The sequence below is a fragment of the Mesorhizobium sp. WSM4823 genome (assembly GCF_055811195.1).
In genome coordinates, this window is record NZ_JBVVQL010000003.1 from 1 (window position 1) to 56,643 (window position 56,643).

The 56,643-nt window shown below is 62.8% G+C and carries 54 protein-coding genes and 1 tRNA gene; 29 read left to right on the forward strand and 26 right to left on the reverse strand.

Going from position 1 to position 56,643, the window contains the following annotated elements; genetic code table 11:
* Positions 1–362 precede the first annotated feature (362 nt).
* Positions 363–3,089, forward strand: a complete 2,727-nt coding sequence (gene secA, locus AC0L26_RS08620; RefSeq protein WP_473632160.1) for a preprotein translocase subunit SecA — start codon at positions 363–365, stop codon at positions 3,087–3,089.
* A 101-nt stretch (positions 3,090–3,190) separates the two neighbouring features.
* Here secA and AC0L26_RS08625 read toward each other — a convergent pair whose 3' ends face one another.
* Entirely contained in the window at positions 3,191–5,785 is a 2,595-nt protein-coding gene (locus tag AC0L26_RS08625; RefSeq protein WP_473632161.1) for a helix-turn-helix transcriptional regulator, read from the reverse strand.
* A gap of 224 nt (positions 5,786–6,009) precedes the next feature.
* Here AC0L26_RS08625 and AC0L26_RS08630 point away from each other — a divergent pair, with 224 nt between their 5' ends.
* From AC0L26_RS08630 to AC0L26_RS08640, 3 genes are all read left to right on the forward strand, one after another.
* Entirely contained in the window at positions 6,010–6,282 is a 273-nt protein-coding gene (locus AC0L26_RS08630) for a DUF4242 domain-containing protein (RefSeq protein ID WP_473632162.1), read from the forward strand.
* Positions 6,283–6,508: 226 nt separating this feature from the next.
* On the forward strand, positions 6,509–7,909 hold the full coding sequence (locus AC0L26_RS08635; protein WP_473632163.1) for a lipopolysaccharide biosynthesis protein: 1,401 nt from the start codon (positions 6,509–6,511) through the stop codon (positions 7,907–7,909).
* The gene (locus AC0L26_RS08640; RefSeq protein ID WP_473632164.1) at positions 7,909–9,189 is read left to right on the forward strand and encodes a GNAT family N-acetyltransferase; all 1,281 of its coding nucleotides are present in this window, start codon (positions 7,909–7,911) and stop codon (positions 9,187–9,189) included. Before AC0L26_RS08635 ends, AC0L26_RS08640 begins: the two co-directional genes overlap by 1 nt.
* Positions 9,190–9,282: 93 nt before the next feature.
* Here AC0L26_RS08640 and AC0L26_RS08645 read toward each other — a convergent pair whose 3' ends face one another.
* The 4 genes from AC0L26_RS08645 to ehuR all read right to left on the reverse strand — a co-directional run bounded on the left by AC0L26_RS08645 (position 9,283) and on the right by ehuR (position 13,505).
* The gene (locus AC0L26_RS08645) at positions 9,283–10,410 is read right to left on the reverse strand and encodes an alcohol dehydrogenase family protein (protein WP_473632165.1); all 1,128 of its coding nucleotides are present in this window, start codon (positions 10,408–10,410) and stop codon (positions 9,283–9,285) included.
* A 225-nt stretch (positions 10,411–10,635) separates the two neighbouring features.
* The gene (ehuD, locus tag AC0L26_RS08650) at positions 10,636–11,292 is read right to left on the reverse strand and encodes an ectoine/hydroxyectoine ABC transporter permease subunit EhuD (protein ID WP_354494216.1); all 657 of its coding nucleotides are present in this window, start codon (positions 11,290–11,292) and stop codon (positions 10,636–10,638) included.
* A 1-nt stretch (position 11,293) separates the two neighbouring features.
* Positions 11,294–11,956 (reverse strand): ectoine/hydroxyectoine ABC transporter permease subunit EhuC, encoded by a 663-nt coding sequence (ehuC, locus tag AC0L26_RS08655; protein WP_473632166.1) that lies wholly within the window; start codon positions 11,954–11,956, stop codon positions 11,294–11,296.
* Between the two features lie 163 nt (positions 11,957–12,119).
* The gene (ehuR, locus tag AC0L26_RS08660; RefSeq protein ID WP_473632167.1) at positions 12,120–13,505 is read right to left on the reverse strand and encodes a MocR-like ectoine utilization transcription factor EhuR; all 1,386 of its coding nucleotides are present in this window, start codon (positions 13,503–13,505) and stop codon (positions 12,120–12,122) included.
* A gap of 309 nt (positions 13,506–13,814) precedes the next feature.
* Between ehuR and ehuB the strand changes: the two genes are divergently transcribed.
* The 4 genes from ehuB (at position 13,815) to AC0L26_RS08680 (ending at position 17,098) form a co-directional block, all read left to right on the forward strand.
* On the forward strand, positions 13,815–14,690 hold the full coding sequence (gene ehuB / locus AC0L26_RS08665; protein ID WP_473632168.1) for an ectoine/hydroxyectoine ABC transporter substrate-binding protein EhuB: 876 nt from the start codon (positions 13,815–13,817) through the stop codon (positions 14,688–14,690).
* A 77-nt stretch (positions 14,691–14,767) separates the two neighbouring features.
* The gene (locus tag AC0L26_RS08670) at positions 14,768–15,496 is read left to right on the forward strand and encodes a maleate cis-trans isomerase family protein (RefSeq protein WP_473632169.1); all 729 of its coding nucleotides are present in this window, start codon (positions 14,768–14,770) and stop codon (positions 15,494–15,496) included.
* 43 nt (positions 15,497–15,539) lie between these two features.
* A complete protein-coding gene (locus AC0L26_RS08675) occupies positions 15,540–16,259 on the forward strand; it encodes a maleate cis-trans isomerase family protein (protein WP_473632170.1) in 720 nt (239 codons plus the stop codon).
* Between the two features lie 230 nt (positions 16,260–16,489).
* Complete coding sequence (locus AC0L26_RS08680) at positions 16,490–17,098, forward strand: hypothetical protein (RefSeq protein ID WP_473632171.1); 609 nt, start codon at positions 16,490–16,492, stop codon at positions 17,096–17,098.
* Between the two features lie 339 nt (positions 17,099–17,437).
* Here AC0L26_RS08680 and AC0L26_RS08685 read toward each other — a convergent pair whose 3' ends face one another.
* The 3 genes from AC0L26_RS08685 to AC0L26_RS08695 form a co-directional block, all read right to left on the reverse strand.
* Positions 17,438–18,595 (reverse strand): mandelate racemase/muconate lactonizing enzyme family protein, encoded by a 1,158-nt coding sequence (locus tag AC0L26_RS08685; RefSeq protein ID WP_473632172.1) that lies wholly within the window; start codon positions 18,593–18,595, stop codon positions 17,438–17,440.
* Between the two features lie 129 nt (positions 18,596–18,724).
* Positions 18,725–19,618 (reverse strand): LysR family transcriptional regulator, encoded by an 894-nt coding sequence (locus tag AC0L26_RS08690; protein WP_473632173.1) that lies wholly within the window; start codon positions 19,616–19,618, stop codon positions 18,725–18,727.
* Positions 19,619–19,656: 38 nt separating this feature from the next.
* The gene (locus AC0L26_RS08695) at positions 19,657–20,568 is read right to left on the reverse strand and encodes a LysR family transcriptional regulator (RefSeq protein ID WP_352937407.1); all 912 of its coding nucleotides are present in this window, start codon (positions 20,566–20,568) and stop codon (positions 19,657–19,659) included.
* A 91-nt stretch (positions 20,569–20,659) separates the two neighbouring features.
* Between AC0L26_RS08695 and AC0L26_RS08700 the strand changes: the two genes are divergently transcribed.
* The 3 genes from AC0L26_RS08700 to AC0L26_RS08710 are packed head-to-tail and all read left to right on the forward strand — an operon-like array spanning position 20,660 to position 23,083.
* Positions 20,660–21,445 (forward strand): SDR family oxidoreductase, encoded by a 786-nt coding sequence (locus AC0L26_RS08700; protein ID WP_473632174.1) that lies wholly within the window; start codon positions 20,660–20,662, stop codon positions 21,443–21,445.
* 10 nt (positions 21,446–21,455) lie between these two features.
* Entirely contained in the window at positions 21,456–22,160 is a 705-nt protein-coding gene (locus AC0L26_RS08705) for a ribonuclease activity regulator RraA (protein WP_473632175.1), read from the forward strand.
* Entirely contained in the window at positions 22,157–23,083 is a 927-nt protein-coding gene (locus tag AC0L26_RS08710; RefSeq protein ID WP_473632176.1) for a dihydrodipicolinate synthase family protein, read from the forward strand. The genes AC0L26_RS08705 and AC0L26_RS08710 overlap by 4 nt, the downstream gene beginning before the upstream one ends.
* 62 nt (positions 23,084–23,145) lie before the next feature.
* On the opposite strand, the gene lhgO is transcribed toward AC0L26_RS08710, so the two are convergent.
* From lhgO to AC0L26_RS08745, 7 genes are all read right to left on the reverse strand, one after another.
* The gene (gene lhgO / locus AC0L26_RS08715) at positions 23,146–24,345 is read right to left on the reverse strand and encodes an L-2-hydroxyglutarate oxidase (RefSeq protein ID WP_473632177.1); all 1,200 of its coding nucleotides are present in this window, start codon (positions 24,343–24,345) and stop codon (positions 23,146–23,148) included.
* Between the two features lie 14 nt (positions 24,346–24,359).
* Positions 24,360–25,868, reverse strand: a complete 1,509-nt coding sequence (locus AC0L26_RS08720; protein WP_473632178.1) for a tripartite tricarboxylate transporter permease — start codon at positions 25,866–25,868, stop codon at positions 24,360–24,362.
* A gap of 24 nt (positions 25,869–25,892) precedes the next feature.
* On the reverse strand, positions 25,893–26,360 hold the full coding sequence (locus AC0L26_RS08725; RefSeq protein ID WP_473632179.1) for a tripartite tricarboxylate transporter TctB family protein: 468 nt from the start codon (positions 26,358–26,360) through the stop codon (positions 25,893–25,895).
* Between the two features lie 57 nt (positions 26,361–26,417).
* Positions 26,418–27,395: a tripartite tricarboxylate transporter substrate binding protein gene (locus tag AC0L26_RS08730; RefSeq protein WP_473632180.1), complete on the reverse strand. Its 978-nt coding sequence runs from the start codon at positions 27,393–27,395 to the stop codon at positions 26,418–26,420.
* 78 nt (positions 27,396–27,473) lie between these two features.
* Positions 27,474–28,646 (reverse strand): mandelate racemase/muconate lactonizing enzyme family protein, encoded by a 1,173-nt coding sequence (locus AC0L26_RS08735; RefSeq protein ID WP_473632181.1) that lies wholly within the window; start codon positions 28,644–28,646, stop codon positions 27,474–27,476.
* 25 nt (positions 28,647–28,671) lie between these two features.
* Complete coding sequence (locus AC0L26_RS08740) at positions 28,672–29,349, reverse strand: GntR family transcriptional regulator (protein WP_473632182.1); 678 nt, start codon at positions 29,347–29,349, stop codon at positions 28,672–28,674.
* Complete coding sequence (locus AC0L26_RS08745; protein WP_473632183.1) at positions 29,346–30,464, reverse strand: Ldh family oxidoreductase; 1,119 nt, start codon at positions 30,462–30,464, stop codon at positions 29,346–29,348. The genes AC0L26_RS08740 and AC0L26_RS08745 overlap by 4 nt, the downstream gene beginning before the upstream one ends.
* Positions 30,465–30,489: 25 nt before the next feature.
* Here AC0L26_RS08745 and AC0L26_RS08750 point away from each other — a divergent pair, with 25 nt between their 5' ends.
* Positions 30,490–30,867: a hypothetical protein gene (locus AC0L26_RS08750; RefSeq protein WP_473632184.1), complete on the forward strand. Its 378-nt coding sequence runs from the start codon at positions 30,490–30,492 to the stop codon at positions 30,865–30,867.
* 211 nt (positions 30,868–31,078) lie between these two features.
* Here the strand turns inward: AC0L26_RS08750 and AC0L26_RS08755 are convergent.
* Positions 31,079–31,163 (reverse strand) — tRNA-Leu (locus tag AC0L26_RS08755).
* Between the two features lie 273 nt (positions 31,164–31,436).
* Here AC0L26_RS08755 and AC0L26_RS08760 point away from each other — a divergent pair.
* Both AC0L26_RS08760 and AC0L26_RS08765 read left to right on the forward strand, forming a co-directional pair.
* Positions 31,437–32,024, forward strand: a complete 588-nt coding sequence (locus tag AC0L26_RS08760) for a YqaA family protein (protein WP_352937423.1) — start codon at positions 31,437–31,439, stop codon at positions 32,022–32,024.
* A 21-nt stretch (positions 32,025–32,045) separates the two neighbouring features.
* Entirely contained in the window at positions 32,046–32,564 is a 519-nt protein-coding gene (locus tag AC0L26_RS08765; RefSeq protein ID WP_473632185.1) for a disulfide bond formation protein B, read from the forward strand.
* A gap of 156 nt (positions 32,565–32,720) precedes the next feature.
* Here AC0L26_RS08765 and AC0L26_RS08770 read toward each other — a convergent pair whose 3' ends face one another.
* Complete coding sequence (locus AC0L26_RS08770; protein WP_095485996.1) at positions 32,721–33,278, reverse strand: HNH endonuclease; 558 nt, start codon at positions 33,276–33,278, stop codon at positions 32,721–32,723.
* Positions 33,279–33,407: 129 nt separating this feature from the next.
* Positions 33,408–34,049 carry a DNA-3-methyladenine glycosylase family protein gene (locus AC0L26_RS08775; RefSeq protein WP_473632186.1) on the reverse strand — a complete coding sequence of 214 codons (642 nt, stop codon included), beginning with the start codon at positions 34,047–34,049 and terminating at the stop codon, positions 33,408–33,410.
* A 92-nt stretch (positions 34,050–34,141) separates the two neighbouring features.
* Here AC0L26_RS08775 and gluQRS point away from each other — a divergent pair, with 92 nt between their 5' ends.
* Both gluQRS and AC0L26_RS08785 read left to right on the forward strand, forming a co-directional pair.
* A complete protein-coding gene (gene gluQRS / locus AC0L26_RS08780) occupies positions 34,142–35,017 on the forward strand; it encodes a tRNA glutamyl-Q(34) synthetase GluQRS (protein ID WP_473632187.1) in 876 nt (291 codons plus the stop codon).
* 143 nt (positions 35,018–35,160) lie between these two features.
* A complete protein-coding gene (locus AC0L26_RS08785; RefSeq protein WP_473632188.1) occupies positions 35,161–36,036 on the forward strand; it encodes a DMT family transporter in 876 nt (291 codons plus the stop codon).
* Positions 36,037–36,105: 69 nt separating this feature from the next.
* Here the strand turns inward: AC0L26_RS08785 and AC0L26_RS08790 are convergent, their stop codons facing one another.
* Positions 36,106–36,957, reverse strand: a complete 852-nt coding sequence (locus tag AC0L26_RS08790) for a YihY/virulence factor BrkB family protein (RefSeq protein WP_352937430.1) — start codon at positions 36,955–36,957, stop codon at positions 36,106–36,108.
* Positions 36,958–37,014: 57 nt separating this feature from the next.
* Here AC0L26_RS08790 and AC0L26_RS08795 point away from each other — a divergent pair, with 57 nt between their 5' ends.
* The 7 genes from AC0L26_RS08795 to AC0L26_RS08825 all read left to right on the forward strand — a co-directional run bounded on the left by AC0L26_RS08795 (position 37,015) and on the right by AC0L26_RS08825 (position 42,579).
* On the forward strand, positions 37,015–37,881 hold the full coding sequence (locus AC0L26_RS08795) for an SDR family oxidoreductase (protein ID WP_473632189.1): 867 nt from the start codon (positions 37,015–37,017) through the stop codon (positions 37,879–37,881).
* A 23-nt stretch (positions 37,882–37,904) separates the two neighbouring features.
* Complete coding sequence (locus tag AC0L26_RS08800; protein ID WP_352937433.1) at positions 37,905–38,096, forward strand: twin transmembrane helix small protein; 192 nt, start codon at positions 37,905–37,907, stop codon at positions 38,094–38,096.
* Positions 38,097–38,125: 29 nt separating this feature from the next.
* Positions 38,126–38,707: a cob(I)yrinic acid a,c-diamide adenosyltransferase gene (locus AC0L26_RS08805; protein WP_354494243.1), complete on the forward strand. Its 582-nt coding sequence runs from the start codon at positions 38,126–38,128 to the stop codon at positions 38,705–38,707.
* Positions 38,708–38,731: 24 nt separating this feature from the next.
* Positions 38,732–39,535, forward strand: a complete 804-nt coding sequence (locus AC0L26_RS08810) for a rhomboid family intramembrane serine protease (protein ID WP_473632190.1) — start codon at positions 38,732–38,734, stop codon at positions 39,533–39,535.
* Between the two features lie 213 nt (positions 39,536–39,748).
* Positions 39,749–40,498 (forward strand): electron transfer flavoprotein subunit beta/FixA family protein, encoded by a 750-nt coding sequence (locus AC0L26_RS08815; protein WP_126104763.1) that lies wholly within the window; start codon positions 39,749–39,751, stop codon positions 40,496–40,498.
* Between the two features lie 156 nt (positions 40,499–40,654).
* Complete coding sequence (locus AC0L26_RS08820) at positions 40,655–41,584, forward strand: electron transfer flavoprotein subunit alpha/FixB family protein (RefSeq protein ID WP_473632191.1); 930 nt, start codon at positions 40,655–40,657, stop codon at positions 41,582–41,584.
* Positions 41,585–41,700: 116 nt separating this feature from the next.
* Complete coding sequence (locus AC0L26_RS08825; RefSeq protein WP_095485986.1) at positions 41,701–42,579, forward strand: 3-hydroxybutyryl-CoA dehydrogenase; 879 nt, start codon at positions 41,701–41,703, stop codon at positions 42,577–42,579.
* Between the two features lie 157 nt (positions 42,580–42,736).
* Here AC0L26_RS08825 and AC0L26_RS08830 read toward each other — a convergent pair whose 3' ends face one another.
* The gene (locus AC0L26_RS08830; protein ID WP_473632192.1) at positions 42,737–43,375 is read right to left on the reverse strand and encodes an NrsF family protein; all 639 of its coding nucleotides are present in this window, start codon (positions 43,373–43,375) and stop codon (positions 42,737–42,739) included.
* 1 nt (position 43,376) lies between these two features.
* Positions 43,377–43,946, reverse strand: coding sequence for a sigma-70 family RNA polymerase sigma factor (locus AC0L26_RS08835; protein WP_473632193.1), 570 nt, complete (start codon positions 43,944–43,946; stop codon positions 43,377–43,379).
* A 208-nt stretch (positions 43,947–44,154) separates the two neighbouring features.
* Between AC0L26_RS08835 and AC0L26_RS08840 the strand changes: the two genes are divergently transcribed.
* The 3 genes from AC0L26_RS08840 to AC0L26_RS08850 all read left to right on the forward strand — a co-directional run bounded on the left by AC0L26_RS08840 (position 44,155) and on the right by AC0L26_RS08850 (position 48,005).
* A complete protein-coding gene (locus tag AC0L26_RS08840; protein ID WP_473632194.1) occupies positions 44,155–45,162 on the forward strand; it encodes an iron ABC transporter substrate-binding protein in 1,008 nt (335 codons plus the stop codon).
* 177 nt (positions 45,163–45,339) lie between these two features.
* Positions 45,340–46,926 (forward strand): ABC transporter permease, encoded by a 1,587-nt coding sequence (locus AC0L26_RS08845; protein WP_473632695.1) that lies wholly within the window; start codon positions 45,340–45,342, stop codon positions 46,924–46,926.
* Positions 46,923–48,005: an ABC transporter ATP-binding protein gene (locus AC0L26_RS08850; RefSeq protein ID WP_473632195.1), complete on the forward strand. Its 1,083-nt coding sequence runs from the start codon at positions 46,923–46,925 to the stop codon at positions 48,003–48,005. Before AC0L26_RS08845 ends, AC0L26_RS08850 begins: the two co-directional genes overlap by 4 nt.
* Before the next feature lie 124 nt (positions 48,006–48,129).
* On the opposite strand, the gene ugpC is transcribed toward AC0L26_RS08850, so the two are convergent.
* The 5 genes from ugpC to tlpA form a co-directional block, all read right to left on the reverse strand.
* Complete coding sequence (gene ugpC / locus AC0L26_RS08855) at positions 48,130–49,230, reverse strand: sn-glycerol-3-phosphate ABC transporter ATP-binding protein UgpC (protein ID WP_473632196.1); 1,101 nt, start codon at positions 49,228–49,230, stop codon at positions 48,130–48,132.
* A 19-nt stretch (positions 49,231–49,249) separates the two neighbouring features.
* Entirely contained in the window at positions 49,250–50,164 is a 915-nt protein-coding gene (locus tag AC0L26_RS08860) for an ABC transporter permease subunit (RefSeq protein ID WP_473632197.1), read from the reverse strand.
* Positions 50,165–50,171: 7 nt separating this feature from the next.
* On the reverse strand, positions 50,172–51,056 hold the full coding sequence (locus tag AC0L26_RS08865) for a carbohydrate ABC transporter permease (RefSeq protein ID WP_473632198.1): 885 nt from the start codon (positions 51,054–51,056) through the stop codon (positions 50,172–50,174).
* 89 nt (positions 51,057–51,145) lie between these two features.
* Positions 51,146–52,498, reverse strand: coding sequence for an extracellular solute-binding protein (locus tag AC0L26_RS08870; protein WP_473632199.1), 1,353 nt, complete (start codon positions 52,496–52,498; stop codon positions 51,146–51,148).
* A 224-nt stretch (positions 52,499–52,722) separates the two neighbouring features.
* The gene (gene tlpA / locus AC0L26_RS08875) at positions 52,723–53,409 is read right to left on the reverse strand and encodes a thiol:disulfide interchange protein TlpA (RefSeq protein ID WP_473632200.1); all 687 of its coding nucleotides are present in this window, start codon (positions 53,407–53,409) and stop codon (positions 52,723–52,725) included.
* A 34-nt stretch (positions 53,410–53,443) separates the two neighbouring features.
* On the opposite strand from tlpA, the gene argH reads away from it, so the two are divergent.
* The 3 genes from argH (at position 53,444) to lysA (ending at position 56,519) form a co-directional block, all read left to right on the forward strand.
* Positions 53,444–54,844, forward strand: a complete 1,401-nt coding sequence (gene argH / locus AC0L26_RS08880; RefSeq protein ID WP_473632201.1) for an argininosuccinate lyase — start codon at positions 53,444–53,446, stop codon at positions 54,842–54,844.
* A gap of 69 nt (positions 54,845–54,913) precedes the next feature.
* Positions 54,914–55,120, forward strand: coding sequence for a lipoprotein (locus tag AC0L26_RS08885; RefSeq protein ID WP_352937452.1), 207 nt, complete (start codon positions 54,914–54,916; stop codon positions 55,118–55,120).
* 130 nt (positions 55,121–55,250) lie between these two features.
* Complete coding sequence (lysA, locus tag AC0L26_RS08890; RefSeq protein ID WP_473632202.1) at positions 55,251–56,519, forward strand: diaminopimelate decarboxylase; 1,269 nt, start codon at positions 55,251–55,253, stop codon at positions 56,517–56,519.
* The last annotated feature ends 124 nt before the right edge of the window (positions 56,520–56,643 follow it).

A 56,643-nucleotide genomic window follows, 5' to 3' on the forward strand; every position in this document is an offset into this window, starting at 1 on the left:
GTTGGGCGGGGGCGGTGGTGTCCTGCGCCATCAGCGGCGACAGCGCCAGGGCTGACAGCCCGAATGCCAGGCCGAGGCTGGCGAGCGACGCGCGGCGGAACAATAGGGACATACGATTAACTCCAATGGGGATAGCTAGAGCGGGATGGCTTCAAGACCAGCCGGATTGTGGCGGAATTTGGCACGGTCGACAGGGCGAGCGCGCCGTTGACATCGATTGAGCCCCCTCTTATCTGTCCAACGACTTTGCGTCCAGAACCGTTTTCCGGGCGCTTTTTGCGTTTGTCCGCGTTTCACGTGGATTTGATGGGGCCGCCCGGCACCCATCGCAACGACTGGAATACTATCGAAAGGACCATTGAATGGTCAGTTTTGGCGGTCTCGCCCGTAAGGTTTTCGGCTCCTCCAACGATCGTCGGGTCAAGTCGACGCGGCCGCGCGTCGAAGCGATCAACGCCATGGAAAACGAGATGCGGGTGCTCTCCGACGCCGAGCTGGCGGCTCGCACGGAGAAATTCCGCCAGGATGTCGCCAACGGCGCCAGTCTCGACGACCTACTGGTGCCGGCCTTCGCCACCGTGCGCGAGGCGGCGCGCCGCGTGCTCGGCATGCGGCCGTTCGATGTTCAGCTGATCGGCGGTATGGTGCTGCACAATGGCGGCATCGCCGAGATGCGTACCGGCGAAGGCAAGACGCTGGTCGCCACGCTGCCCGTCTATCTCAACGCGCTCGCCGGCAAAGGCGTCCATGTCGTCACCGTCAACGACTATCTGGCCACGCGCGACTCCGAATGGATGGGCCGCGTCTACAAATTCCTCGGCCTTAGCGTCGGCGTCATCGTCCATGGCTTGTCCGACGAGGAACGCAGCGCCGCCTACGCCGCCGACGTCACCTACGCCACCAACAACGAGCTCGGCTTCGACTATCTGCGCGACAACATGAAGTTCGAGCGCGCCCAGATGGTGCAGCGCGGCCACAGCTACGCGATCGTCGACGAGGTCGATTCCATCCTGGTCGACGAGGCGCGCACGCCGCTGATCATTTCCGGCCCGCTCGAAGACCGCTCGGAAATGTACAACACCATCGACGCCTTCATGCTGAAGCTCGACCCGGCCGATTACGAGATCGATGAGAAGCAGAAGACCTCGATCTTCACCGAGGAGGGCACCGAGAAGCTGGAAAACCTTCTGCGCGACGCCGGCCTGCTCAAGGGCGAGTCGCTTTACGACGTCGAGAACGTCGCCATCGTCCACCACGTCAACAATGCGCTGAAGGCGCACCAGCTGTTCCAGAGGGACAAGGATTACATCGTGCGCAACGGCGAAATCGTCATCATCGACGAATTCACCGGCCGCATGATGCCGGGCCGCCGCTATTCGGAAGGCCTGCACCAGGCGCTCGAAGCCAAGGAGCATGTGGCGATCCAGCCGGAGAACCAGACGCTCGCCTCCGTCACCTTCCAGAACTATTTCCGCCTCTACAAGAAGCTCGCCGGCATGACCGGCACGGCACTGACCGAGGCCGAGGAATTCGGCAACATCTACGGCCTCGAAGTCACCGAGATCCCGACCAACCTGCCGGTCGTCCGCATTGACGAGGACGACGAGGTCTACCGGACGGTCGAGGAGAAGTACAAGGCGATCATCAAGGAGATCAAGGAAGCCCGCGAAAAAGGCCAGCCGACGCTCGTCGGCACCACCTCCATCGAAAAATCCGAGCAGCTCGCCGAGCGCCTGCGCAAGGAGGGCTTCAAAGATTTCGAGGTGCTGAACGCCCGCCACCACGAACGCGAAGCCGCGATCGTCGCCCAGGCCGGCAAACCCGGCGTCATCACCATCGCCACCAACATGGCCGGCCGCGGCACCGACATCCAGCTCGGCGGCAATGCCGACATGCGCATCGCCGAGGAGCTTGGCGACATGCCTGAGGGTCCCGAGCGCGAAGCCAAGGAAAAGGAAATCCGCGAGGACGTGCAGCGGCTGAAGGAAAAGGCGCTCGCCGCCGGCGGCCTCTACGTGCTCGCCACCGAACGCCACGAATCGCGCCGCATCGACAACCAGCTCAGAGGCCGCTCGGGCCGCCAGGGCGATCCCGGGCGCTCGAAATTCTTCCTGTCGCTGCAGGACGATTTGATGCGCATCTTCGGCTCCGAGCGCATGGACGGCATGCTGCAGAAGCTCGGCCTTAAGGAAGACGAGGCGATCATCCACCCCTGGATCAACAAGGCGCTGGAAAAGGCGCAGAAGAAGGTCGAGGCGCGCAACTTCGACATCCGCAAGAACCTGCTGAAATATGACGACGTGGCCAACGACCAGCGCAAGGTGGTGTTCGAGCAGCGCCTCGAACTGATGGACGGCGAAGGCCTGTCCGAAACCATTGCCGAGATGCGCGAGGGCGTCATCGACGAGATCGTCGCCAAGGCTATTCCCGAAAACGCCTATGCCGAGCAGTGGAACGTCGCTGGCCTCAAGGCAGAGGTCGCCGAATTCCTCAACCTCGACCTGCCGGTCGATGACTGGGTCAAGGAAGAGGGCATTGCCGAGGACGACATCCGCGAACGCATTGCCCAGGCCGCCGAAACGGCGGCCAAGGAGCGCGCCGAGCGCTTCGGCCCCGACGTGATGACCTATGTCGAGCGTTCAGTGGTGCTGCAGACGCTCGACCATCTGTGGCGCGAGCACATCGTCAACCTCGATCATCTGCGCTCGGTCGTCGGCTTCCGCGGCTATGCCCAGCGCGACCCGTTGCAGGAATACAAGGGCGAGGCGTTCGAGCTGTTCCAGGCGATGCTGGGCAATCTGCGCCAGGCCGTCACCGCGCAATTGATGCGCGTCGAGCTGGTCCGCCAGGCCGCCGAAGCGCCGCCGCCCGAAGCGCCCGACATGTTCGGCAGCCATATCGACGGCACCACCGGCGAGGACGATTTTGGCGAGACCGGGCTTCTGATCCGCCAGGAGACCAACACCATCGTCGCCCCCGAAAACCGCGACCCCAACAACCCCGCCACCTGGGGCAAAGTAGGCCGCAACGAGGCCTGCCCGTGCGGTTCGGGGAAGAAGTACAAGCACTGCCACGGAGCGTTTGCGTAAATCTCGACGATCGACCTGAATTCTCGACTATTGATTAGTCGGCGGTACAGCGCGCGCCCTTCTGCCCTGCCGGATATCTCCCCACGTGGGAGATTGGGGTTTCAAAGCAATCCTGAATCGCGCGCCGCGGCGGTCGCTTCGCCGCGTGAAACCGCGTCGAGCTTGCCCAGCACCGCCGAAACATGGTGGTCGACCGTCTTCGGCGAAATGGTGAGATGCTCGGCGATCCGCTTGTTGGAAAAGCCGCGCTCGATCAATTGCAGCACCTCCATCTGGCGGAGCGTTAGACCAGCTTGATTGGCACGCGTAGTCTGGCGCGGCCCCCTGGCAATGTGGCCGACGCCGCTCTGCCGCATGATCTCACGCACCTTGAGCGCAACAGGCCTTGCTTCAAGCCGCTCGAAAATCCCGAGTGCTGAGCGCAACGCCGCCTCGTCACCCCAAACCAGCGCCAGCCCCTGCTCGAAGGGTGCATTCATCTCGGCCCAAATTTCCGCCGCCGCGCGCCAGTCGCCGTCAAGCAGCAAGCGGTGCGGAGCGGCCATGCCGACCGTGTCGCTCCGCCCCCTATCCGCAGCCAGCAATTGCCGCCAGCAGGCCAGCTCGCCGAACACGGCCCGTGTCGGCGAGAGGCTTTCAGCCAGATCGATCAAGGCGAGCGCCTCATCCTTGTCACCCTGTCCCAGCCAGGCACGTTCGGCCATCAGCGCCGCATAAGGCGCCAGCCGCTGCAATTCCTTTCCCTTTTCTAGGAAACGTGCCATTTCCACAAACAGCGGCTCGGCCGCTGGATCACCGCGCCGCATCCGCAACGTCGCCAGCGCCACCAACGCCGGATAGCGGACCAGCATCGTCGCGTGGTCGTCGGCGATCACATCCAGTGCCGCGCCGGCCGCCTGTTCCCAATCGCCCTGGCGCAACAGCAACTGAGCCAGCACCCCGCGCATATAGTCGCGCCAAGTGACGAGATCGTTCTCGATGCAGTAGTTGATGCCACGCTCCAGGAACGATCGCGCCCGGGCAAAGTCGAGCTGATTCATCTCGACGCAAGCTGAGTTGGTGAAGGCGCGCGCCGCATGCTCCTGGAAATTCTGCTCGAGCGCGACCTCCAGGCTGCGGGCAAGATGCTGCCGTCCGATCGCCAGATCGAGCCACTGCTCCGCGCTGCCGACATTGTTGAGCGCGTGGCAGACGATGTCGGGCCGGTCCAGCCGCTCGGCGAGCGCGACAGCCTTGTCACCGAGCAGAAGCGTTTCGTCGAGACGCTCGGCCAGCATCGCTAGTTGTGCCAGGTTGGAATAGGCCATGGCGAGTTCGGGGCCGGGCGGCACGCTTTCCAGCAAGGCCACGGCCTGCTCACCGAACATATCGGCGGCCTCACGGTCGCCCAGAAGATAGGCAAAGCGCGACAACCATCTGAGGCAGTCCCCTTCGCTGGCTTTGTTGCCCTCGGCCTGATGCAGGCGGCGCGCATGGCCCTGGGCCTCGATGGCGGCGTCGATGCGGCCGATGAGATGGCACTCGAAGGCGTATCTCTCGTAGAGCGCGGCGCGTTCTTCTTCCGGCAGGCTTTCGACCTGCCGCAACGCGGCCTCGTAATAGCCGGCGGCATCGCTATGCGCACCGACCCTTGAAGCCTCCCCGGCGGCGACCGGCGCCAACTCGCGCACCACTTGCAGATTGTGCGCCTCGACGGCGTGGTGGACGAGACGGCCGGTGGAAACGTGGCCATTCTCGAGCAGGGCGGTCAGCGCGCGCTGGTTGAATTGCCGTCTCTGGCTGGTGGTCAGCGCCATTTCGATGGCGCTGCGCGCGATCTCATGGCGGAAGGCGTAGCCGTCGCCGAGGTCGTCGAGCAGACCGTTGGACACGCATTCGGCCAGTTGGCCGGCGCTGGCGACACCGCACAGGCCCTGCAAGGCCCAGGCATCAGCCCTGCGCGGAAACACCGACACCGCATCGAGCATCGAGCGGGCGCCGGCCGAGAGCCGCTCGGCCCGCGACAGCACCGCGTCGCGCACGCTTGCCGGCAGCAAAGTCTCGTTTTCGGCGGACAACAACTCGGTGACAAAAAAGGCGTTGCCCGCCGTGGCGCGGTAGATGGCATCGCCATCACGGCCTGCCGTTTCGGCGAGCGAAAGCACCGCCGCTTCGCTGAGCAGCGGCACCTCGATGCGCACGATGCTGCTGGCCGGGATTTCGCCAAGCGCCCGGCGCACCCGCATCTGCCCCTCGCTGCGGTCGGTGCGCGCCGTCAAAAGCAACAGGATGTGGGTATTGACGATGCGCCGGCCGAGGAAGCGGACGAAGTCGAGCGTCGCATCGTCGGCCCAGTGTAGGTCCTCGATCACCAACAGGCTCGGCCCCGCCTTGGCCTCGAAGATTTCGAGCGCGTCGGAAAACAGTCGCAGCCTTTGCCCCTGCCGCTCATGGATCGCCTGCGGCAACGCCCATTGTGCATCGCGGGCAAGATCGTAGAGCGGCCCCAGCGGATCGGGGACTGACAGGTCCTCGCAGGCGCTGCGCAGGATGCGCGGGCCTTGCCCCACACGACCGACAAAGCCCTCGATCAGCGCGGTCTTGCCGGCGCCTGCCTCTCCCGCCAATGCCACGACGCGGCCGCAGCCACGTGCCGCCTCCGCGAGGAGGCCGTCCAGTTGCTCCAGCTGTGTCTGCCGTTCCAGAAGCGCTTTCATGTGCTCACGGAGATAGAGTTCGCCCCCAAAAGCAGTTTCGCAACGCGCCCGCCAGGTAGGCCGAGGTCAGGCCTCAGCAATGTGATCCCGGTCACAAACGCAGTCAACATGGGGAATCAGCCCGTCAAATATGGGGAAAGGCTCCGATGCGCGTCTCCCGCCGACGGGTCAGTATCCATCCACGCCCATTTCGGGTGTGGCGAAATTGAAAAAGGATGGTCTCAATGCCGCGTTATCTGATCGAACGGACATTTCCCGACGGGCTCCACGTGCCCATGAACGACGCTGGCGCCGACGCACTCGCCGGCGTCATCATGCGCAATGCCGAAAAGGGTGTGACCTGGGTCCAGTCCTTCGTCTCACCGGACAAGAAGCGCAGCTTCTGCATCTATGACGCACCTTCCCCGGAAGCGATCCGCAGCACGGCTCAGAAGAACTCGTTACCGGTCGACAAGATCACGGAGGTGCGTATTCTTGACCCCTACTTTTATCGTTGATCCCCCGGAGCGATGCGTCTCGCCATGCCCTTCGCGACAATGGCGGCAGACCGGGTGACTCCTGTTCGATCGTGAAGCGACACCCATATGGCAGCCGCCGCAAGGAAGCACCACCTTTCCGTCTCCCGTCGCTATACGGTGAGACGGAAAGCCCACCCAACCGTTTCTTAATCTGTCTTGGCTACACCAAACCCAGAAAAGAGGCGGAAAACGGAGTGTAATCAGGGTGCGCTTTTCCGCGGCGACGACAGCCGGGCGGTTCCTGCCGCAGCGCCTTGCGCTGCGCGTAAAGCCGCTGCTTGGCCGCATCGACGCCGTTCTGTTCACCGCCGACGAGCGCGGCGAAGCCGGCCGCATGTCGCTTATCGCCTTCTCCATCCGCATCGTCAGTGCCGTTATCGCCTTCGCTAGCCAGGTGCTGATGGCGCGCTGGATGGGTTCGTTCGAATACGGCATCTTCGTCCTCGTCTGGGTGACGATGGTCATCCTCGGCAATCTCGCATGCCTCGGCTTCCACACTTCGGTCATCCGCTTCATTCCCGAATATCGCGAGCGCAACATGCTGGCCGAACTGCGCGGCATCGTGCTGGCCAGCCGCCTGTTCGTGCTTATTGCCTCGACGGCAATTGCCGGAGTGGGCGCGCTCGGCGTCTGGCTGCTCTCGCCCTTTATCGAAAATTACTATGTCGTGCCGTTCATTCTTGGCCTCATCTGCATGCCGATGATCGCCATGTCCGACCTGCTGCAGGGGCTGGCGCGGGCCAACTCATGGGCGCTGTTTGCGCTGGCGCCGACCTATCTGGTGCGGCCGGTGCTGATCCTGGCGCTGATGGCGCTGATGCTTCTGCTGGGCTTTGCGCCCGACGCCAGGACAGCAATCTTCGCCTCGATCGCCGCCGCCTATGCCACCACGCTCGGTCAACTCATCGGCGTCACGGCACGCATGGACAGGAATATGCCGGCCGGGCCGAGGAAGGTGCATTTCGCGCAGTGGTTCCTGGTGTCGCTGCCGATCTTCCTGGTCGAAGGCTTTTTCTTCCTGCTCACCAATGCCGACGTGCTGATGGTCGGGGCCTATATGGACCCCAACGACGTTGCCGTCTATTTCGCCACGGTCAAGACGCTGGCGCTGGTGCATTTCGTCTATTTCGCGGTCAAGGCCGGCGTCGCCCAGCGCTACGCGCAATTCACCCATGGCGAGCCGGAAAAGCTCGCCGCCTTTGCCCGCGAAACGGTGTCGTGGACCTTCTGGCCGTCGCTGTTCATGGCGCTGATGGTGCTGGCGTTGGGACAGCCGATGCTGGCCTTGTTCGGGCCTGAATTCAGCGCCGGCTATCCGCTGTTGTTCCTGCTGGTGTTCGGCGTCGTCGCCCGCGCCGCCGTCGGCCCCTGCGAAAGCCTGCTCACCATGAGCGGTCACCAAAACGTCTGCGCCGCCGTCTACGCCATGACGCTGGCCTTCAACATCGGCCTCAATCTGGTGCTGATCCCGCTTTTCGGCCTGTGGGGCGCGGCGATGGCCACTGCCTTCGCCATGGTCTTCGAGGCCGTCGCCCTGTCCTTTACGGTCTGGCGCAAGCTCGGCATCGTCATGGCCATTTTCGTAGCCGCCGAAGGAGCCGCATGATGGCTGCCATCCCATTGCTCGAGGAAACCAGCGGCGGCCCGGCCGGCGCCATGGTGTCCGGCCTCACAGGGCTCGCCCGCGAAGCCGACCCCGCCCATCTCGAGCTCCTGGCCAACGACCGGCCCGAGCGCAAACTGGCCGTCTACCCGGCCTCCGCCGGCTTCGATCTGGTCGAGGAACTCGACTTTCTCTGCACCCGCACGATCGAGCCCAACGTCTTCTTCAACCCGCGTTTCCTGGCGCCCGCCATGCCGCGGCTGGAAGACCGCGAGGTGCGGCTGGCAGTCATCCGCGACGGCAACGAATACCGCAACCGGCTACGCTTGCTGGTGCCGTTCTCGGTGGAGCGGCCGGCGGTGCCGCTCGGTGTTCGCGTCATGCGCACATGGTCGAGCCCGTTCGGCCCGATCGGCACGCCGCTGGTCGACCGTGACGATCCCGTCGGCGTCATCGAGGATTTCTTCTCGATGCTGTCGCGGCCGCACCTCAAGCTGCCGAAAGTCTTTGTCCTGCCCGACATCCAGCTCGACGGCCCGGTGGCCAGCCTGCTGGCCACCGTCGCCGAGACGCGTGGCCTGACGCTGGTCACCACTGGGAAGGCCGAACGCCCGATGCTCGAAAGCGAGCTCGACGGCGACGAATATCTAAAAACCTCGCTGCGCTCCCACCACTATCGCGAGTTCCGCCGCCTGAAGCGCCGCCTCGCCGACCTGGGCAGGCTGGAGCATCTGGTGGCGCGCGGACCGGAAAATATCCGCCATGCCATCGAACGGTTCCTGACGCTCGAGGCTGCCGGCTGGAAGGGGCGCGAGCGCACCGCCATGGCCATCGACCGCTACCGCGCCGCCTTCGCCCGCGAAGCCGTGCACCGGCTGGCTGAACAGGATCTGTGCCGCATCCATTCGCTGACGCTCGACGACCGCACCATCGCCAGCCTGATCGTCTTCGTCGAGGCCGGCGTCGCCTATACCTGGAAGACGGCCTATGACGAGACGCTTGCCGCCTATTCGCCGGGCACGCTCTTGATGATCGAGGTGACCAGGCAGCATCTCGACGACCCAAACATCATGATGAGCGATTCCTGCGCCGTGCCCGACCACCCGGTCATGAGCCGGCTCTGGATGGAACGCAGGCCGATCGGCACGCTGGTCATCGGCCTGACGCCGGACGCCGACCGCCTCGTCCGCCAGGCGGCATCACAGCTTCACCTCTATCGCGAAACCCGCAACATGGCGCGCCTCCTGCGCAGCCGGATGAAGAGCTTGTTGGGACGGCGGTAGCCTGACGTTCGCGAAACCGGCAGACTGCGCAACGGATGACGCCGGGGCGGCGTCGGCGAACGGCTCGCGATTCGCGACCTGCCGTTGCTGCATTCAGGCGCGGCAGCAACCGAGGACGGACCGATCCAGGCTCATCCCACGCACCGGCTCGACGAAATGCCGGTCCGGAATGACGACGATATTCCCGACGAAGCCCTTGGCCATGAACTGCTTCTGCGCGTGGTGGAATTGCGAAAGCGGGAACGTCGCCGCCAGCACCGGCTTGATGGTGCCGCTGCGGATGTAGTCGAGAACGCGTGCAAAGGCTGCACGCGTGCCCTGCGACGATCCATGCAGTTGCAGTTGCTTCAGATACATCGTGCGCAGGTCGAGTTGCACGACAGGGCCGCCGATGGCGCCGGCGGTCGTGTACCTGCCTTCAGGCCGGAGCGCGTTGAGGAGCTTGGGAAACATTGCGCCGCCGACAAGGTCCGCGACCACGTCGAGCGGCCTGCCTTGCAAGATGCCGCGCAGGTCCGCCGCAAAGTCCTCCGTCTCACGCAGAATCACGCCTTCCGCACCCAGATTCAGCACCGCCTGCTCCTTGCCCCGGCTGACCACCGCGAAAGGGATAGCGCCGCGCGCACGGGTAAGCTGGATGAGCCCGGATCCGACCCCTCCTGAAGCGCCGGTTATCAGCACGGTTTCGCCAGGGCGGACGTCCGCCCGCTCCAGCATCTGCTCTCCGGTGTGGTAGGCGCACCAGAATGTCGCAAGCTCGGCATCCGAATAGGGTGAATCAACGACATGCGCGTTCGCTGACGGCACGGCGACGTATTCGGCAAAGCCGCCGTCACGCCCGTGCCCGATGTAGTCGATATCGGCGAGGCTGTCGTCGTCACGGTTGTAGATCGAGGCATCGACGATTACGCGCGCTCCAACCCGGTCGGCCGGAACATCGTTTCCCGCAGCCACGATCCTGCCGACGATGTCGGCTCCTTGAACGCGAGGAAAAGACAGCGTCGAGCGGCCGCGCCGCCAGGTGGACACGGCTTCTGGATCGTCGTCCGTTCCATAAGCTCCCTCGCGAACCCAGACATCGGTGTTGTTCAGGCCGCACGCGGTGACTTCGATAAGAACCTCATCCGGGCCGACTGAAGGGACAGGAACATCTCCGTAGACAAGCTTGTCGCTGCCACCATGGCCGATCAGTGCTACGGCCTTCATTGTCTTCGGTATCATGGTCTTCTCCCCGTCTGGGTTTTCCTTCGCGCAGCGATGTCGAGGCGGCTTTGGCAGATCGTGCATACCAAATGTTCCATACAAATCATCATGTCAATACCGATATTGTATCATAGCAAGTATGAGATTTGAGGCAGCGCAAAATAGGATATCGAGCGCGCCCGTCAAATGTGGCGGCTACGGCAGCGATTAGCGCCGTGTTGCCCCTCTGATAAAGCGGATCCGTCAGGAAGCTATGCGCATTCGCCGTTCGAGCAGGCGCGCCAGGTAAGCGCATACAAGACTGATAACGAGAAAGAATATGCCGACCAGGGTGATCGGCTCGATGTACCGGTAGGTGGTGGTGGCGATCGCCCGGGCCTCACCCATCACTTCATAGACCGTGATCGCCGAGAGAAGCGGCGTCTCTTTGAACATGGCGATCAAGTAGTTCGACAGGGCCGGGATCATAGGCGGGAGCGCTTGGGGTAGGACGACATGGCGCCATGTCTGGACCAGGCTAAGATTGCAGGCACGCGCCGCTTCCCACTGGCCTCGCGAGACGCTCTCGATGCCGGCGCGATAGACTTCCGCGATGTAGGTCGAATTGTGCAGCCCAAGTCCGATGACGCCGGCAAGCAGAGGCGACAAAATTATGCCTACACCCGGCAGCGCGAAGAACAATATGTAGAGCTGGACCAGCAGAGGCGTCCCACGGATGAAATCGGCAGCAATGCCCACGGGGAGCGCCAACCATCTCGAGCGCGAGCGTCGTGCGAGGGCGATGACCAAGCCAAGCACGGCGGCCAACGCAAAACCCAGAAACGTCGCCAGGATCGTGATTCGAATGCCGTCGAGCAGGCGCGGAAGAATCTCCCAGACGAACTCCCAGTCCCATTCCATGTCAGGCTCCCGGCGTCTCGATTCGGTCCGCGCCGACGGCCAGCCGTCGCTCGAATGGCTTCACGATGGAAAACTTGATCAGCGACGACAGTGCAAAATAGATGACGAGCACGATCGCGAACGGCAGGAAAGTCTGCCCCGTCTGGTTACGCACGAGCTGCGCCTGATAAGTCAGGTCGGGCAGCGAGATGAGTGACGCGATCGCCGTCATCTTGAGCATGGTGATGGCAAGATTGCCGAATGGCGGCAGCATCAGCGCCAGCGCCTGCGGAAGGATCACATGCCGCATGCGTTGGTATCGCGTCATGTTGAGTGCAATGCATGCTTCGGTCTGCTCCACCGCGATGGCGAGGACACTGCCGCGCACCACCTCTGCGCCGTAGGCGCCGAGATTCAGCCCCAAGGCAAGCACGGCGGCTTCCATTGGGCCGAGCGCGATGCCGAAGAGCGGCAGAACGTAAAAGGCCCAGAACAATTGAACGAAGAGCGATGTCCCGCGGAAAAACTCGATATAGGCGGACGCCACCATCCGGATCGTCGTCGATGGGGAAAGCCGTCCGAGGCCGGCAAGAAACGCAGCCACCAGAGCCAGCACGGAGCTGAGGACCGACAGGACAACGGTGACCTGGAGCCCCTTCAGGATGAGTAGAAGGCTATCGGTCACGCTTGGGGCGCTCCGCCGGAGGGGAATGATAAATTACGGGCATAATTGATATGCATCAATGAACGACATGTACTGAAGCATATGCGCCGCAATCGAAGTGTCAAGACGAGAGGCGGACGGACAACGTCCCGATGAGCTGAGATTTTACGGCTGTCGGCTACGGTCAGGCTGGAAGGGGCGCCTCCGGCGGCGCCTGCAGGACGCTTGCAATCGTGTCCAATCCCAAGCCGAGCGCCTCTTCAGACACCGAACCGAGGGAGACGCGGATCGCCGGATAAGGCAGCCGATCGTTCGCCAGGAAAGAGCTCGCAGTGGCCACGGCGACGCCGAGGGAACGCGCATGGGCAGCAAAACCCGCGTCCGTGAAGCCCTCGGGGGTCGGAATCCAGGCATGCAAACTCTGCGGATGAGTCGAATGCGGAACCTTGCCCAGTTTGCTCTGGAAGATGCGATGCCTCGACCGAAGCGCTTGACGCTGCCAGTCAACGAGGCTGAGCGCCGTCCCGTCCTCGATCCATCCCGTCGCCAGTTCTTCTAGCAGCGGCGTCGCCATCCAGTTCGTCACCAGATGCCGGTTCGTTGCAGTGGCGACGAAACGCTGCGGGGCGACCAGATATCCGATCCGCAGCCCTGGCATGACGATTTTCGTGAGGCTGGTCACGTAGAAAGTCCGGGTCGGTGCGTACGCGAAAAACGGCGGCGGGCGGTCCGAAATCAGGGGCCCGAGCGGGTCGTTCTCAATGACCAGGAGGTCGTGTTTCTCGACGATTGCCGCGATACGGCGCCGTCTGTCTTCGGACAACATCGTCGATACGGGATTGATCACGGTCGGCTGCATGAACAGCGCTCGCAGCTTGCCGTCGACGCAGGCGCGTTCGAGGCCGTCGGGCACCAGGCCTTCGTCATCGACATCGAGTCCGACGATGCCGATGCCCATGTAGGAAGCCAACGGCTTGAGCGAATGATGGCCGAATACCTCGGTCGCCACCAGGGAGCCGGGAGGAGCCACCGTCAGCAGGGCGACCGCCAATGCCGGCGTAGCGCCGTTGGTCAGGCACACATTGTAGGGCGACGTTTCCACGCCGCATGTCTTCAGCCAGGTCAGCGCCGCAGCGCGGTAGCGCGAGGTTGCGCTCTCCGGCCGGAAAGCATGCACGACCCTGAGCGGCACGCCCGCCGCCAAGCGGGAAAGGGCTGCGCCCATCCGCTCCATGTGAAGCTCTTCGCAAACCGGCTTCAGAATTGAGAGGTCGATGAGGTCGGGAACGCGCTCCAAGGTGAACGGGGGACCGCGATCGGCCTGCGGACGCTTGACGAACGTGCCTCGGCCAGCCTCTCCGGAGAGGAGATTGCGACGCGACAGCTCCTCATAGGCGCGGCTGACGGTCTGCACCGAGATCTTGAGCTCCTCTGCGAGCTGGCGTTGCGGCGTCATCCTTGTGCGATCGGCAACGCGACCGTCGAGTATGGCATCGGCAATTTGGTCGGCGAGGGATTTGTATATCGGGACGCTCAGCAGGGTCCGATCAGGTTTCCAATTTTCCGTCATCTCGTTCCCGTCTTATTCAATGCTGCGTCATGCCAGGAGAGTGTGCTGATCGCTGTGCCGACGCAAGCTGCGGTCGCAAGCACGGTCGAGATGGTGACTAGCGCAACGGACCCGCAAGCAGCAAGCCTGGGCGGCCTGTCTGCCGTCATCGTGGGCTTCACCGACAACCGCGCGCTCCGTAATTTGATATGATGCAATTTAGTATCTTGATCAGACGTTTTTTCCGAAATACAGTTTTATTGCACCTTTCTTGAACTAGAACAATAAGCCGACCCCGCTTAAGAAGGGCGGCCTGCAAGGGAACACGTTATGAAAATTTCCAGCGCCTCAATAGGCAGCATAACCGCCGCGTTTTCATTGGCCCTCGTCGCCTCGGCGACCGTTTCCGGGGTCGCCCGTGCGGACGATCTCCAAGAAATTCGCGAACGCGGCTTTGTTCGTGGCGTCACGGCGAACGAGCAGCCCTACGGGTATATCGCTTCCGACGGCAAGGCCGCAGGAATCGGGCCAGACGTGGCGACTGCAGTGCTGAACAAGCTCGGCATTGAAAAAATCGAGTGGACGGTGGTCGCATTCGACGGCCTCATTCCGGGTGTGAAGGCGAACCGCTTCGACTTCTCGGCCGCGGAGCAGGCCATTCGGCCGGAGCGCTGCAAGCAGGTCGTGTTCAGCGAGACGACCTCCAGCTACACGGTCGGCCTCCTGGTCAAGGCAGGAAACCCGAAGAAGCTCCACGGATTGGCAGATGTGGCCGCGAACCCCGGCACCAAGCTGGCCCAGTTGGCCGGAGCCGTCGAGTTGCTCGCCGACGAATACGAGATTCCTCACTCGGACCGGGTCTACATCCAGAGCGCTTCGGACGCCATTCCATCGTTGGTCGCCGGCCGCGCGGACGCCTATATTGCCACTGAATTGACCGTGGCGGGTCTTGCCAAGCTCTCCAGCGATGTCGAGGCGGCCGAGATGAAGTCAGCCCCCATGCTCGACGGCAAGCCCTACCGCAACTACGGCGCCTTCACCTTTCGCCCGGAAGACAAGGAATTCATCGCCGCCTTCAATTCAGCCTTGGCCGACTTCAAGAAGACCGACGAGTACGAAAAAATCCTTCTGTCTTATGGGCTGACGAAAGCCAGCGTCGAGGCCGCGCGGAACGGATCGACCGAGAGCCTTTGTTCGTCCCAATGATTGACCCAGCACCTGCGCTTGGCCCTTCCGGCCGGCAGTAGGCTTCCAAGCTCTCTGTCACATTCCAAGGGCATTTCATGAAGATTCGACGTATCGGGGTGATCTATCCCAGCAATGGCGTCTACGAAGCGGAGTTCGAGAAGTTTGCGCCCGACGATGTGACGCTGCACTTCACGCGCTGGCGATGGCCGCATCCGGAATGGTTTCGTCCCAACTGGCCCGACCGCATGGCGTCGCTTGCCGACGATCCGGGAATCGCCACCTGCGCCACTCTGTTTGAAGCGATCAATCCAATGGTCGTAACCTTCGGCTGCACGAGTGCCAGCTTTGCGGGTGGAGCAGGTGCCGACGTGGCCGTGCTGGAAAAAATCCGCCGCGGCACCAATGCCTTGGCATCCACCACATCGACGGCCTATCTGGCGGCCTGTGCGGTGCTGCGTGTCGAGCGGGTCGCGATCGCCTCGGTCTACCGCAAGGAGGTCACCCAGCGCTTCGTTGAGTTCCTCGCCGGTGGCGGAGTGAAAACCACGTCGCATCAAAGCGTAGGCTGGGAGCGGCAGCCCGACGACGATCACCGGTTGACGACCGAGGACGTTTGCCGGCTTGCCGGCGAATGCGACCATCCGGACGCCCAGGCGATCCTCATTCCGGAAACCAACATCCTTACCACCCAAGCCATCCCGATGATCGAGGATCGCCTGGGAAAGCCGGTTCTCACCGCCATTCAGGTTACTGTGTGGCATGCCGCCCGCCTGGCTGAATCGACTTACAGAGAAGGGATCGGTCGTATCTGGTCGGCGAGATGACCCACAAAGACCGCCGGGATGCCTGCTGTTGGGAGGGCCGAAGATGAACAATCCGCGCATTGGGATCATTTATCCGAGCAACGGCATCTACGATCTCGAATTCATCAATTTCGCGCCGAGGGAAGCTTCGCTGCACATTACCCGCTGGCGCTGGCCCGAACGCGATTGGTCGCGGCCCGACGCTCCCGACGTCATGGCCGAATTGTCGAACGATCCTGAGATCGCGGCTTGCGCCTCCCTGTTCGACCAGATCGAGCCCGCCGTCGTCACCTTGGGGTGCACCTCGGTGAGCTTCGCGGCCGGTGCTCGCGGCGATGTCCCGGTACTCGAGAACATCCGACGTGGCACGGCGGCCAAGCCGTCCAGTACATCGACGGGCTTTCTCGCCGCCTGCGAGGCGCTTGCTGTCGATCGGATTGCCGTCGCCTCCGTTTACCACGAAGGCCTTACCCGACGCTTCGTCGATTTCCTCGAGCATGGCGGACGACGAGTGGTCTCCTGCAAGAGTGAGAACTGGGCGCGCGAGCCCAGCCGGATGACCAGCGAGGACCTAGCCGATTTGGCCGCGACGAGCGATCATCCGACAGCCCAGGCCATCCTGCTTCCGGAAACGAATATCCACACGAGCGAAGCTATTCCTCTCATCGAAAGAAGGTTGAAGAAACCGGTGCTGACCGCCGTTCAGGTAACCGTCTGGCATGCAGTTCGGCTGGCAGGCTCCGACTGGAAGGATGGCATAGGCGCGGTTTGGCAGGCCGGTTAAGCCACTCCGTAAAGCTGTCGACCGGCCGGCCACCGCCACAGCCGTGCCGCCTGGCACGGCGAGACATCCTTGGTATTTGGTCTCTCCCGACCGAGAGCCTGCTGAGACCTAGGTCATGAGGGTTAATTCTCCCAACCAGCGGAAAGGATTAGCATCGGCGATAATCTCGGCCGCGCAACCAGCATCATTGCCGCCTTGGTCTGCACGGCCAACAAAAATGGGAGGCATGCATGACCAAGACAACTCACTTCAGGCGTCGCAGTCTTCTCGCTTTGGTCGGCCTTGTTGGCGGCTGTCTGAGCGCGGTCGCGGCTCAGGCCGCCGAGCCCGACAAGGCCGAGATCGATGCCCTGAAACAATCGCTAATCAAGTACGAAGACTACAAGGCCGCCATCCGCGACCTCTATCTGTCGACGGTCGGATGCGTCTATTACAGCGGCGAAAAAGTGGCTGGGGCTATGGATTACCCGAAGGGCGCGATGGGTATTCATTTCGTCAACGTCGCGAGTGTCAGCCCGACACCGGATCCGACGCGCCCCAATGTCCTTATCTATGAACCGGTCGACGGCAGCTTGCGCCTGGTGGCTGTGGAATGGCTTGTACCGCTGACGCCTGACACCAAGGAGCCGCCGAAACTGTTTGGACAGACGTTCCAGGGGCCGATGGAAGGGCACTATCCGCTTATTCCGGCGGAGTTCCATCACTACGATCTCCACGCCTGGCTGTTCAAGGACAACCCGCTCGGAATGTTCAGCCCGACGAACCCCGACGTGAAATGCGAAGATTACGCGTTTCCGATGCCGGAGCAGCCGACCAAGATGGTGCCAGGGCCGATGTAATCGCGACCTGAGCTACGGGGGCTCCGATGGTGTCGGGAGAGGCCTGAGCCCTCGATTGTGGTTGTCCCAGAGGCGCCTGGGATAACATTCAACCGAGCGGTCAAGGTTCCCGGATGGGAAAGTGGCGCCCCTAGCCGGGATCGAACCAGCACCGCTTGCGGAACTCGATTTTGAGCCGTCCCTTCTCCATGGCTTTCGGCAGTAACCGGGAGCCGACCCCCCTTGAGTGTTCCTATTCGGCTCCTAGAATTTTTGAGGCTCGGAGACGATAGATGGCCAAAATCAAGCTAGGTTCTCAGTGGCTCCCCACGCGCCAGGGGGCGCCGACGCTTGGACACCCTACATCTGTACGGAGAATTCCTCGATCAGGCCGTCCTTCGGCTCGAGGCCCAGCCCTGGGTCCTGCGACACGGTCAGATATCCATTCTCGGGCTGCGGAACCTTCTTGAATATCGCGTTGTAGGCCATCCACTTGTGGAAATGATATTCGACCAATCCGCCGTTCGACAGGCCGGCATGCAACGCGATGTTGTGCGGACCATTGCCGTTGCCGTGCGAGAGCGGGATGTGGAACATCTTGGCAAGGGCGGCGGTTCGGATGGCTGCCGAGTAGCCGCCGTCATTGTTGACGTTGGGCTGAATGTAGTCGACCGCGTCGGCCAGGATCAGGTCGCGCGCGGAGAACTTCTCGTTCTCCGCCGCGGCCACCGGGATGATCGTCTTCGAGCGCAGTTCGCGCAGAAGCCTCGGGTCGTTGTAGTAGAGCGGCTCCTCGACGAAACTGATGTCGAGTTCCTCGCATCGCTTGCACAGCTCCACGGCCTGCGCCAGGTTCATGCGCAGATTGCCGTCCATGGCGAGCTTGACGTTCGGGCCGACCGCCTCGCGCATCGCCTTCATGCGGATGTAATCGTCCTTCGGGTCCGGGATGGGCTGGCGGCCGACGGTGTTCTTGAGATGGTTGTTGCCGAGTTTGACGAGGTGGGCCGCCTCCGCAGCCAGTTCCTCAGGCGAATAGACCGGAGCGTTGTCGTAGGCTGCGCCGTGCGTGACATAGACCGGCACCTTGTCGCGCGCGCCGCCCAGCAGGTGATGCACCGGCTGGCCGAGCATCTTGCCCTTGATGTCCCATAGCGCGATGTCGATCATCGCCAGCGCCGAGATCAGCGTCCTGCCGAGCGGCCGCTCGAAGCTGGCGCGATCGAACAGCAGGGGAATGCGTTCGGTGCGCATCGGGCTTTCTCCGATGATCGTCGGCGCGATGTATCTGTTGATCAGGTCGATAGCGACGTGGTGGGTGTAGCCGCTGGTCGCCCAACCGACGAGGCCGTCGTTCGTCTCGACCTGGAGAAGCAGTGCGCCTTCCTTGTTCGGCTTGTCGCGATAGGGCGGCGGCGTAATCGGAATGTTGGCGAGCTTGTGCGCCTGGATACGAGCGATCTTGATCCTGGTCTCGACGACATTGTTGTCCTGTTGGACATAAACATCCTGAAGCACGACTTCCCTCCTTTCCCGACGTTCCGTGTGCCGGGAAGGCACTGTCTAGCGGAAGCCGAACTTCAGAAAAAATTCAAAAATCCCTTCGATTATTCTGAATATCTGAAGTCGCCTTGATCGCGCCGGCCTTCAGGTCTGGCGCAGCGACACCCGGATCAATTGTGCTAGCCGTTCGGCGGCCGGCGGCAGTTCCTTGCCACGCTTGCGCACGATGCCGTAGCGGTGAATGAGCTCGGGCTCGACGATCTGGTAGACGCGCGACCGGTTCGGCTCCGCGAAACGGACGATCGACTGGGTGAGAATTGCCGCGCCGATGCCGGCCTCGGCCATCGCGACGAGCGTCTCCGCCTGGATGCAGCGGTACCGCACGTTCAGCGCGATGCCGCGAGCGGCAGCCTCGCGCTCGAACATCGCCCCCATCAGGGTGGTGGTGTGGTAGTGGAGCAAGGGCAGGCTGGACAGTTCCGCCAGCGTGATGGTGCGACGATTGTGCGGACACATCCGCGTGGGGATCAGCGCGTGCAGCGGATCGTCGAGCAGCGGCTCGAAATCGAGGTTCGGATCGCCTAAGATCGGGCCTATTCCGAAATCGACAGCATCGGCCTGTATCACCCGGTAAAGGTCGGCGGACTTAAGTTCCGACAAAAGCATCTTGATTCCCGGATAGTCGCGTTCGAACTCGGCGAGGATGCGCGGCAGATGGGTCGAGGCGATGGTGGGCGCGCAGGCCAGCGCGACCTGGCCGCGCCGGATGGCCAGTGCCTCCTGGACATTGCGCAAGCCGATGCCGACCTCTTGCAGGCCGCGCTGCGTGCTGGCGAACAATTTGCTTCCTTCAGGCGTGAGCTTCACGTCGCGCGTGGTGCGGTTGAACAGCTTGGCGCCGAGTTGGTCCTCGAGTTGCTTTATCTGCATGCTGATGGCGGACTGCGAACGACGTGCCCGGTCGGCGGCCTCCTTGAAGCTGCGGTTTTCGGCCACGAGCATAAAAGTTTGCAACAGCTTGAGGTTGACCCGCGCCAAAGCGGCCGCATTCGCGTCCAGCGGTGGTTTCGGTTCGCTCATTGGCGTCGCACCCCGAGATCCTCCTTGGCCACGCCGGCGCCCGACGAGACTGCCTCGAAGGCGTCCAGAAGGACACGCACCAGCCGCCCTGAAGGCGCGCTGCGCGGCCACAACATGCCGATCTCGCGCACCAGCGGCGGGCCAGGCAGCGGTAGGCGCGCGACCGACAGCCCCTCCGGCCATGGCGGCGCCCAGTCGGGCAGAACGGATACGCCGAGACCGTTGCTGACCATCACCGTTATGGCTTCCAGCGAATCCAACTCCAGCCATTCCCGGGGCCGAAGCTTCTGGCGGCGCAGCCACTCGTCGGCCAGCCGGCCACCCCAATTGTTGCGGTCATACCGAATGAAAGGCAGCGTTGCGAGCAACTGTTCCGGATCGCCAGTGGCGAGGGCGCTCGGCGCAAGCAGGATCATAGGCTCGGTCCGAAGCACGCTCCAATGCAGCGATTTTGGGATCGGAAAGGGCGGCCGAACCAATATGGCCGCGTCGATGCTTCCGTCGCCCAGCGCCTGATAGAGATCAGTGGAAGTGCCAGGGAGAACGAAGACCTCGACCGAGGGAACCGTGTCGACAAGGTGCCGCAGGGCGGGCGCAAGGATGCCGGTCAGCGCAGTCGATATGGCGCCGAGTCTCATCTCGCCTGAAGGCGAATCGGTCTGTGCAAGGGTTTTCAGGTGACGGATGTCGCCGAGGATTCTGCGGCTTTGCTCCAGAATTGCATGGCCGGCATCGGTCGGCTGCACCACGCGGCCCGCACGTACCAGCAGCCGCTTGCCGAATTCGTCCTCCAGCGCCTGCATGCGCTGGGCCACGGCGGCCGGCGTGATTGCCAGGCGGCGGGCCGCCTCGGCCAGCGAACCGAGTTCGGCCACGAGCAGGAACGTTTCGAGAAAGCGTGATTCCATCGATAGAAAAACTATCATCAAATTATACGGCAAGCCATGTTTTCTTCTGTACGGCGTTGATGATAATCCACCTTGAATTGGAGGGTTTCCTGTGGATCTCGAACTGAAGGGTAAGGTCGCACTCGTCTTTGGAGCCGGCGGCGGATTGGGCGGGGCGATTGCGCGGTCGCTGGCCGGCGAAGGCGTGCGCGTGGTCGTCGCCGACATCGACGAAGCGGCCGCGGAAAACACCACCTCTGCTATCAAGGACGCCGGCAACGAGGCGCTGACTATGGGCTGGGATATCGGCGACCTGTCGTCGATCGAGGGACGCCTGGCCTCGATCGAGAAGGCCTTCGGCTCGGTCGACATTCTGGTGAACAATACGGGCGGCCCGCCGCCGACGCCGGCAGCCGGTCAGTCTTCGCAGGACTGGTCGAAGTACTTCGACAGCATGGTGCGTTCGGTGATCGCCGTCACCGATGCGGTGCTGCCCGGCATGCGCCGGCGCAAATGGGGCCGCATCATTACCTCGACCTCGTCGGGCGTGGTGACGCCGATCCCGAACCTCGGCATGTCGAACGCGCTCAGAATGGCATTGGTCGGGTGGTCCAAGACGTTGGCGGCCGAAGTCGGCCGCGACGGCATCACCGCCAATATCGTTCTGCCCGGGCGCATCGCCACGGGACGCATCAGCTTTCTCGATGAACAGAAAGCCAAGCGCGAGGGGCGCTCGGTCGAGGAAGTAGCCGCCCAAAGCACGGCGTCCATTCCGGTCGGGCGCTATGGCCGGCCGCAGGAATATGGCGACGCCGTCACCTTCCTGGCAAGCCCGCGCGCATCCTATATCACCGGCTCCGTCATTCGCATCGACGGCGGCTTGATCCCCAGCATCTAAGGAGACCCCGATGACCCTCGATCCGAAAGTCGTAGAGACCCTGCAGGGCGTCTCCACCGCGACCCTCACCACGGTCCTCCTGAAGAAGGGCCTGCGCAACGTTTGGATGCGTGGAACCAAGCCTATCCGTCCAGGCCAGCCGCGCGTGGTGGGGCCGGCCTTCACTTTGCGCTTCGTGCCGGCGCGCGAAGACCTCGCCACCCCGGCAAGCTGGGCCTCGCCTATTTCGACCCGTGCGGCGATCGAGGCGATGCCCGAAGGCTGCGTGGCGGTGGCTGACGCAATGGGCGTGCTCGACGCCGGTATTTTCGGTGATATCCTCTGCGCGCGCATGGCCAGACGCAATGTCGCCGCATTGATCACCGACGGCGCGATGCGCGACGCCGCGGGCGTGCTCGGTACCGGCCTCAACGTATGGTGCAACGGCATTTCCGCGCCGCCTTCAGTGGCCGGTCTCACCTTCGTCGGCTGGCAGGAGCCGATCGCATGCGGCGGCGTGGCGATCTTTCCTGACGATATCGTGGTGGTGGATGATGACGGCGCGGTATTGATCCCCGCGGCATTTCTCGACCAGGTGCTGGCCGAAGCGCCGGAGCAGGAGACGATGGAAGCCTGGATCATGACCGAGGTCGGTCGCGGCGTGCCGCTGCCCGGTCTCTATCCGATGAACGAGGAGACGAAGGCGCGCTATGCCGCTTTCGCGAAGAAGACATGACCTTCGGCGTCGATGCCAAGGGCGTCTACCCGATCGCGGCGACACCGTTCAATGCGGACATGTCGGTCGACTACGACTCCGTCGACCGGCTGACGGAATTCTACCAGGATGCCGGCGCCACCGGCATGACGATCCTCGGCATTCTGGGCGAAGCCCAGAAACTGGAGCCCGAGGAATCGCTGACAATCGCAAGGCGCGTGATCGCGCGCTCGCGTGTCCCTGTCGTGGTTGGAGTATCCAATCCGAGCTTTGCCGCCATGCGCAGGCTAGCGCGCGAGGTGACGGACGCCGGCGCAGCCGGCGTGATGCTGGCCCCAGCCTCGCACCTGCGCAGCGACGAGCAGATTGCCGCCTATTTCCATCACTGCGTGGAAGCAATCGGTCCGGACGTGCCCTGGACCCTGCAGGATTACCCGTTGACGCTGTCGGTGGTCCTGTCGGTGCCGATGATCTCGCGCATAATGAAGGAACATCCGTCCTGCGTCATGCTGAAGGCAGAGGACTGGCCGGGACTTGAGAAAATCTCGGCGATCCGCAAGCTCCAAGCCGCAGGCGACCTGCGGAAATTCTCGATCCTGACGGCCAATGGCGGACTGTTCCTCGATTTCGAGCCGGAACGCGGTTCGGATGGCGCGATGACGGGCTATGCCTTTCCGGACATGCTGGTCGAACTCGATCGGCTGCACCGCGAAGGCGAGCGCGACGCAGCGCACGATCTTTTCGATGCCCACCTGCCGTTGATCCGTTTCGAGCAGCAACAGGGGATTGGCCTCGCGGTGCGCAAATACGTGCTGATGCAGCGCGGCGCCATAACTTCCGACGTGCAGCGCAGCCCGCGTTCATCGCTGACGCCGACCGGACGGTCCGAAGTCGACTATCTGCTGGAACGTCTGGGCCGAAAGGACCCGCGAGCAAGGTTGTGAGGGATGCCTGTCGTGCGGCCGCCGAGGGGCGTGTGTGGGCAGGGCATCGCATCAGGCCGGCATCATTGTGACCGCTCCTCGATCCGGTCGACGATCATCTTCGCGATCGGCATAGCGGACGTCGCCGCCGGCGACGGCGCGTTACAGACGTGCAATTGGCGCGGGCTGTCGAGGAATAGGAAATCGTGCACCAGCGTGCCGTCGGCAAGGACCGCCTGGGCGCGGATGCCGGCGCCCGGTTCACCGAGGTCCGAGAGCTCGAGCGAGGGGCAGTATTTGCGGCACTGCTCTAGATACCCGCGGCGGAAAATCGAGTTGCGGAACTCGTCGATACCTGACGTGAGGTTCTTGCGGGACATCTTCCAGAAGCCGCCGAAAGCAAGCATCTGGGCGATGTCGCGCAGGTTAACGCTGCCCTTTTTGTAGCCTTCGCGATGGAAGCCCAGCACGGCGTTGGGCCCGACCGTCACCCGTCCGTCGATCATGCGCGTCAGGTGGATGCCGAGGAAAGGCAGATCCGGATCAGGGATCGGGTAGATCAAGTGCTTGACGATCGTCGATTTCGCGTCGGGCAATGTGTAATATTCGCCACGGAACGGCACGATCTGGTGGGTGGGATTTAGCCCAGCAAGCCTCGCCAGGCGATCCGACTGCAGCCCGGCGCAGGCAACAAGCTGCTCGGCGCGGATCGTTTCGCCACGATCGGTGGTCACCACCACGCCAGTGTCGTCTTCAGAGATGCCTTTGACGCGGGTGCCGGTCATCAGCTTGGCACCATTCGCCTTGAGACCCTCGGCCAGAGCGTCGCAGATCAGCTTGTAGCTGATAATGCCGGTCGACGGCACGAGCAATGCGCCTAGGCCAGCGATGTTTGGCTCGATCTCACGCAGACGCGCCGCGCTTACCTCCTCGAAGCCGATGCCGTTCTCGGTGGCGCGGCCCTTCAGCGCCTCCATGCGCTCCACCTCGAGCGGGCTGGTCGCGACAAGCAGCTTCCCGCACACCTCGAACGGAATCTTTTTGGCGCGCGCGAAAGCCTTCGTGGCCTCGGCTCCCTCGCGGCAGAGCTTCGCCTTCAAGGAGCCGGGGGCGTAGTAGACGCCGGCATGGATGACACCGCTGTTGTGGCCGGTCTGGTGTTCGCCGAAACCGGCCTCCTTTTCGAGGACCAGGATGCGAGCCGCCGGATCGCGGGCCAGGATATCGGAGGCGGTGGCAAGCCCGACGATGCCGCCGCCAACGATGCAATATTGAAATGTCATATACCGCAGTCCTATCAGACCTCAGCCTCGTCCGCGGCGATCTTCTTGCGCCCGGTCAGCTTGAGGAAGAGTGGGATCGAGAGCACGAGAACCGTGGCGATGAACAGGCCCAGGGCAATGGGCCGCTCAATGAAGACGAGCAAGTCGCCCTGCGACTGGATCAGCGTGCGGCGGATGTTGCGCTCCAGCAGCGGCCCCAACACCAGGCCGAGGATCAGCGGCACGGCTGGATAATCGAGCCTGGCAAGGACGATCCCGGCGCCGCCTGCCAGGATGGTCAGCATCACGTTGAACGTCGAATTGTCGATGGCGAAGACACCGTAGACGACGATCGCAATGACGACTGGATAGAGATAGGCCGTCGGAACGAAAAGCGCCGCCGCCAGCAGCGGAGTCAGCAACAGCGTCAAGAACACAAGTGCAAGGTTGCCGATGGCGAAAGAGCCAAACACCGACCAGACAAACTGCGGATTCTCGGTGAACAGCAGCGGGCCCGGCTGCAGGCCGATCATGATCAACCCGCCCATCATCACCGCCGTGGTCGCCGAGCCCGGGATGCCAAGCGTGAACAGCGGAATCATCGCGCCGTAGGACGCTGAATTGTTGGCCGCCTCCGGCGCTGCCACGCCCTCGACGATGCCGGTGCCATATTTTTCGGGCGTCGGCGATAGGCGCTTGGCGAGTGCGTAAGAGAGCATGGTCGCTGCCGAGGCGCCGACGCCGGGGAGGACGCCCACGAAGAAGCCGAGCACCGACCCTTGCAGCAGTTGCCAGCGTGTCTGAACGGCATCGCTCAGCCTCGGCAACAGCGAGGCGAAAGTGTATTTGGCAACCGGCTTGTCCACATTCGCCTCCAGGGAGGTGAAGATCGCGGTAAGCCCGAACAGGCCGACAGCGACGATGGAGAAGTCGAGCCCATCGAACAGGTTCATCGACCCGCCGGTATAGCGCGGCAAGGCGGAAATGGGATCGAGTCCCACCATGCCCAGCCACAAGCCCAGCGCCAACGCGACGAAACCCTTGAAGGCGTTGCGGCCGCCCAACACGCTGAGCAGCGAAAGCGCAAAACACATCATCGCCGTCATCTCGGTCGGGCCAAAGGCGAGTGCATAGCGCGATACCGGAACCGAAAGAGCCACCAGCCCGGCTATGCCGAGAAGACCGCCGACGAAAGAGGCGAAGACGCTCGTCCCCAGCGCCCGCCCGGCCTCGCCCTTCTGGGCCATGGGATAGCCATCGATGACCGTCATCACGGAAGGCGCGTCGCCGGGAATGCCGAGCAGGATCGACGTGATGGCGCCGCCGAACATCGAGCCATAGTAGACACCACCGAGGCACGCGATTGCCGCGACGCCGCCGAAGCCTGCCGCCACCGGCAGCATGATCGCAACGCCGGCGGTCGGTCCGAGGCCAGGGAGCGCACCGATCAGCAAGCCGACCACAGCGCCCAGTATGGTGCAGGCGAAGATTGCCGGATCGGTGGCGGCGAGAATTCCGTCCCACAGCAGCGCAAGCGTTTCCATCGCGGTACCTCTCCTGGTGGCCGATTAGAAGCCGAGCGGTCCCCTGGGGGTCGGCACGCCCAGGAGATTTTCGAACAGCAGCAGAAGGACGATCGGCGTGATCACCGACACCGCCGCAAGCTTGACAAAGAAAACTGGCCCCGGTTCGGTCCGCAGAGCCAGGCCGATCGCCGCCATAGCCAGCATGGTGGCGATCATCATGCCGAGATACGGGGTCAGCCAGACGGCGATGAGCAGCGCCGCGATCACGACCCCAGCTTTTGCCGCCTCGCGGCCCGATATGCCCGGGCCAAGCTTCTCAACCCCGCCAAGCGCTCGGTATAGATTTACTGCGCTGAGCAAAGCGATCGACGAACCGATGATGATGGGGAACAGACCGGCCCCGGGCGTGGTGCCCTGCATCAGGCCATAACCGATGCCTGTGTAGATCAGCCAGAGACCGAAGATTATCAGCAGTGCGGCGACCAATAGGTCGAGCCGTTGAACGCTCATCGCTTTCCTCCTCGCGACGGATGGGAGCCACCCGTCGGGTGGCTCCGGAGAACCTGACTATTTGATGATGCCGAGTTCCTTCATCATCGTCTCATAGCGCGCGTTGGTGCGCTCGAGCACTTGCTTGAAGCCTTCCGCGTCAACATAGTCCGGGATGTCGTGGAAGCGGTCGATATACTGCTTCTTCCACTGCTCGCTGGTAGCAACCTTTTGCAGGACGCCCTCCCAGTAGGCTACGACTTCCGGTGGAACATCCGCAGGCATGACCAGTCCGCGAAGCTGGGTGTGCAAAATGTCGCCGTAGCCGAGTTCCTTGAAGGTCGGGATGTCAGGGAAGGCCGGCGAACGCTCGGCCGACGTGATCGCGAGTGGCCGCAGCTTGCCGGCCTTCATCTGCGCCATCGCTTCGGATGGGTTGAGAAAGCCGACGTTTACATGTCCGCCAAGCAGCGCCGCCATCACCTCGCCCTCACCGTCGAACGGCACGGAGTCAATCTGGATGCCGAGCGCGTTGGACGTCATCTTGGCCAGCAGTGCCGCGTCGGAGACGACGCCCGTCGTACCGGTGGTGAAGCGCGGCGTCTTCTTCAGATCGTCAAGCTTCTGGTATTCGCTGGAGGTAGGAACAACCATGATGTATGGCGACTGCGCGATCGCAGCGAGTGGAGTGAAGTCCTTGTAGCTCACCGGCGAGCCACCCAGCAGTGGCGTTGTGAAAAAGCTGACGCTGACGGTCGCCAGATGATAGGGATCACCCTTTTCCTTGGCGACTGCACTGTAGCCGACCGCGCCCGAGCCGCCTGTACGGTTCTCAGGCAGGATCTTCACAGGGATCAGCTTCATCTCCTCGATCACGCCGGCGATGGTGCGGGCGAGCGTATCGCTGCCACCGCCGGCGCCGAACGGGATTATCATTTTGATGTCCTTGTCCGGATACTCCGCTGCCGCGGCGCTGACCGCGATGGCCGCAGCTGTGAGCAAACCGAGGCCGACGACGCGGCCACGGTTGACGAAGTTCGAGAGTCCGTAGGTCATAGTCATTTCCTCCCAGTTAGAACTTGGAACAGCACCGGAACCGATCGAACCATTTTTGGGGTCCCGGGGCTGCGATTGTCAGGCGTTCTTCTTTTCGATGGTTTCACGCAACAGGTAGCCGTGCGCATCACGACCGGTGAACTGGCTGCCTTTGGGGTCCTTGACCCGAGCATCCTTCAGCGCTTCGTAATTCGGCGTGAAGCCAAGGCCCGGCGCATCCGGAATTGTCATCTTGCCGTTCACGGGGTCGGGCGTGCCGTTGAAGAAATGTTTTCCGGTCATCCACATGCCGTAGTGGAATTCGACCGGGCCGCCATTCATCACGCCCGCCAGAATGTGCATGTTGAAAATCGGCCAGCCGCCGCCATTGGCCATCGGCAGATTGAAGGCCTGGGCGAGGTGCGCCACTTTGAGCGCCTCGGTGTAGCCGCCATTGTAGAGGACGTTCGGCTGCAGCACGTCCACCGCGTGGTGGACGACGAGTTCGCGGAACCGCCAGCGGTTGCCTTCCATCTGGCCGGCGGCGATCGGAATCTTGACGCGGCTGCGCAGGTCGGCAAGCGCACGCGCGTCGTTTTGCTCGATCGGTTCCTCGAACCATTTCAGGTTCGCGTCTTCCACGGCCTTCGCCAGCATGAAGGCGTCATGCGGGTTGAAGTAGCAGTTGGCGTCGATCATGAGGTCGACATCGGGGCCGATCGCCTCGCGCGCGGCATAGACGCGACGCACGTCGTCCTTCCAGGTACGCGTCGGCTCGCCGCCGACGACCATCTTCAGCATGGTATGCCCGTCGGCCAGAAACTTCTTGGCATAGTCGGCGATCTGCTGCTCGTCGAAAAACGGGTAGCCAAACGTCGCATAAGTATAGGCTTCGCGGGAATAGCCGCCCAGCAGCTCCGAGACCGACTTGCCGACAATCTTGCCCTGGAGGTCCCACAGCGCGATGTCGATTGCCGAGAGAGCGTTGGAAATAACACCGGTATAGGCGCGGTTGTTGAGCTGCTTCCATACTTTGGAATGGATAGCCTCGGTGTGAAAGACATCCATGCCCTTGATCAACGGAAAGATATGATCCTCGATGCAGGGCATGGTCGACCAGGGCAGGAACTGGCCGGTGCAGCCGAGCCCCTTGAGGCCCGTGTCGGTCTCGACCTCGACAAAGACGAACATGCGAGATTCGATGGATTCGCCAATGCCAGGCAAATCGATCTCATGGCGATGCAGGCTGGCGGTGATGTTTGCAATTTTCAAGTGAGATCTCCTTGGGACAAATGGGTCATATGGCGGCCACGGTGGCCGCCGCATTTTCAATGGATGCCTTCCAGCGTGCCTTGCCGTTGAGGACGTGATCGAGCCCACGCTGCCGAGCGAGCTCGACGTCGCCGCGCTCAATCGCGTCGGCGATGCTGCGATGCTCCAGATTGGTCTGCTCCGGCGATGAAAGCGAGCGCCGCAGGACGTGAGTTTCCCGGATCAGATCGTTGTAGACGCGGCGCGCACAGGAATGATCGGCGATACGGCCGATCAGTTCGTGGAACGCAAGGTTGATCTCGTAGTAGCGCACGATCCTGCCGGCGGCGATCGCCGCATCCATGTCGGCTATCAGGCGCTTGAGCTTTGCCGCTTCGGCTTCGGTACGCCGTTCCGCTGCCCGCGCGCACATCAGCCCGGTGAGCAACGAGCGCACGTCGTAGTTTTCGGCAATCTCGCGGTGGGACATTTCGCGGACGAAGACGCCGCGCGCCGGAATAGAGACGAGAAGGCCCGCCTCGACAAGTGCCCGCGTCGCCTCGCGCACCGGCGCTCGGCTCACGGCCATCTGCCCGGCAAGCACCGCCTCGTTGATCCTGCTGCCGGGCTGTATGTCCCCCGTGAGGATCATCCGTTCTATTTCGCTGTAGACGCGAGCGCTCAGGCTTTCGGATCGTTCGATCGGTCTTGCTGCAAATGTCACGTCTTCGCCCTCGGTTCGCTGTCGCCTGTCAACTGTAAACTGTCGACAGAAGCAGGCGCAAGCACCCAGTCAGCACCGGATTCCTGGGCTATCCGATGGAGACGGCGATGCAGGCCGGGCCCGATGGGAATGCCTGTCTTCTCACGCTCGGCGCGGACCTTGCGCTCCGGGTCGCCGGCCACCTGGACAGGTTTTAGCGGGTCCACGGGGGGTGTTGCGCGCAGATCGTCGCAGAAGCGGGCAACGTCGGCGCGGAAGTCTGCAATCGGACGGAACAAGGCGGGGTTGATGGCCATGAAGAAGTGACCGACATCGAGGCCCCATGGCTGTTTCGAATGGTTGGGATCGGTGATCAGTGTGGAGCCGGACAGGCACGAGGCGAGGATATTGACCATCACAGCCAGCCCGTAACCCTTGTAGCCGGCGCTCTCCGCCGCGCCGCCCAGCGGCGACAGGAAGCCTCCCTCCATCACTGCTTTCGGGTCGAGCGTCGGCACGCCCTTCCCGTCCATGCCCCAGCCCGACGGCATGAGTTGGCCTTCGACGATCTTGTTCCGGACCTTGCCGGACGCCACGGTCGTCGTGGCCATGTCGAGCACGAAGGGGCGGCCGGGCTCGGCGGGGGCGGCGAAGGACCACGGGTCGGTGCCGAAGCGCGCCGCCGCGCCGCCGGTCGGCGGAACCCGAATGCCGAATACGCTGGTGGCGGCGATGCCAATCAGATCGTGATCGGTGGCCTTGGTGGTGAAGTAGCCCAGCGCGCCGAAATGACCGGAATTGCGGACCGACACCACGCCGACGCCGGCTGCCCTTGCCTTGGCGATCGCGGTTTCCATCGCCTGTATGGCGGGATCGTGGCCGAGGCCGCCGTCCCCGTCGAGCAGAGCGCTGACCGCCGTCTCCTGCACGATTGCAGGCTTCGACTGGAAGTTGATCGGCCGCGTCTGCCGTCGTTCGTTGTATTCGACCAACAGCGCGATGCCGTGGCTTTCGAGGCCATGGAGATCGGCCCAGGCCAGCACGTCCGCCGATTTCTCCGCCTTCTCCGCAGGCATGCCCCAGGCGCGGAAAATGCTCATCGCCTGACGGCGGTGCGTCTCGAAATCATGCCTCATCCTGACCTCCCGGGAAGGCTGCCCCATGATCGACAGCCGTCCGACGATCAGAATAAGGATTCGACCGATCGAAAAACAATGTCAGCTTCAATTGATTCAAACGATAGTTTTTCTTGGTTCCAGAAGGGCGGATGACAATGACGTTGATGCGTCCGTGAATGCCCCGTTTGGATGCAAGACAACCGACCTCGAGCGGGCTCAACGGCAACCTTGGAAGCCTGGCTCGGCTAGAGAGTGGACTCGCAGCCATGATCCGTTCTTTCGCATCTGGATTGGAAAAACAGCGCGATCTCTTTCGGTAATTTCACCGCTCGTCCTCCCCATGACCATGGCCATGGTCGCCGCCTTCGCTTTGTCATTCGGTGCGGATGCCGATGCCGCGATAGAAGGTTTCGCCGTTTGATGATTGCGATCTAGGGCCGGGTCACCAAGACACAGTCGACTCACTACACCAAGAAGGCCAGGCGCAAGCCGATCGCCGGCCGCGCCGCCCATAAACTGCTCTTCGCGGCGGAACAAAAAATGGACGAAATTGTCCCACCGGAACAGGCGGTTGAAGAAAGTGGGGCAAAAACAGCCGAAAAACCGAGTAAAATCAGTGCCTGAAAACAGGGTGGTGCCCCTAGCCGGGATCGAACCAGCACTCCTTGCGGAACTCGATTTTGAGTCGAGCGCGTCTACCAATTCCGCCATAGGGGCTCAGGCCGGGCGGCCTGGATGGGCGCGGACTATACGGTTGGAGGCCTGTTCGTCAACTGGCCAATTCCCGGCATAAGGCCTTCGCTCCACCCCAGCCTTTCGATTTCGTGAAGCAGCGGCCATTGTGCGGCGCGAAAATTCTTTCTAGACAAGCGGCGCGTAAAAGCGCGTCGCGTCTGGAGAGATTCATGTGGCGCGCTTTTGGTCTTTGTTTGTGCATGTCCTTGTCCCAAAGCCGCTGCGCTTTTTGGGCGACATACTTTAGGGGTGCCGATGCTTCGCGGACTTTACGACTGGACCTTGTCGCTGGCGGCAAAGAAATCCGCCGAATGGTGGCTGGCCTTCATCGCTTTCGTCGAAAGCTCGGTGTTCCTGGTGCCGGCCGACGTGCTGTACCTGCCAATGGCGCTGTCGCGGCCGGATCGCGCCTATCGCTACGCGCTGATCGCCACGCTGGCATCCGTTCTGGGCGGTATCGCCGGCTGGTATATCGGCCACTATGCCTATGACGCGGTGGCCAAGCCGGTCCTCGAATTCTACGGCAAGTATGACGACTTCGAGGCGCTGCGCGTCTCGTCGGGCATCGGCTTCATCATCCTGATGCTGATCACCTCCGGCCTCGCCCACCTGCCGCCGATCAAGGTGGTGACGATCCTGTCCGGCGTCATCGGCGTCAATCTCCTGCTGTTCATCGTGCTGGCGGTCGTGGCGCGCGGCGCCCGTTTTCTTTTTCTCGCCTGGCTGCTGCGCCGCTATGGCGAACCGATCCGCGAGTTCATTGAAAAGCGCCTTGGCCTGATTGCTGGCGCCGCTGCCGCCGCCCTGATTTCGCTCTATATCGTTGTCAAATACGCCTTTTGAGCGAGAAGGGCCGGTAGATCGATGACAGCAATCGTGAATGCCGACACTGGACGCCAGCGCATGCGAACGGCGTTGTTCCTCGCCGTCGCCATGGCCGCCACCGTCGGCTCGGCGCTGGCCTTCCAGTATCTGGGCGGCTACATCCCGTGCAAGCTCTGCCTGGAGCAACGCATCCCCTACTATATCGGCGTGCCGCTGATGCTGCTGGCGGCGCTTGCGTCGGCGCTCCACGCCCCCGCATGGGTTACCCGTAGCCTGCTGGCCGTCGGCGGCCTGCTGATGGTCTACGGCGTCTATCTTGGCGTCTATCACTCCGGCGTCGAATGGGCGTGGTGGCCGGGGCCGACCGACTGTGCGGCGGCGGCAGGACCGGTGGACACCGGCGGCAAGGGCGTGCTCGACGCGCTCGATAAATTCGTGCCGCCCTCCTGCGACAAGGCGGCGCTGCGCATCCTCGGCCTGTCGCTGGCCGGCTGGAACGCCATCGCCAGTCTTGTCCTGGCAATCATAGCCTTCCGCGGTGCGCTTGCCCGCGACTGAGCTACTGAGCCGACGCGAGATCGTTCAAGAATTCGGCAGGCTGAGTCGTATGAAGTGATTTTCGAGAACCGGAGCGGAGCGGACATTTAAGTCAGTGAGCACCGGAAGCGCAGAAAATCGCTTCAGGCGGCCAGCCTCCCGAATTATCGAACGATCTCAAGGTTCGAGTTCGACATCCCAGTATAGATAATCCATCCAGCTTTCATGCAGGTGGTTGGGCGGGAACAGACGGCCATTGTTGTGCAGGTCATGCACCGTCGGCTGAAACGGCTTCTGCAGCGGCCACATCTTGGCGTGCGCCGGCATCATGCCGCCCTTCCTCAGATTGCAGGGCGAGCAGGCAGCGACGACATTCTCCCACGTCGTCGCGCCGCCGCGATGGCGGGGAATGACATGGTCGAAGGTCAGATCCTCGGGCGTGCCGCAATATTGGCATTGGAAACGGTCGCGCAGGAAGACGTTGAAGCGGGTGAAGGCCGGATGCCTGGACGGCTTCACATAGGCTTTCAGGCTGACGACGCTCGGCAGCTTCATCGAGAAGGTCGGCGACGACACCGCGTGCTCATATTCGGCGACGATGTTCACCCGCTCGAGGAACACCGCCTTGATCGCATCCTGCCACGACCAGAGCGACAGAGGGTAATAGCTGAGCGGACGGTAATCCGCGTTCAGCACTAGCGCTGGAAGCCCATCCGGAGATACGGCAACCGTCACGTCATTGACCTCCTTGGCTCTACAACCGGTCGGCGCGGATACTGTAAGCCCGACATGACAGGGATGTGAAGCGGCTTGTCGATCAAACGAAGCGCCAAAAATGCGTGATTTTCAGGGATTTTTGCGGATTTAGGCAGGGGGTGCAGCATCCCTGCCCTTCAATTCCCGATAATAGGCCCAAAAAAGCCGCGATGCGACCCCTCGCCATGGGCTCCATGATTCGGCCAGTTGGATCAGCTTTTTCTCGGGCGGGCGCGGGTCGATGCCGAGCGCGTGGCCGACCGCGCTCTGCAAGGCAACGTCGCGTGCCGGGAAGACATCGGGGTGGCCGGCGGCGAACAAAAGATAGACCTCCGCCGTCCACGGGCCGATGCCCGACACTTTGGTCATGGCTGTGATCGCCTCCGCGGCATCGAGCAGGCAGAGATGATCGAGGTCGAGGCCATCGACCACCGCCTGGGCGACCGCAATCAGGCCGCGCTGCTTCGGCCGCGACAGACCGGCCTCGCGAAAGATGGCTTCGTCGGCGGCAAGAATGGCTTGCGGCGTCAAGGGATCGACGAGTTTTGTCAGCCGTCCGAAGATGGCGTCGGCGCTGGCGCGGGATACCTGCTGCGAGACGACGATCGAGGCAAGGCTTCTGAACCCCGGCTCGGAGAGCCGAAGCGGCACCTCGCCGGCCATACCGCGCACCCTTTCGAGGCGTGGATCGAGCAGACAAAGCGCGTCCAGCCCTTGCGAGATGTCGTCGAGGGTGGCGATGCGTTGCATGCTTGCTTGTTCCCAGCGCAAAATGGCAATTGCTAGCCAGCGCAAAGTAGCAATTGGCGAAAGCGCCTGACAATCCGATTGCCACCTGAGAGATGACACTGCTGACATTCCGCTTCGCGCCGAGCCCGAATGGCGAACTGCATCTCGGTCACGCCTATTCGGCGCTGCTCAATCAGAAATTGGCGAGGGCAACGGGCGGGCGCCTGTTGCTGCGCATCGAGGATATCGACACGACGCGCTGCACGCCGGAGTTCGAGGCCGGCATTTTTCGCGATCTGAAATGGCTCGGGCTTGGCTGGGAAGAACCGGTGCGCCGTCAGTCCGAGCATTTCGCCGACTACCGGGCGGCGCTCGATCGGCTGATCAGGGAAGAGCTCGTCTACCCGGCCTTCATGAGCCGTGGTGATATCAGAGCCTTCATTGCCGACAGCGAAAAGCGCGGGCGCGACTGGCCGCGCGATCCGGACGGCGTGCCGCTCTATCCCGCCGTCGACAAGGCGTTGCCGACCAGGGAACGCAGGCGCCGGATTGCGGAGAATGCGCCCTTCGCCTGGCGGCTGGATGTCGGCGCTGCGGTGGCGCGCGTCGGCAAGAACCTGGCATGGATGGAATTTTCGGATGAGAGGCTTTCCGCGACACATACGGTAGACGCCCGGCCGCAGGACTGGGGCGACGTGATCGTGGCGCGCCGTGAAATCCCGACCAGCTATCATCTCGCCGTCGTCGTCGACGACGCGCTGCAAGGCATCAGCCATGTGGTGCGCGGCCAGGACCTCTATTCCGCCACCGGCGTGCAGCGGCTGCTCCAGGACATCCTCGGCCTGCCGCAACCAAGCTATTTCCACCACCGTCTCGTCCTCGGTCCGGACGGACGAAAGTTGTCGAAGAGTTTGGGGGATACCGGCCTCGCCGCGTTGCGCGAAGCCGGAGCATCACCGGCCGATGTCAGAAAATTGGTCGAGCTCTGACCTCCGAAGGGACATGCCGATCCGCCGCGCATTCAATTCGCGTGACGTATGGATCAACCGTTTGGTTTTGCTTGCCAGGTTGAACCACTTTACAGCAGTCGCGACAGTCAACCCTTCACCGACCACGCGGCAGCCTCCGGAAAATGCACAGCATCAAGCGGTTCATCCCCGCCTCCTTCGTCGTCCTGTGGGCGACCGGCTTCATTGGCGCGCGATACGCCATGCCGTGGGCGGAACCCTTCACCTTTCTCGCTGCACGCTTCGTTCTGGCGGCGATCCTGCTGGCCGTTCTGATGATCGTTCTCGGCTCGAGAAGAGCCACCCGCGCCGAGGCGCTGCACGCCACGGGCGCCGGCATCCTGATGCATGGCGTCTATCTCGGCGGCGTGTTCTGGGCCATTCACAGGGGCATGCCGGCCGGGCTTTCGGCCCTGATCGTCGGGCTGCAGCCGCTGATCACGGCGGTACTCGCCGGCAGGTTTCTCGGCGAGGCCATCCTGCCGCGCCATTGGGCCGGTCTCACCGTCGGACTTGCCGGCGTGGTCATCGTGCTTTGGCCGAAGCTCGGAACGCTCGGCGGCGGCGTGACGACTGAGACGCTTGCCGCCTCGCTTGTCTCGGTGCTGGGCATGAGCGCCGGCACGATCTGGCAGAAGCGCTTCGCCTCCGGCGGCGATCTCGTCGCGGCCACCAAATGGCAATATGTCGGCGGTGCCTCGGTCATGGTCTTGGCCTCGCTCGCTTTCGAGACGCGAACGGTCATCGTCAACGGCGAGCTGATCTTTGCCATGGCGTGGCTGGTGCTGGTGCTGTCGATCGGCGCCATCTTCCTGTTGATGGTGATGATCCGCGACGGCGAGATGTCAAAAGTCGCTTCGCTGTTCTATCTGGTCCCGGCCGTCACCGCGGTCATCGCCTGGGTATTGTTCGGCGAGCAGTTGAACCTGGTCCAGATCGTCGGCATGGCGATCGCGACGCTCGGCGTCGGGCTGGCAACCGCTCAGCCGGCCAAAGCATGATCCCGAACCGAAGGTCAGCGAAGCAAAAAGTGGGAACCGGTTTTCGGAGAAGATCAAGCTCACTAAGAATCAGCCAACGCGGGCGCGTGCCTCCAGATAGCGGCTGATCGCGGCATTGAGCTCACCGCCGAGGATGAAGATCGCCGAGACCATATAGAGGAAGACGACCGCGACCATGATCGAAGCAAGACCGGCATAGGTCGTCACATACGACGAGAAACGGTCGAGATAGGCGGCGAAGATGGTCGACCCAATGAGCCAGGCAATCAGCGTGAAGATAATGCCCGGTATGATCGAGACGAAGCGGCGCTTGCCCGCCGGCAGCCAGTAATGCACCGCGAACAGCCCACCGACGATGACGGCGGAGGCAATGGTGTAACGCCACAGAGTGATCGTTCCCATATAGGGCTTTATCCATTCGAAATTGGCCTCCGCCAGCCGCGCCAGTAAGGGCGCGAAGACCAGAAGCACGCTGATCATTAGAAAACCCGCCGTGGCAATCAGCACGAAGACGATGCTCTGCACCCGGCGGTAGATGATGCCGCGCGTTTCGGAGACGCGGTAGGCGCGGTTGAGCGAGGTGCGCAGCGCCTCGATGCCGTTCGAGGCAAAGAAGGCGGCGAGCAGCACGCCATAAGTCAACAGGTCGGTGCGCCGCACGGTAAGCACATTGAGCACTTCGCGCGCGATCGGCTTGGCGATCTGCTCGGGCCAGGTATCGAAGACGATATGCACGGCCGTGTCGGCAAAAGCCTGTGCACCGAAGAAGCTGGCCAGCGTCGTGGCGAAAATCAGAAAGGGGAAAAGCGCCATCAGCGCCGTGATCGCCAGGTGACTGGCCATTGCCCAGCCATCGTCCGCGTTGAAATGGCCGAGCGCATCATAGAGCACGCGTTTGAGGGCTACGATCTTCCGCAACAAGAACCGCGTTCCCTTCGATTGTCTCGACGCCGCGAATATGGGAAGGGATTGCAGCAAATGGCAAGCCTAGGTCAAACCGCGGCTCCTCCCGGAGAAGAGTTGCGCACCATCATCGTCACCGGTGCCTCTTCCGGGATAGGTGCCTATTGCGCCCGGGCGTTGAAGGCGGAAGGTTGGCGGGTCTTCGCGACGGCGCGCCAGCCTGCGGATATAGCAGCCCTCGAAGCCGATGGCATCGAAGCCTTCTATCTGGACTACCGCGAGGCGGGATCGATCGAGACGCTGGTGGCGTCGGTGCTGGAGCGCACGGGCGGACAGCTCGATGCCCTATTCAACAACGGCGCCTATGCACAGCCCGGCGCCGTAGAGGACCTGCCGGTCGCAGCACTCAGGGAGCAATTCGAGGCTAATGTCTTCGGCTGGCATGACCTCACCCGTCGTGTCGTGCCGGTTATGCGCCGCCAGGGCGCCGGTCGTCTCGTCCACTGCTCCTCGATCCTCGGCCTGGCGCCGCTGCGCTTTCGCGGCGCCTATTCGGCATCCAAGCACGCGATCGAAGGGTTGATGCTGTGCATGCGTCAGGAACTCCAGGGCAGCGGCATCCATGTCTCGCTGATCGAGCCGGGGCCGGTGACATCGAAGATCGCCAGTAACGGCCTTGTGTGGTTTCTCAGGAATATCGACCATGAGAATTCCGTCCACCGCCTCGCCTACGAGGCGCAGTTGCAGCGCCTGCGAGCCGGCGGCAGCACATCACGGCTGAAGCCGGGACCGGAGGTCGTTCATGCGGCCTTGCGCCATGCGCTTCTGTCGCGGCGCCCGCGACCGCATTATGTGGTAACGGTGCCGGCCAGGATCGGCGTGATCCTCAAACGCATCCTGCCGGCAGCGATGCTCTACCGCCTGCTTGCCAAACGCGCCTGAACGCAATCGACTGGAAACACACTATGGCAACCGTCTTCAACGTCCTCGCTGTCCTGGTCATGGTCGCCGTGGTGATCGTGCTGATCCGCGGCCTCATCAACATGATGCGCGGCGGCTCCGGCATGACCTCGAACAAGCTGATGCAGACGCGCGTGCTGCTGCAGTTCGTGGCATTGGTGCTGATCATGCTGGCCGTCTGGTTCACCCGCAAATAAAGGCGACCTGCGATTTCGGGAGGCAGAGCGTGGTCAAGCTCAACAAGATCTACACCCGCACCGGCGACGACGGCACCACCGGCCTCGGCACCGGCGAACGTCGGCTGAAATCCGATCTGCGCATCGACGCTTATGGCACGATCGACGAAGCCAATGCCTGCATCGGCATGGCCCGCATCCACACCGCGGTCACACATCCGGTGATCGACGCGATGCTCGGCCGCATCCAGAACGATCTTTTCGATCTCGGCGCCGATCTGGCGGTGCCGGACGACGGCAAGCCGCTCGACTACGAACCGCTGCGGATCATTGCCTCGCAGACGGAGCGGGTCGAAAAGGACATCGACCTGCTCAACAAGGATTTGCAGCCGCTCAAATCCTTCGTGCTCAATGGCGGCACGCCGGCGGCGGCTGCCCTTCACCTCGCCCGCACCGTGGCACGGCGGGCCGAGCGCATCATGGTGGCTTTGACGCAGGACCCAGGCGAGCCTGTCAACCGCGAGGCGATAAGATACGTCAATCGCGTATCGGACTTTCTGTTTGTTGCCGCACGCGCGGTCAATGACAATGGAAACGCCGACGTGCTATGGGTTCCCGGCAAGAACCGCTGAATCCGCCGAGGCGGGAGGGGTCCGATGTTTATCCCGCTCTACGACACCAACAAGCTGCGGCACATCAGGCTGCAATATGTCACGATCGGTCTGATCGCGCTCAATACGCTCATCTACCTCGTCACCGCGCTTGCCGGCGAAAATTTCGCGAACGCCGCGGTGCTGGGCCTCGGCTACATTCCGTCCGTCGTCCACGACAGCGTCGAACTGGCGCCGCAGTTTGTCGTCATCCCCGAGAGCTTGAGCTACATCACCTATTCCTTCCTGCACGCCGATATTTTTCACCTTGGCGGCAACATGCTGTTCCTCTGGGTGTTCGGCGACAATGTCGAAGACGCGCTTGGCCACGTCCGCTTTCTCGTCTTCTACCTGCTCTGCGCCATCGCCGGCGCCTTCTTCCAGGGCCTGATCGCGTGGGATTCGCAGGTTCCGCTGATCGGCGCCTCGGGCGCCATTGCCGGCGTGGTCGCCGCCTATTTGATCCTCTATCCCCGCGTGAAAGTATGGGTTCTGGCCTTCGCCCGCATTCCGCTGCGCATCCCGGCCTTCATCCCGCTCATCCTGTGGATCCTGTTTCAGATCGTGATGTTCGCCGCAGGTGGCGAGGATCAGGTGTCCTGGGCCTGCCATGTCGGCGGCATCATCGCCGGTGCCGTGCTGGTGCTCATCTTGCGCAACCGCGCCGTACCACTGCTTGCCGGCGCTGATGAAGAGGCATTGGTGGTGGCCGGCGAGGTGCCTGTTGCCGCAGACCCGGCGCCAAACGACCCGCAGCCTGCGCAGCCGGCGCCGCGCTGGGGACGGGGAAGCGCCTCCAATCCGGACTGAACCGATTTGAGTGCGCCGCTGACGATTTGGGCGCTGCCCAGATATTGACGTGCGGGGTCGCCGCAACTACGGAAGCTTTCCCACACTAGGCGGTCGGAGACCAGAATTCCGTCCGGAATGTCGGCTTTCGACAACTCTGAAGGGGCGCGCGCTGCTATAGCGCGCTCAATTTATGTTGGAAGAGGTTGCTATCGTGAAAGAGGTGACAGGCAAATGAAGATCCTTGTGCCCGTGAAGCGGGTTGTGGATGCGAATGTGAAGGTTCGTGTGAAAGCTGACGGTTCGGCGGTGGAACTCGCCAACGTCAAGATGGCGATGAACCCGTTCGACGAGATCGCGGTCGAAGAGGCGATCCGGCTGAAGGAGGCCGGCAAGGCCGAGGAGATCATCGTTGTCTCGATCGGCCCGCAGCAGGCGCAGGAAACCTTGCGCACCGCACTCGCCATGGGCGCCGACCGCGCCATCCTGGTCAAGACCGACGAACAGACCGAGCCGCTGGGTGTTGCCAAGGTGCTCAAGGGCGTGGTCGAGGCGGAAAAGCCCGGTCTCGTCATTCTCGGCAAGCAAGCGATCGACGACGATTCCAACCAGACCGGCCAGATGCTGGCCGCACTTCTGGGCTGGGCCCAGGGCACTTTTGCTTCCAAGGTCGTTATCGACGGCGACAAGGCCAAGGTGACGCGCGAGGTCGATGGTGGCCTGCAGACGGTGGAGCTGAAGATGCCGGCGATCGTCACCGCGGATCTTCGCCTCAACCAGCCGCGCTATGCCTCGCTGCCCAACATCATGAAAGCCAAGAAGAAGCCGCTCGACGAGAAGAGCCCCGCCGACTACGGCGCCGACGTCAAGCCGCGCCTCAAGGTCATCAAGACCGAGGAGCCGAGCGGCCGCAAGGCGGGTGTCAAGGTCAAGAGCGTCGCCGAACTGGTCGATAAGCTAAAAAACGAAGCCGGCGTTCTGTAAGGAAATCCGATGAGGCCGGCCTGCAAACGGCCGGTTTCTCCGCTTCCGGTGCTCACGTACTGAAGTACGCTCCGCTCCGGTTCTCGAAACCAACCGTTTTCGACTCGGCCTGACCGGATTTCAGGTGCCTCGAAGACGAAAGTCAGGAAACCATCAATGGCTATTCTTCTGATTGCCGAACACGACAATGCGACGCTTTCCGACCAGACCGCCAAGGCGCTGTCGGCGGCACTGCAGATCGGCTCGGACGTGCATGTGCTGGTTGCCGGCAAGGGCGCCAAGCCGGCAGCGGACGCCGCCGCCAAGCTCAAGGGCGTAAGCAAGGTACTGCTCGCCGAAGCCGACGAGCTCACCGAGCGTCTCGCCGAGCCGCTGGCCGCGCTAGTCGTCGGTATGGCCAGCGCCTATGACACGATCATCGCGCCGGCAACCTCGTCGGGCAAGAATGTTGCGCCGCGCGTGGCAGCCCTGCTCGATGTCGCGCAGGTGTCCGAGATCATCGAAGTCGTGTCATCAGACACATTCAAGCGGCCGATCTATGCCGGCAACGCCATCCAGACGGTGCAGTCGGGCGACGCCAAGAAGGTCATCACCGTGCGTACCGCCTCCTTCCAGGCCGCGCCCGAAGGTGGTTCCGCCCCGGTCGAGACGGTTCAGGCAGCTGCCAATCCCGCGCTGTCGAGCTTCGTCGAGAACAGACTTTCCGAAACCGACCGACCGGAGCTGACTTCGGCCAAGATCATCATCTCGGGCGGTCGCGCGCTGGGCTCCTCGGAGAAATTCCAGGAAGTCATCCTGCCGGTCGCCGACAAGCTCGGCGCCGCCGTCGGTGCTTCTCGCGCCGCCGTCGATGCCGGCTACGCGCCGAACGATTGGCAGGTCGGCCAGACCGGCAAGGTGGTCGCCCCCGATCTCTACATCGCCGTCGGCATCTCCGGCGCCATCCAGCACCTCGCCGGCATGAAGGATTCGAAGGTCATCGTCGCCATCAACAAGGACGAGGAAGCGCCGATCTTCCAGGTTGCCGACTACGGCCTCGTCGGCGACCTCTTCGTCATTCTGCCGGAACTGCAAAAGGCGCTTTGACGCTATCTGCCAAAGCGTATTAAATTGTGAGAGGCGGGGTAGACGAAGCTGCCCCGCCCTTTTAGTTTGCACCGCACAAAAAGCAGGCCGCAAAGCCTTTTGACGGGATCGGTGTAATGAGCAAGATCGAGACGATCGGCATCATCGGCGCGGGCCAGATGGGCGGCGGCATCGCCCACGTGTCCGCGCTTGCGGGCTACAAGGTGCTGGTCTACGACATCTCACCCGACCGCATCGAAAAAGGCATCGCCACGATCAGCGGCAACATGGCCCGCCAGGTCGGTTCCGGCAAACTCGAGGAAAAGCTGCGCAACGACGCAATGGCGCGCATTTCGGCAGCGCCCACCATGGCCGACCTTGCGGGTGCCGATCTGGTGATCGAGGCGGCGACCGAGGACGAGACGGTCAAGCGCAAGATCTACGCCCAGCTCTGCCCGCAGCTCAATCCCGAAGCCATCCTGGCGACCAACACGTCGTCGATCTCGATCACACGTCTCGCCGCGCAGACCGACAGGCCGGAGCGTTTCATCGGCATCCATTTCATGAATCCGGTTCCACTGATGAAGCTGGTCGAACTGGTGCGCGGCATCGCCACCGAGGACCAGACCTTCGAAGCGGCAAAGGCCTATGTGAACCATCTCGACAAGACGATCACCGTCTCGGAGGATTTCCCGGCCTTCATCGTCAATCGCATCCTGCTGCCGATGATCAACGAGGCGATCTATACGCTCTATGAGGGGGTCGGCTCGGTCGACGCGATCGACACCGCCATGAGGCTCGGCGCCAACCATCCGATGGGGCCGCTGCAGCTTGCCGACTTCATCGGCCTCGACACCTGCCTGTCGATCATGCAGGTGCTGCATGACGGCCTGTCGGATTCGAAATACCGCCCCTGCCCGCTGCTGGTGAAATATGTCGAGGCCGGCTGGCTCGGCCGCAAGACCGGGCGCGGCTTCTACGACTATCGCGGCGAACATCCCGTTCCGACGCGCTGAAGCGGCGTGCGCCCACTCGGACGCGCAAAGCAGGCTCCAGCTCTGGATCCGCGTATCCCGGTATCCAGATATCCAGCCATCGTGCTTACGTGAAATTGAAATCCGATTTTCAGGCTATGCGCATACCGTGCGCCTATTGTTTCACTCGCGGCCGTCGCTACCAGCGCACGAAAAGCCGCCCGCCGAGCGCGCCGAGTCCGGCGAGGATGGCAATCGCGATCGTGTACCAGGTGGCGACGAAAAGCGGCGAGTCGTCGAAGCAATGTGCGGCATAGAAGGTTGCCGCCAGCCCACCGGCGAGCAGGCCCGCCACTGTTCCCGCAAGCATTGGCCGCGTCGGCGCACCATAGCGCAGCACCGCGATGAAGACGACAAGCGGACCGATGCCGATCAGCGGAATGGAGGCCAGGCAGATAACCATGTTGCGGCCGACCAGCCGCGTGCCCCAGTCGGCCGCAGGCACGGAAAGAAGTTCCAGAACCACCGCAACGACCACCAGCAGCGGTGCCGCAATCATCCAGGCCGCCGCCCTGCTTGTCGATGCACCGGGTGTGGACAGGGCGCGGATCAAGGCGAAGGCGCTGACGGCCAGAGCCGTGGTGAAGACGAACTTGGCGAGGAAGCGCATCGTATGCATGGCGGTCGCGATGTCGGTGCGTGGGCCGATCGTTAGCCAGAAAACCACCGCCGCGATCACGGTAGCCGCACCGGCAGCCATCCACCAGGCCGAGCCCAGCGGCATCGCGGTGCTGCGGGCATCGGCGTCGAGCGCTTTGATGAGATCGTCGGTCCTCATGTCATTTCCGCCTGAACTGTTTGGCCCGCTCGAATTGTTTGGCCCCGAACCGTTTGGCGATGGCGGCAAGCCCGCGATGCAGCGACACGCGCACCGCCGTCTCGCTGATGCCGAACTTCGCTGCCGTCTCGCCGATGGAACGGCCTTCGACCGACACCGACGAGACCACGGAACGCTGTGCCGGCGGCAGCCCGTCCAGGGCCCGATTAATGTCGCGCTCGCTGACCGTCTCGGTCTCCGGCTCGGCGAAGGTTTCGGCGATGTCGTCGATCTCGATCTCGATGCGCCGGCCGCGCCGCCTGAAGGCGTCGATCAGCTTGAAGCGCGCTATGGCGTAGACCCAGGGCAGCACAGCCAGATCCTGGCGCCAGGTATGCCGTTTCACATGAATGGCCAGCAATGTTTCCTGCACGACGTCCTCGGGATCGATCCCGCCCTGAACGATCTTGCGTCTGATAAACCCTCGAACCAGAGCGGCCGTCCGGCGCAGAAAGTCGGCGTAAGCCCTTTCATCCCCCGCGATCGCGGCCCGCATCAGCCGGGAAAGCTCGGCCTCGTCCTTGCCGGTCACAAGAGTTCACTCCCCGATATTCGCGCCTCCGCGCCGATCTGTTACGTGGCCGGCGAAATAATGTCCAAGCCAAACTAGGGAATATCACGAAGGTTTCACCTCCGGCCGCCCGATTACGCAGCTCATCAATGTTGACTACCCCGATCAGGAATTGATAGGTGCAGCCGTGCTAAATCAACGACCATCACGATCGAGAGGGATGACGCCCATGAAATATGCTCTTTCCGCCCTTGCCGGTGCCACAGCACTTGCAATCAGCCTGATCGCCGGCCCGGCGATGGCCCAGGACGGCGGCATCGTCGTCTACAATGCCCAGCATGAGAGCCTGACCGATGCCTGGGTGGAAGGTTTCACCAAGGAAACCGGCATCAAGGTCACCGTTCGCCACGGCGGCGACAGCGATTTCTCCAACCAGATCGTCGCCGAAGGCGCCGCCTCGCCGGCCGACGTGTTCCTGACCGAGAATTCGCCGGCTATGGCCCTGGTCGAGGCATCAGGCCTGTTCGCGCCGGTCGATGCCGACACGCTGGCGCAGATTCCGCCGGAGTATCAGCCGGCCAGCGGCAAGTGGGTGGGCATCGCTGCGCGCAGCACCGTCTTTGTTTATGACAAAACCAAGCTGAGCGCCGAGCAGTTGCCTAAGTCGCTGCTTGATCTCGCCGATCCGAGCTGGAAGGGACGCTGGGCCGCTTCGCCTTCCGGCGCCGATTTCCAGGCGATCGTCAGCGCGCTTGTGCAGCTCAAGGGTGAGGCCGCAGCAGCCGACTGGCTGAAGGCGATGAAGGAGAACTTCACCGCCTATAAAGGCAACAGCACGGTGATGAAGGCGGTCAATGCCGGCGAGATAGAAGGCGGCGTGATCTATCACTATTACTACTACGGCGACCAGGCCAAGACCGGCGAGAACAGCAAGAACATCGGGCTCCACTATTTCAAGAACCAGGATCCGGGCGCGTTCGTCTCGGTTTCCGGCGGTGGCGTGCTGGCCTCCAGCAAGCACCCGAAAGAAGCTCAGGCCTTCCTGAAATGGGTGACCGGCAAGGGTGGCCAGGAGGTGCTCAAGACCGGCAACTCCTTCGAATACGCGGTCGGCAAGGGCGCGGAGTCAAATCCGGCGCTGGTGCCGCTGGCCGAACTGCAGGCCCCGAAGGTCGATGCGACGACGCTGAACTCCAAGAAGGTGACCGATCTGATGACGGCAGCCGGCTTGCTTTAGTCGGCGTTCGTCCTAAAAGGGCAACCGACTGCGCTCCTGCGGGGAATTCGCTTTCCGCAGGAGCGCTCTGTTTTTCGAGATGGCATTCGTCCATGACGACAGACTGCGTTTTTAGCCGCGTTTGCGGCCCTTCGATCGTTTCCGCCACCGGGCGGCGACGGCGTGGCACCTGAGCTGATGCAGTCTGCGGCCGATCTTGCACGTTCAGGCTTGCCGACCGGTGTGGTGGCTGGGCACTGGACACGCCGGCGGCCCATATCCTGGATTGCGCTCGCCGCTATCCTGGTCTCACTTTTCTCCCTGCTGCCGCTCGCCTTCATCATCTGGATTGCCGTGCAAACCGGCTGGGAAACCGTATCGGCACTTGTCTTCCGGCCACGCGTCGGCGAACTCTTGGTCAACACCCTGCTTTTGGTGGCGCTGGCCGTGCCGATCTGCATCGTGCTGTCGGTGGCGCTGGCCTGGCTGACCGAACGCAGCGATCTTCCCGGTGCCCGCCTGTGGGCCTGGCTGTCGGTGGCGCCGCTCGCCATCCCCGCCTTCGTGCACTCCTATGCCTGGACCACCCTGGTGCCGGGACTGCATGGCCTGTGGGCCGGCGTTCTGGTTTCCGTCGTCGCGTATTTTCCGTTCCTCTATCTGCCGGTGGCGGCAGCTTTGCGCCGTCTCGATCCTGCTCTCGAAGATGCCGCGGCAGCCGTCGGCCTCGGGCCTTGGCGCGTGTTCAGGCGGGTGGTCCTGCCACAGCTCAGGCTCGCCATCTGCGGCGGTTCTCTGCTGGTCGGCCTGCATCTCCTGTACGAGTACGGCCTCTATGTGTTCATCCGCTTCGACACCTTCACCACGGCGATCGTCGACCAGTTCCAGTCGACCTTCAACGGTCCCGCCGCCAACATGCTGGCTGCGGTGCTGGTGACATGCTGCTTCGTGCTGCTCGGCATCGAAGTGCTCGTCCGCGGCGAGGAACGCTATGCCCGCGTCGGCTCGGGCGCCGCGCGCCAGCAGCAGCGCACAAGGCTCGGGCGCGCCACGATCCCGTGCTTGGCCCTGCCGGTCGTTACCGCGCTGCTGGCGCTTGGCGTGCCGTTCGTCACCATCGGCCGCTGGCTTGTGGCCGGCGGTGCCGATGTCTGGCGCCTCGACGAGATCGGCCTGGCGCTCGGCCAGACGCTGTTCCTGGCACTCGCCGGCGCCCTGCTCGCCACGATCGCCGCCATGCCGATGGCCTGGATCTCGATCCGCGCGCCGGGGCCGCTGCAGCGCCTTCTGGAGGGCTGCAATTACATCGTCGGCTCGCTGCCCGGCGTCGTCGTGGCGCTGGCGCTGGTCACCATCACCGTGCGCATCGCCCTGCCGCTCTACCAGACCTTGTTCACGATCCTGATTGCCTATGCGCTGATGTTCCTGCCGCGCGCCCTGATCAGCCTCAGGGCGTCGATCGCGCAGGCGCCGGTCGAACTCGAACGCGCCGCCGCCAGCCTCGGCCGATCACCGCTCAAGGCGCTGTGGTCGACGACGATCCGCCTGTCGGCGCCGGGTGCCGCGGCTGGCATGGCGCTGGTGGCGCTCGGCATCATGAACGAATTGACCGCCACGCAGATGCTGGCGCCCAACGGCACACGCACGCTGGCGATGGCGTTCTGGGCCCACAGCGGCGAGATCGACTATGCATCGGCGGCACCTTACGCCCTCATTATGGTGGCGATGTCGCTGCCCCTGACCTGGCTGCTCTATGTCCAGTCGAAGCGGATGGCCGGACGATGAGCTTCCTCGAACTCACCGATGTGCACAAGCACTACGGCCCCGTAGCCGCACTGGCCGGCGTCGATCTCAGCGTGGCCAGTGGCAGCCGCACCGCGATCGTCGGGCCATCCGGCTGCGGCAAAACAACCTTGCTGCGGCTGATCGCCGGCTTCGAGCCGCCGGACCAGGGCCGCATCGTGCTCGACGGCGAGGTGCTGGCCAATGGCGGCGCCGCCGTGCCGGCATATCGGCGCGGCATCGGCGTGGTGGCACAGGACGGCGCGCTGTTCCCGCATCTGAGCATCGCCGCCAATATCGGTTTCGGCATGGGACGCCACGAGGACAAGCGCACCGAGCGCATCGTCGAGCTCGCCTATATCGTCGGGCTTGACAAGGCGATCCTGAAACGGCGGCCGCACGAGCTCTCCGGCGGCCAGCAGCAGCGCGTGGCGCTGGCGCGCGCCATGGCCATGAAGCCGCGGCTGATGCTGCTCGACGAGCCGTTCTCGGCGCTCGACACGGGTCTGCGCGCCTCGATGCGCAAGGCGGTGGCCGAACTTCTGGAGGCCGCCGGCATCACCACGATCCTGGTCACGCACGACCAGGCCGAGGCGCTGTCCTTCGCCAGCCAGGTCGCGGTGATGCGCGATGGCAAGTTCTCGCAGGTCGGCACGCCGCGCGAACTCTATCTCAAGCCGAAGGACAGGATGATCGCCGAATTCCTCGGCGACGCCATCATCCTGCCGGCAAAGATATCAGGCGGCTTCGCCAGCTCGCCGCTCGGCCGCATCGCCGTAGACACCACCGAGCAGCGCGACATCGTCCGCATCATGCTGCGGCCGGAACAGGTGCTGTTGAAACGAACGTCGCGCGAAGGCATGTCGGGCACGCCGGACATGCTGTTTGGCGAGGTGACCGAGTCCGAATTCGCCGGCTCGATGTGCACCATCGCGGTGCGGCTCTTGAACAGCCCCGATCCGCCGGACGCCGCCGCAATCGGCAACACACCGTTGATCCTGCGCAAGCCAGGCATGGACACGCCTGCCGTCGGCGAGATCGTCCGACTGACTGTTTCCGGCAAGGCGCATGTGTTTGCCTGAAACGCCTGGCGGAACGCCCCAGCGCTATCCGGCAGCAAACTTCGACGGTTCTGGCGGAAACAGCGGCGGCATCGTCCCACCCTGCTTGCGGAGCGGGCGGCGACGAGCTTGCAGGCGATTACATTCAATGTGCGGGGACTGGCACGGAGGCCTTGAAGACATCGAGGCGGTTTCCGGTCCCCGAGGCGAAGAAGTGCATCTCTTCGGGCGAAAACATGAGCCCGACCGCCGTGCCGGGTGCCGGATGGACGGGCTCCGATGTCACCGCGCAAAAGGATGCACCGTCGAGATCCACATAGACCACCCTGCCGGCGCCCAGCTCTTCGACGAGGTCGACCGTAGCCTTGAGCGCGCCCGGCGTGCCGGGCGCAACGAGACGCACGGCTTCCGGCCGGATGCCGGCAGCGAGCTGCGTCCCCACCGGCAGGCCGACCCGCGGAATGGCGAGGCGCCGGCTACCGCCGAGCAACGCCAGGCCATCGAGCTCGACGGTGCCTTCCAGAATATTCATCGCCGGCGCGCCGACGAAACTCGCCACGAAACGGCTGGCCGGGCGCTTGTAGACCTCGCTAGGTGTGCCGACCTGCTCGACGAGGCCGCCATTCATCACCACCAGCCGGTCGGCAAGCGTCATCGCTTCGACCTGGTCATGCGTGACGAACACCGATGTCGCGTTCAGCCGGCGGTGCAGCTTGCGAATTTCCGAGCGCATCTGGACGCGTAGTTTGGCGTCGAGATTCGAGAGCGGCTCGTCGAACAGAAAGACCTTCGGTTCGCGGATCATGGCGCGTCCCATGGCGACGCGCTGGCGCTGGCCACCCGAAAGGGCTGCCGGCTTGCGGTCGAGCAACGGTTCGAGTTCCAGCATACGGGCGACCGCGCGGATGCGCTCTGTACGTTCGGCGCTGGCGACACCCGCCACTTTCAGCGAGTAGCCGATGTTCTGGGCGACGCTCATATGAGGGTAGAGCGCATAGTTCTGGAACACCATGGCGCAGCCGCGCTCGCGCGGCTCCAGCCGGTTGACCACGGTGCCGTCGATGGCGATCTCACCGCCGGAAATCTCTTCCAGCCCGGCGATCATCCTGAGCAGTGTCGACTTGCCGCAGCCGGACGGCCCGAGAATGACGACGAATTCGCCGGACGCGATGTCGAGATCGACGCCGTGCACGACCTGCGATTTGCCGTAGCTCTTCCTGGCGTCGCGAATGGTGATGGCGGCCATCATCTGTCTCCTTGTCGGATCACTTTTCGGTGGCGATCAGGCCGCGCACGAAATAACGCTGCATCGCCACGACGACGATCAGCGGCGGCAGCATGACGATGAGCGTGCCCGCCATGGCGATGTTCCATTCGGGGATGCCGCCAATATTGGGAATGAGCTGCTTGAGCTCGGTGACGGCCGTCGCATGCGACTGGTCGGTGGTGACCAGCAACGGCCATAGATACTGGTTCCACGCCCACAGGAACATGATCGTCCCGAGGGCCGCCATATTGGTGCGCGACAGCGGCAAAAGGATATCGATGAAGAAGCGCAGCGCGCCGGCGCCATCCATGCGCGCCGCCTCGGCCAGCTCATCCGGTACGGTGAGAAAGAACTGCCGGTAGAGGAAGGTGCCGGTAGCGGTCGCGATCAGCGGCAGGATGAGCCCGGTATAGGAGTTGAGCAGCCCGAAGCTCAACGAAACCTGGACACCAGAGACTTTCTCGATGAGCCAGCTTACGCCGGTGACGTCGAGGATCGCCTGATAGGGCGACAGCACATTGGCCGCGACTGCATAGGTCGGCACGATGCGCACTTCCAGCGGCAGCATCAGCGTGATGAAGATCAGCCAGAAGATGAAGGTGCGGCCGGGGTAACGGAAATAGACGATCGAGAAGGCGGTCAGCGCCGAAATGATCACCTTGCCCGCCGCGACGCCGGCGGCAAAGATGAAGCTGTTGAGCAGCTTGGGGCCGAGATTGGCCGTCGTCCATGCCGTCTTGATGTTGGCCCAGAAATCGCTGCCCGGCAGCAACGGCATCGGCACGTCGTTGACGTCCTTCAAATTGTGCGACGAGGCGATCACGACAATCACGAAAGGCGCGATTGCCAGCACGAAGCCGATGAACAGGACGAGATGCGTGACGAAATTCAGGATCGGGGTGCGCTCTACCATATCAGCCTCACCGGTAGTGCACGCGCTGCTCGATGAAGCGGAACTGGAAGATGGTGAGCACGATGATGAGCAGCATCAGGATGATGCTCTGCGCCGCGGCGCCGGAATAATCGAGGCCTCTAAAACCGTCGGAATAGATCTTGTAGACCATCAGATTGGTCGCGTTCGCCGGCCCGCCTGATGTCATGATGTCGACGATGCCGAAGGAATCTTGAAAACTCTCGGTGATGTTGATGACAAGCAGGAAGAAAATCGTCGGCGTGATCAGCGGGAACTGGATGTCGAAAAAGCGCCTGACGACGCCGGCGCCATCCATGGCCGAGGCCTCGATCAGCGAGCGCGGGATGGACTGGAATGCGGCGAGGAAGAAGATGAAGTTGTAGCCGATGTACTTCCAGGAGAAGGCGGCGATGATGGAGGCCATCGCGTCGACGCCGTCGAGGCCGGGATCCCAGAACCCCGGCCACGCCTGGTTGACGACGGCCATGAATCCGGCTTCGGGCGCCAGGATGAAACGAAAGGCGAGCGCCAGCGCCGGTGCCGCAATCCCATAGGGCCAGATCAGCACGACGCGGTAGAAGCGCGAGCCGGTCAGCTGCCGGTCGGTCAGCGCGGCGAGCACCAGTGCCACGAACATCGCCAGCCCGGTGCTGATCGCGGCAAAGATGAGGCTGGCGCTGATCGAGTTCCAGTAATCCGCGCTGGACAGGATCGCGTGGAAATTGTCGAGCCCGACCCAGATATTGCCGCCGCCCCAGGGCTGTTGCAGCGTCAGCGACCAATAGATTGCCTGGCCGGCCGGCCAGTAGAAGAATGTGAAGATCAGCAGGAGCTGCGGTACCGCAAACAGGATACCGACCGTCCATCTGCTGAAGGTAACGCGTTTTTCCATCGATCCGCCGACGCCCTTGCACGGCTATTGTCTGGATATGAAACGGCCACCCGCCGTTGCGGGCGGGCGGCCTTTGTTAAGCCTGGTGATCAGGGAAGCGTCTTGTTCGGGTAGGTCTGCTGGAAGCGGTCGAGGATGGCGTCGCCATTCTTGACCAGCGTGTCGATGCCTTCCTGGACACTGACCTTGTTGGCGAAGATCGCCTGCATCTGCGTGCCGAACTCGGCACGGACCTGGGTGAAATTGCCGAGCCGGATGCCGCGGGTGATGTCGGTCGGCTCCGACGCGGTGAGGCTGGCAATCGCCGTTTCACGGCCCTTGTAAGGCGCCTTATCGTAGAAGCCGTTCGCCTTCATGTAGTCGAAGCCCGACTTCGTCACCGGGATGTAGCCGGTGTTGGTCGACCAGAACAGAGCGGTCTTGGGATCGTGGATGAAGTTGAGGAACGCGGCTGCGCCCTTGTATTCCGCATCCGACTTGCCGGAGAGGACCCAGAGCGAGGCACCGCCGACAAGCGAATTCTTTCGCTCGGTGCCGGCATAGGTCGGCAGCTCGGCGACATCCCAGTTCATGCCTTCCTTCTGCGTCTTGCCGACCGTGCCGTGGTCGCCGACCGAGGACAGGACGACCTGGCAGGTGCCGGAGGCAAAGGCCTGGACCATGTCCTGGCCGAGATCCTTGGATTTGATCTTGATGAGGCCCTCGTCATACCACTTCTTGAGGTCGCCGACATATTGGACGAACTTGGTCTTGTTGACTTCGAGGCGGCCATCGAGCCCGTCATAGCCGTTATTCTTCGTCGCAATGGGCTGGTTGTGGATGGCGGAGAACTGCTCCATCAACTGCCAGCTCTCGTTGGCGGAAATGTTGATCGCCATCGGGCAATCATAGCCGGCATCCTTCATCGCCTTGAGGTCGGCGCCGACATCTTCCCAGGTCTTGGGAGCCTCGGTCTTGCCGATCTTGGCGAAGGCATCCTTGTTCCAGTACATCAGCGCGGTCGAGGAGTTGAACGGGAACGACAGCATCTCGTTCTTCGAGGTCGCGTAATAGCGCGCGATGCCGGGGAAATAGTCGCTGTAGTCGATCTTGTAGCCGTTCTCTTCCATCAATTTGTCGGCAGGCTTGTAGGCGCCGGACAGCATCATGGTGGCGGTGCCGACGTCATAGACCTGGACGATGGCAGGCTGCTTGCCGGCACGGAACGCTGCGATCGTGTTCTGCAGCGTGGCGTCGTAATTGCCCTGGCTGGTGCAGACGACTTCATAATCAGGCTGCGCCTCGTTGAAGTTCTTGCACAAGGTCTGGACGACGCGTTCGAGATCGCCAGAAAGGCCGAACCAGAAATCGAACTTGACCGGCGCAGCGACGGCGGGCAGCGCCAATGAAACGGTGATTGTGCCGGCGGCAAGAGCCGCCAAGCCGTTTTTGATCATCGACATGAATCTCATTCCCTGTTGAGTGGCGTGACAAGGGGCCTGCGCAAGTCCTCGCCTGCTCTCTTAGAGAAGGTGTGTGACAGTTCTGCTGTCGCTTTCAGCGCCTGTGAAAAAGCCGGCCGCTGTTTGTTTCCATACAGCGGCCGCTCTCGGATGGGTTGCGCAGCCGCCTCCTCGGCTGAGCACTGCAGACCGAAATCCGTTGCGATTGCCGTGCGCGTAAGGGCCTAGTCCGACTTGCCGAGTGCCGTCTCTACCAGCCGCTTGGCGTCGGGGCTCGACCATTCGGCCGGGCCGTTCATATGGGCGATCAGGCAGCCTTCGCCGTCGATCAGCATGGTCACCGGCAGGCCTAGCGCCAGGCCGCGCGTCTTGAGATCGTTGAACAGCGCCATCGTCGAATCGCGGTAGTAGCCGAGCGCCTTGACGCCGGTTTCCTCGATGAACTTTTTCGGCTTGGTGTCGTCGCCGGCATCGACATTGACCGCGACGACCTCGAAGGCGCCGCTGCCCATTTCCTTCTGCAGCGCGTCGAGCGCCGGCATTTCGGCGCGGCAGGGCGCGCACCATGTCGCCCATAGATTGAGCAGCACCGTCTTGCCGGCATGGTCGGCGAGCGTCATCGGCTTGCCGCCAGGATCGTTGAAGGCGAGGCTTTTCAGCGATTGCGGCGGATCCGCCGGCAAAAGTGCTGCAACCTGGCCGGTAGCAGCCGCCGCGACCGTCTTGGCGCGATCGGCCTTGGCAGTGCAGGCGACATCGTCCTTGCTGTCGCCAACGGCAACTTGAGCGGGCGAGTTGTTGCCAGAACCGCTCTCGCTGACATATACCGCGACCGCGCCGGCAAGCACGCCCGCCACCAAAGCGGCGAGGATGAGGCGCGGGGCCGTGAAAAATTTATTGCCGTCTGCCATTTTTAAAAACTGCTCCGGAGCACGGGTTATAGCGATGAGCGACAAGAAGGCCAGCAACCAGATGTGGGGCGGACGTTTTGCCTCGGGTCCGGCCGCGATCATGGAAGCGATCAACGCGTCGATCTCGTTCGACCGCAAACTCTATGCGCAAGATATCAGAGGCTCGATCGCCCATAGCGAGATGCTGGCGCAAACGGGCATTATTTCGGCGGCCGATCAAGAAAAAATCGCTCACGGACTGAACACGATCCTGGCAGAGATCGAAGCCGGCAAGTTCGAGTTCTCGACCAGGCTGGAAGACATCCACATGAATGTCGAGGCTCGCCTTGCCGAGCTGATCGGCGCGGCCGCCGGCCGCCTGCACACCGCCCGTTCGCGCAACGACCAGGTTGCGGTCGACCTCAGGCTATGGGTCAAGGACGAGTGCTTTCGCGTCGCCGAGGCGCTGAAGGGCCTGATCACGGCATTCCTGGAGCGGGCCGAGGAGCATGCGGCAACGGTGATGCCGGGTTTTACCCATATGCAGGCGGCGCAGCCGGTGACCTTCGGCCACCACTGCATGGCCTATGTCGAGATGTTTTCGCGCGATTTATCGCGTGTTCGCGACGCCATAGAGCGGATGGACGAAAGCCCGCTCGGTGCTGCCGCCCTTGCCGGCACCAGCTTTCGGATCGACCGGCACCAAACGGCCAAGGCGCTCGGCTTCCGCGAGCCGATGCGCAACTCGCTGGACAGCGTTTCGGACCGCGATTTCGCGCTGGAGTTTTTGGGACTGGCGGCGATCTGCGCGACGCATCTGTCGCGGCTGGCTGAAGAGATCATCATCTGGTCGACGCCGCAATTCGGTTTCGTCAGGCTGTCGGATGGTTTCTCCACCGGCTCCTCGATCATGCCGCAGAAGAAGAACCCCGATGCCGCCGAGCTGGTGCGCGGCAAGACCGGCCGGGTTACCGGCCATCTGGTCGGCCTGCTGACGGTGATGAAGGGCATGCCACTGACCTACGGCAAGGACATGCAGGAGGATAAAGAATCCGTCTTCGACGCCGCCGAGACGCTCGACCTGATGCTGGCGGCGATGACCGGCATGGTGCGCGATATGACGGTGAACGCCGCCGCCATGAAGAAGGCCGCCGGGGCAGGCTATTCGACCGCGACCGATCTCGCCGACTGGCTGGTGCGCACGCTCGGCCTGCCGTTCCGCGAGGCCCATCATGTCACCGGCCGCGCCGTGGCGCTGGCCGAAGAGAAGAAGATCGGGCTCGACAGGCTGCCGCTTGAAGACTTGCAATCCATTCACCCCGGCATCACGACGGACGTGTTCTCGGTGCTTGCCGTGCAGAATTCGGTGAAGAGCCGCACGAGCTTCGGCGGCACCGCGCCGTCGGAGGTGCGCAAGCAGATACGCTATTGGAAAAAGCGGCTCGCCAAAGCTTGAGCCAGGGTGCAATGCGCTGAAAACTCGGCTAAAAGCGGCAGCACGCAAAAGTTTCGGACGGATGGATCGATGACCGCAAGCAGGATTTTGGTGACGCTGACGCTGCTGGCGGCCGTGGCGGCTGTAACGGCCTGCGGCAGGAAGTCCGGTCTCGACACGCCCTATGAGGCGGCCGTGCAGGCACGCAAGGACGCACAAAAGGCCAATCAGCCCGTGCCGCCGGAGCCGGAAAAACCGGTCGAGGACAAGAAGTTCATCCTCGACCCGCTGCTCTAGCGTGATCCCGAACCGAAGGTCAGCGAAGCAAAAAGTTGCAGACTTTTCGGACAAGATCACGCGAAAAACAAGATCTAGAGCCGATGAGATCGGCCGATCTCATCGTGCTCCAACTTCCGGAACCACTCTTGTGAACCATTTTGACTACCGCGACGGCGTGCTGCATGCCGAGGACGTGGCGATACCGGATATCGCTGCAAGCGTCGGCACGCCGTTCTATTGCTATTCGACGGCGACGCTGACCAGGCATTTCCGCGTGTTTGCGCAGGCCTTTGCCGGGCTCGACGCGTTGGTCTGCTACGCCATGAAGGCGAATTCCAACCAGGCCGTGCTGAAGATCCTGGCCAAGCTCGGCGCCGGCGCCGACGTGGTCTCCGAAGGCGAACTGCGCCGCGCGCTGGCCGCCGGCATTCCGGCCAACAAGATCCTGTTTTCGGGCGTCGGCAAGACCACGCGCGAAATGGATTTTGCACTCTCGGCCGGCATTCTGTGTTTCAACGTCGAATCCGAGCCGGAACTGGAACTGCTGTCGGCCCGTGCCACGGCATTGGGCAAGGTGGCCTCGATCTCGCTGCGCATCAACCCGGATGTCGATGCCAAGACCCACAAGAAGATCTCGACCGGCAAGGCAGAGAACAAGTTCGGCATCCCCTGGCAGAAGGCGCGCCAGGTCTATAACAGCGCAGCTGAACTGCCGGGTATCAAAGTCACCGGCATCGACACCCATATAGGCAGCCAGATCACCGAGTTGCAGCCCTTCGACGACGCCTTCGCGCTGCTAGTGGAGTTGGTCGGCGTACTGCGCGCCGACGGGCACGCCATCGAGCATATCGATCTCGGCGGCGGCCTCGGTATTCCCTACCGCCTCGACAACAGCCCGCCGCCCTTGCCCGACGCTTACGCCCAGATCGTCAAGAAGCATGTCGCCAAGCTCGGACTGAAAGTGATGTTCGAGCCAGGCCGGCTGATATCAGGCAATGCCGGCATCCTGGTCTCGCAAGTGATCTTCGTGAAGGAGGGCGATGCCAAGAATTTCCTGGTTGTCGACGCCGCGATGAACGATCTGATCCGGCCGACGCTTTACGACGCCTTCCATGACATCAAACCGGTGGTGCAGCAGCCGGCCGCCGCACCGCGTATGACGGTCGACGTGGTCGGCCCGGTCTGCGAGACCGGCGATTATCTCGGCCTCGACCGCGATCTGCCCCGGCTGAAGGCCGGCGACCTGATCGCGATCGCCACCGCCGGCGCCTATGGCGCGGTGCAGGCCGGCACCTACAACACCAGGCCGCTGGTGCCCGAAGTGCTGGTTGACGGCGACCGGTACCATGTCGTGCGCCCCCGCCAGAGCTATGACGAACTGATCGGGTTGGATTCGGTGCCCGACTGGTTGAGGTAGACTCGTCGTCCCTGTCGCCGTTCCGTTTAGGAAGAAGACCGGCTCCTCGCCGATCCAGTCGCACAGCGCGAAGCGTAACTGCCGGATCGCGCGCGCCCGCAGAATGATATCAGCTCGACCGAAA

Coding starts and splice junctions, on each gene's coding strand:
- secA (WP_473632160.1), top strand. CDS start 363: ATGGTCAGTTTTGGCGGTCTCGCCCGTAAGGTTTTCGGCTCCTCCAAC.
- AC0L26_RS08625 (WP_473632161.1), bottom strand. CDS start 5,785: ATGAAAGCGCTTCTGGAACGGCAGACACAGCTGGAGCAACTGGACGGC.
- AC0L26_RS08630 (WP_473632162.1), top strand. CDS start 6,010: ATGCCGCGTTATCTGATCGAACGGACATTTCCCGACGGGCTCCACGTG.
- AC0L26_RS08640 (WP_473632164.1), top strand. CDS start 7,909: ATGGCTGCCATCCCATTGCTCGAGGAAACCAGCGGCGGCCCGGCCGGC.
- AC0L26_RS08645 (WP_473632165.1), bottom strand. CDS start 10,410: ATGATACCGAAGACAATGAAGGCCGTAGCACTGATCGGCCATGGTGGC.
- ehuD (WP_354494216.1), bottom strand. CDS start 11,292: ATGGAATGGGACTGGGAGTTCGTCTGGGAGATTCTTCCGCGCCTGCTC.
- ehuR (WP_473632167.1), bottom strand. CDS start 13,505: ATGACGGAAAATTGGAAACCTGATCGGACCCTGCTGAGCGTCCCGATA.
- ehuB (WP_473632168.1), top strand. CDS start 13,815: ATGAAAATTTCCAGCGCCTCAATAGGCAGCATAACCGCCGCGTTTTCA.
- AC0L26_RS08670 (WP_473632169.1), top strand. CDS start 14,768: ATGAAGATTCGACGTATCGGGGTGATCTATCCCAGCAATGGCGTCTAC.
- AC0L26_RS08675 (WP_473632170.1), top strand. CDS start 15,540: ATGAACAATCCGCGCATTGGGATCATTTATCCGAGCAACGGCATCTAC.
- AC0L26_RS08680 (WP_473632171.1), top strand. CDS start 16,490: ATGACCAAGACAACTCACTTCAGGCGTCGCAGTCTTCTCGCTTTGGTC.
- AC0L26_RS08695 (WP_352937407.1), bottom strand. CDS start 20,568: ATGGAATCACGCTTTCTCGAAACGTTCCTGCTCGTGGCCGAACTCGGT.
- AC0L26_RS08705 (WP_473632175.1), top strand. CDS start 21,456: ATGACCCTCGATCCGAAAGTCGTAGAGACCCTGCAGGGCGTCTCCACC.
- AC0L26_RS08710 (WP_473632176.1), top strand. CDS start 22,157: ATGACCTTCGGCGTCGATGCCAAGGGCGTCTACCCGATCGCGGCGACA.
- lhgO (WP_473632177.1), bottom strand. CDS start 24,345: ATGACATTTCAATATTGCATCGTTGGCGGCGGCATCGTCGGGCTTGCC.
- AC0L26_RS08720 (WP_473632178.1), bottom strand. CDS start 25,868: ATGGAAACGCTTGCGCTGCTGTGGGACGGAATTCTCGCCGCCACCGAT.
- AC0L26_RS08725 (WP_473632179.1), bottom strand. CDS start 26,360: ATGAGCGTTCAACGGCTCGACCTATTGGTCGCCGCACTGCTGATAATC.
- AC0L26_RS08730 (WP_473632180.1), bottom strand. CDS start 27,395: ATGACCTACGGACTCTCGAACTTCGTCAACCGTGGCCGCGTCGTCGGC.
- AC0L26_RS08745 (WP_473632183.1), bottom strand. CDS start 30,464: ATGAGGCATGATTTCGAGACGCACCGCCGTCAGGCGATGAGCATTTTC.
- AC0L26_RS08750 (WP_473632184.1), top strand. CDS start 30,490: ATGATCGACAGCCGTCCGACGATCAGAATAAGGATTCGACCGATCGAA.
- AC0L26_RS08760 (WP_352937423.1), top strand. CDS start 31,437: ATGCTTCGCGGACTTTACGACTGGACCTTGTCGCTGGCGGCAAAGAAA.
- AC0L26_RS08765 (WP_473632185.1), top strand. CDS start 32,046: ATGACAGCAATCGTGAATGCCGACACTGGACGCCAGCGCATGCGAACG.
- AC0L26_RS08775 (WP_473632186.1), bottom strand. CDS start 34,049: ATGCAACGCATCGCCACCCTCGACGACATCTCGCAAGGGCTGGACGCG.
- gluQRS (WP_473632187.1), top strand. CDS start 34,142: ATGACACTGCTGACATTCCGCTTCGCGCCGAGCCCGAATGGCGAACTG.
- AC0L26_RS08785 (WP_473632188.1), top strand. CDS start 35,161: ATGCACAGCATCAAGCGGTTCATCCCCGCCTCCTTCGTCGTCCTGTGG.
- AC0L26_RS08795 (WP_473632189.1), top strand. CDS start 37,015: ATGGCAAGCCTAGGTCAAACCGCGGCTCCTCCCGGAGAAGAGTTGCGC.
- AC0L26_RS08800 (WP_352937433.1), top strand. CDS start 37,905: ATGGCAACCGTCTTCAACGTCCTCGCTGTCCTGGTCATGGTCGCCGTG.
- AC0L26_RS08810 (WP_473632190.1), top strand. CDS start 38,732: ATGTTTATCCCGCTCTACGACACCAACAAGCTGCGGCACATCAGGCTG.
- AC0L26_RS08815 (WP_126104763.1), top strand. CDS start 39,749: ATGAAGATCCTTGTGCCCGTGAAGCGGGTTGTGGATGCGAATGTGAAG.
- AC0L26_RS08820 (WP_473632191.1), top strand. CDS start 40,655: ATGGCTATTCTTCTGATTGCCGAACACGACAATGCGACGCTTTCCGAC.
- AC0L26_RS08825 (WP_095485986.1), top strand. CDS start 41,701: ATGAGCAAGATCGAGACGATCGGCATCATCGGCGCGGGCCAGATGGGC.
- AC0L26_RS08830 (WP_473632192.1), bottom strand. CDS start 43,375: ATGAGGACCGACGATCTCATCAAAGCGCTCGACGCCGATGCCCGCAGC.
- AC0L26_RS08840 (WP_473632194.1), top strand. CDS start 44,155: ATGAAATATGCTCTTTCCGCCCTTGCCGGTGCCACAGCACTTGCAATC.
- AC0L26_RS08845 (WP_473632695.1), top strand. CDS start 45,340: ATGCAGTCTGCGGCCGATCTTGCACGTTCAGGCTTGCCGACCGGTGTG.
- AC0L26_RS08850 (WP_473632195.1), top strand. CDS start 46,923: ATGAGCTTCCTCGAACTCACCGATGTGCACAAGCACTACGGCCCCGTA.
- ugpC (WP_473632196.1), bottom strand. CDS start 49,230: ATGGCCGCCATCACCATTCGCGACGCCAGGAAGAGCTACGGCAAATCG.
- AC0L26_RS08860 (WP_473632197.1), bottom strand. CDS start 50,164: ATGGTAGAGCGCACCCCGATCCTGAATTTCGTCACGCATCTCGTCCTG.
- AC0L26_RS08865 (WP_473632198.1), bottom strand. CDS start 51,056: ATGGAAAAACGCGTTACCTTCAGCAGATGGACGGTCGGTATCCTGTTT.
- AC0L26_RS08870 (WP_473632199.1), bottom strand. CDS start 52,498: ATGTCGATGATCAAAAACGGCTTGGCGGCTCTTGCCGCCGGCACAATC.
- tlpA (WP_473632200.1), bottom strand. CDS start 53,409: ATGGCAGACGGCAATAAATTTTTCACGGCCCCGCGCCTCATCCTCGCC.
- argH (WP_473632201.1), top strand. CDS start 53,444: ATGAGCGACAAGAAGGCCAGCAACCAGATGTGGGGCGGACGTTTTGCC.
- AC0L26_RS08885 (WP_352937452.1), top strand. CDS start 54,914: ATGACCGCAAGCAGGATTTTGGTGACGCTGACGCTGCTGGCGGCCGTG.